Source organism: Pseudoalteromonas luteoviolacea (assembly GCF_001696455.1).
Taxonomy (GTDB): Bacteria; Pseudomonadota; Gammaproteobacteria; order Enterobacterales; family Alteromonadaceae; genus Pseudoalteromonas; species Pseudoalteromonas luteoviolacea_C.
Window position 1 is genome coordinate 418,432 of the sequence record NZ_MAUJ01000003.1, and the last position, 57,671, is coordinate 476,102.

Annotated in this window: 50 protein-coding genes (2 of these 50 only partly in view); 26 read left to right on the plus strand and 24 right to left on the minus strand. The window is 44.5% G+C overall.

The genetic code is table 11. The features are described from left to right. The 12 genes from A7985_RS12495 to A7985_RS12550 form a co-directional block, all read left to right on the plus strand. Positions 1-5,667, plus strand: partial view of a non-ribosomal peptide synthetase gene (locus A7985_RS12495; protein ID WP_065790791.1) — the 3' portion only. 4,092 nt of this gene lie to the left of the window's left edge; only the last 5,667 of its 9,759 coding nucleotides appear in the window; its start codon lies beyond the left edge, outside the window; the stop codon is at positions 5,665-5,667. Continuing rightward, positions 5,664-10,193, plus strand: coding sequence for a non-ribosomal peptide synthetase (locus tag A7985_RS12500; RefSeq protein ID WP_065790792.1), 4,530 nt, complete (start codon positions 5,664-5,666; stop codon positions 10,191-10,193). The genes A7985_RS12495 and A7985_RS12500 overlap by 4 nt, the downstream gene beginning before the upstream one ends. Beyond that, positions 10,186-10,968, plus strand: a complete 783-nt coding sequence (locus A7985_RS12505) for a thioesterase II family protein (protein WP_065790793.1) — start codon at positions 10,186-10,188, stop codon at positions 10,966-10,968. The genes A7985_RS12500 and A7985_RS12505 overlap by 8 nt, the downstream gene beginning before the upstream one ends. A 185-nt stretch (positions 10,969-11,153) precedes the next feature. Continuing rightward, on the plus strand, positions 11,154-12,110 hold the full coding sequence (locus tag A7985_RS12510) for an ABC transporter substrate-binding protein (protein WP_065790794.1): 957 nt from the start codon (positions 11,154-11,156) through the stop codon (positions 12,108-12,110). A gap of 21 nt (positions 12,111-12,131) precedes the next feature. After that, positions 12,132-13,142 (plus strand): FecCD family ABC transporter permease, encoded by a 1,011-nt coding sequence (locus A7985_RS12515; protein ID WP_081310548.1) that lies wholly within the window; start codon positions 12,132-12,134, stop codon positions 13,140-13,142. Then, positions 13,139-14,212, plus strand: coding sequence for a FecCD family ABC transporter permease (locus A7985_RS12520; RefSeq protein WP_211033808.1), 1,074 nt, complete (start codon positions 13,139-13,141; stop codon positions 14,210-14,212). Before A7985_RS12515 ends, A7985_RS12520 begins: the two co-directional genes overlap by 4 nt. Before the next feature lie 8 nt (positions 14,213-14,220). After that, positions 14,221-15,051, plus strand: coding sequence for an ABC transporter ATP-binding protein (locus A7985_RS12525; RefSeq protein ID WP_065790796.1), 831 nt, complete (start codon positions 14,221-14,223; stop codon positions 15,049-15,051). Between the two features lie 23 nt (positions 15,052-15,074). Then, a complete protein-coding gene (locus tag A7985_RS12530; protein WP_065790797.1) occupies positions 15,075-15,950 on the plus strand; it encodes an ABC transporter ATP-binding protein in 876 nt (291 codons plus the stop codon). Between the two features lie 9 nt (positions 15,951-15,959). Next, positions 15,960-19,574: a hypothetical protein gene (locus A7985_RS12535; protein ID WP_065790798.1), complete on the plus strand. Its 3,615-nt coding sequence runs from the start codon at positions 15,960-15,962 to the stop codon at positions 19,572-19,574. Positions 19,575-19,845: 271 nt separating this feature from the next. Continuing rightward, complete coding sequence (locus tag A7985_RS12540; protein ID WP_065790799.1) at positions 19,846-21,993, plus strand: TonB-dependent receptor; 2,148 nt, start codon at positions 19,846-19,848, stop codon at positions 21,991-21,993. 99 nt (positions 21,994-22,092) lie between these two features. Continuing rightward, positions 22,093-23,229 (plus strand): NAD(P)H-binding protein, encoded by a 1,137-nt coding sequence (locus tag A7985_RS12545; protein WP_065790800.1) that lies wholly within the window; start codon positions 22,093-22,095, stop codon positions 23,227-23,229. After that, positions 23,226-25,103, plus strand: coding sequence for a hypothetical protein (locus A7985_RS12550; RefSeq protein ID WP_065790801.1), 1,878 nt, complete (start codon positions 23,226-23,228; stop codon positions 25,101-25,103). Before A7985_RS12545 ends, A7985_RS12550 begins: the two co-directional genes overlap by 4 nt. Positions 25,104-25,220: 117 nt before the next feature. On the opposite strand, the gene A7985_RS12555 is transcribed toward A7985_RS12550, so the two are convergent. The 4 genes from A7985_RS12555 to A7985_RS12570 all read right to left on the minus strand — a co-directional run bounded on the left by A7985_RS12555 (position 25,221) and on the right by A7985_RS12570 (position 28,019). Further along, a complete protein-coding gene (locus A7985_RS12555; protein WP_065790802.1) occupies positions 25,221-26,132 on the minus strand; it encodes a helix-turn-helix transcriptional regulator in 912 nt (303 codons plus the stop codon). A 560-nt stretch (positions 26,133-26,692) separates the two neighbouring features. Beyond that, positions 26,693-27,133: a hypothetical protein gene (locus tag A7985_RS12560; RefSeq protein WP_065790803.1), complete on the minus strand. Its 441-nt coding sequence runs from the start codon at positions 27,131-27,133 to the stop codon at positions 26,693-26,695. Positions 27,134-27,178: 45 nt separating this feature from the next. Then, the gene (locus tag A7985_RS12565) at positions 27,179-27,421 is read right to left on the minus strand and encodes a hypothetical protein (protein ID WP_063378036.1); all 243 of its coding nucleotides are present in this window, start codon (positions 27,419-27,421) and stop codon (positions 27,179-27,181) included. A 100-nt stretch (positions 27,422-27,521) separates the two neighbouring features. Further along, on the minus strand, positions 27,522-28,019 hold the full coding sequence (locus A7985_RS12570) for a hypothetical protein (RefSeq protein WP_065790804.1): 498 nt from the start codon (positions 28,017-28,019) through the stop codon (positions 27,522-27,524). A gap of 110 nt (positions 28,020-28,129) precedes the next feature. Between A7985_RS12570 and A7985_RS12575 the strand changes: the two genes are divergently transcribed. From A7985_RS12575 to A7985_RS12590, 5 genes are all read left to right on the plus strand, one after another. Next, the gene (locus A7985_RS12575; protein ID WP_065790805.1) at positions 28,130-28,429 is read left to right on the plus strand and encodes a helix-turn-helix domain-containing protein; all 300 of its coding nucleotides are present in this window, start codon (positions 28,130-28,132) and stop codon (positions 28,427-28,429) included. A 71-nt stretch (positions 28,430-28,500) separates the two neighbouring features. Beyond that, the gene (locus tag A7985_RS26920; RefSeq protein ID WP_256096752.1) at positions 28,501-28,629 is read left to right on the plus strand and encodes a hypothetical protein; all 129 of its coding nucleotides are present in this window, start codon (positions 28,501-28,503) and stop codon (positions 28,627-28,629) included. An 89-nt stretch (positions 28,630-28,718) separates the two neighbouring features. Continuing rightward, a complete protein-coding gene (locus A7985_RS12580; protein WP_065790806.1) occupies positions 28,719-29,267 on the plus strand; it encodes a hypothetical protein in 549 nt (182 codons plus the stop codon). Between the two features lie 261 nt (positions 29,268-29,528). Further along, a complete protein-coding gene (locus A7985_RS12585) occupies positions 29,529-30,326 on the plus strand; it encodes a tetratricopeptide repeat protein (protein ID WP_065790807.1) in 798 nt (265 codons plus the stop codon). Between the two features lie 335 nt (positions 30,327-30,661). Continuing rightward, on the plus strand, positions 30,662-31,261 hold the full coding sequence (locus tag A7985_RS12590) for a DUF998 domain-containing protein (protein WP_065790808.1): 600 nt from the start codon (positions 30,662-30,664) through the stop codon (positions 31,259-31,261). A 46-nt stretch (positions 31,262-31,307) separates the two neighbouring features. On the opposite strand, the gene A7985_RS12595 is transcribed toward A7985_RS12590, so the two are convergent. The 12 genes from A7985_RS12595 to A7985_RS12645 all read right to left on the minus strand — a co-directional run bounded on the left by A7985_RS12595 (position 31,308) and on the right by A7985_RS12645 (position 41,766). Continuing rightward, a complete protein-coding gene (locus tag A7985_RS12595) occupies positions 31,308-31,811 on the minus strand; it encodes a pyridoxamine 5'-phosphate oxidase family protein (RefSeq protein ID WP_065790809.1) in 504 nt (167 codons plus the stop codon). An 81-nt stretch (positions 31,812-31,892) separates the two neighbouring features. Beyond that, complete coding sequence (locus A7985_RS12600; RefSeq protein WP_065790810.1) at positions 31,893-32,447, minus strand: GrpB family protein; 555 nt, start codon at positions 32,445-32,447, stop codon at positions 31,893-31,895. A gap of 68 nt (positions 32,448-32,515) precedes the next feature. Continuing rightward, entirely contained in the window at positions 32,516-33,487 is a 972-nt protein-coding gene (locus tag A7985_RS12605) for a tetratricopeptide repeat protein (RefSeq protein WP_065790906.1), read from the minus strand. 170 nt (positions 33,488-33,657) lie between these two features. Further along, positions 33,658-34,509 (minus strand): cupin domain-containing protein, encoded by an 852-nt coding sequence (locus tag A7985_RS12610; RefSeq protein WP_065790811.1) that lies wholly within the window; start codon positions 34,507-34,509, stop codon positions 33,658-33,660. A gap of 89 nt (positions 34,510-34,598) precedes the next feature. Further along, a complete protein-coding gene (locus A7985_RS26925; RefSeq protein ID WP_256096754.1) occupies positions 34,599-34,772 on the minus strand; it encodes a hypothetical protein in 174 nt (57 codons plus the stop codon). Then, positions 34,738-35,466 carry a GNAT family N-acetyltransferase gene (locus tag A7985_RS12615; RefSeq protein ID WP_256096755.1) on the minus strand — a complete coding sequence of 243 codons (729 nt, stop codon included), beginning with the start codon at positions 35,464-35,466 and terminating at the stop codon, positions 34,738-34,740. Before A7985_RS12615 ends, A7985_RS26925 begins: the two co-directional genes overlap by 35 nt. Positions 35,467-35,589: 123 nt before the next feature. Further along, positions 35,590-36,561 (minus strand): LNS2 domain-containing protein, encoded by a 972-nt coding sequence (locus A7985_RS12620; RefSeq protein ID WP_065790812.1) that lies wholly within the window; start codon positions 36,559-36,561, stop codon positions 35,590-35,592. Positions 36,562-36,787: 226 nt separating this feature from the next. Further along, on the minus strand, positions 36,788-37,390 hold the full coding sequence (locus tag A7985_RS12625; RefSeq protein ID WP_141685352.1) for a hypothetical protein: 603 nt from the start codon (positions 37,388-37,390) through the stop codon (positions 36,788-36,790). 197 nt (positions 37,391-37,587) lie between these two features. Continuing rightward, on the minus strand, positions 37,588-38,250 hold the full coding sequence (locus A7985_RS12630; RefSeq protein WP_081310552.1) for a M15 family metallopeptidase: 663 nt from the start codon (positions 38,248-38,250) through the stop codon (positions 37,588-37,590). Positions 38,251-38,545: 295 nt separating this feature from the next. Continuing rightward, the gene (locus A7985_RS12635; RefSeq protein ID WP_065790814.1) at positions 38,546-39,328 is read right to left on the minus strand and encodes an ABC transporter permease; all 783 of its coding nucleotides are present in this window, start codon (positions 39,326-39,328) and stop codon (positions 38,546-38,548) included. Further along, positions 39,328-40,212 (minus strand): ABC transporter ATP-binding protein, encoded by an 885-nt coding sequence (locus A7985_RS12640; protein WP_065790815.1) that lies wholly within the window; start codon positions 40,210-40,212, stop codon positions 39,328-39,330. The genes A7985_RS12635 and A7985_RS12640 overlap by 1 nt, the downstream gene beginning before the upstream one ends. Positions 40,213-40,443: 231 nt before the next feature. Then, positions 40,444-41,766: an ABC1 kinase family protein gene (locus A7985_RS12645; protein WP_065790816.1), complete on the minus strand. Its 1,323-nt coding sequence runs from the start codon at positions 41,764-41,766 to the stop codon at positions 40,444-40,446. Positions 41,767-42,007: 241 nt separating this feature from the next. Between A7985_RS12645 and A7985_RS12650 the strand changes: the two genes are divergently transcribed. The 3 genes from A7985_RS12650 to A7985_RS12660 all read left to right on the plus strand — a co-directional run bounded on the left by A7985_RS12650 (position 42,008) and on the right by A7985_RS12660 (position 44,603). Continuing rightward, entirely contained in the window at positions 42,008-42,727 is a 720-nt protein-coding gene (locus A7985_RS12650) for a substrate-binding periplasmic protein (protein WP_065790817.1), read from the plus strand. Between the two features lie 149 nt (positions 42,728-42,876). Next, on the plus strand, positions 42,877-43,713 hold the full coding sequence (locus A7985_RS12655; protein ID WP_065790818.1) for a pirin family protein: 837 nt from the start codon (positions 42,877-42,879) through the stop codon (positions 43,711-43,713). A gap of 125 nt (positions 43,714-43,838) precedes the next feature. After that, a complete protein-coding gene (locus A7985_RS12660; RefSeq protein ID WP_256096758.1) occupies positions 43,839-44,603 on the plus strand; it encodes an alpha/beta hydrolase in 765 nt (254 codons plus the stop codon). A 179-nt stretch (positions 44,604-44,782) separates the two neighbouring features. On the opposite strand, the gene A7985_RS12665 is transcribed toward A7985_RS12660, so the two are convergent. Continuing rightward, positions 44,783-45,256, minus strand: a complete 474-nt coding sequence (locus A7985_RS12665; protein ID WP_065790820.1) for a LabA-like NYN domain-containing protein — start codon at positions 45,254-45,256, stop codon at positions 44,783-44,785. 59 nt (positions 45,257-45,315) lie between these two features. After that, on the minus strand, positions 45,316-46,203 hold the full coding sequence (locus tag A7985_RS12670) for a LysR family transcriptional regulator (protein WP_065790821.1): 888 nt from the start codon (positions 46,201-46,203) through the stop codon (positions 45,316-45,318). 110 nt (positions 46,204-46,313) lie between these two features. Between A7985_RS12670 and A7985_RS12675 the strand changes: the two genes are divergently transcribed. Then, the gene (locus tag A7985_RS12675; protein WP_065790822.1) at positions 46,314-47,069 is read left to right on the plus strand and encodes an SDR family oxidoreductase; all 756 of its coding nucleotides are present in this window, start codon (positions 46,314-46,316) and stop codon (positions 47,067-47,069) included. A 58-nt stretch (positions 47,070-47,127) separates the two neighbouring features. Here A7985_RS12675 and A7985_RS26930 read toward each other — a convergent pair whose 3' ends face one another. Then, on the minus strand, positions 47,128-48,087 hold the full coding sequence (locus A7985_RS26930) for a bifunctional GrpB family protein/GNAT family N-acetyltransferase (RefSeq protein WP_256096759.1): 960 nt from the start codon (positions 48,085-48,087) through the stop codon (positions 47,128-47,130). A 190-nt stretch (positions 48,088-48,277) separates the two neighbouring features. Here A7985_RS26930 and A7985_RS12685 point away from each other — a divergent pair, with 190 nt between their 5' ends. Next, positions 48,278-48,712, plus strand: coding sequence for a GNAT family N-acetyltransferase (locus A7985_RS12685; RefSeq protein ID WP_065790823.1), 435 nt, complete (start codon positions 48,278-48,280; stop codon positions 48,710-48,712). Positions 48,713-48,755: 43 nt separating this feature from the next. Here A7985_RS12685 and A7985_RS12690 read toward each other — a convergent pair whose 3' ends face one another. Both A7985_RS12690 and A7985_RS12695 read right to left on the minus strand, forming a co-directional pair. Next, a complete protein-coding gene (locus A7985_RS12690; protein WP_065790824.1) occupies positions 48,756-49,292 on the minus strand; it encodes a dihydrofolate reductase family protein in 537 nt (178 codons plus the stop codon). 100 nt (positions 49,293-49,392) lie between these two features. Further along, positions 49,393-49,968 carry a DJ-1/PfpI family protein gene (locus A7985_RS12695; RefSeq protein WP_065790825.1) on the minus strand — a complete coding sequence of 192 codons (576 nt, stop codon included), beginning with the start codon at positions 49,966-49,968 and terminating at the stop codon, positions 49,393-49,395. 356 nt (positions 49,969-50,324) lie between these two features. On the opposite strand from A7985_RS12695, the gene A7985_RS12700 reads away from it, so the two are divergent. Then, positions 50,325-52,487, plus strand: a complete 2,163-nt coding sequence (locus A7985_RS12700) for a M3 family metallopeptidase (protein ID WP_065790909.1) — start codon at positions 50,325-50,327, stop codon at positions 52,485-52,487. A 54-nt stretch (positions 52,488-52,541) separates the two neighbouring features. Here the strand turns inward: A7985_RS12700 and A7985_RS12705 are convergent, their stop codons facing one another. After that, complete coding sequence (locus A7985_RS12705; RefSeq protein ID WP_370671166.1) at positions 52,542-52,898, minus strand: response regulator; 357 nt, start codon at positions 52,896-52,898, stop codon at positions 52,542-52,544. Positions 52,899-53,095: 197 nt separating this feature from the next. Between A7985_RS12705 and A7985_RS12710 the strand changes: the two genes are divergently transcribed. After that, complete coding sequence (locus tag A7985_RS12710) at positions 53,096-53,341, plus strand: Rho-binding antiterminator (protein ID WP_065790827.1); 246 nt, start codon at positions 53,096-53,098, stop codon at positions 53,339-53,341. A 1-nt stretch (position 53,342) separates the two neighbouring features. On the opposite strand, the gene A7985_RS12715 is transcribed toward A7985_RS12710, so the two are convergent. Next, the gene (locus A7985_RS12715; protein WP_065790828.1) at positions 53,343-53,807 is read right to left on the minus strand and encodes a GNAT family N-acetyltransferase; all 465 of its coding nucleotides are present in this window, start codon (positions 53,805-53,807) and stop codon (positions 53,343-53,345) included. A gap of 278 nt (positions 53,808-54,085) precedes the next feature. Further along, positions 54,086-54,883, minus strand: a complete 798-nt coding sequence (locus A7985_RS12720) for an MBL fold metallo-hydrolase (RefSeq protein ID WP_065790829.1) — start codon at positions 54,881-54,883, stop codon at positions 54,086-54,088. A 235-nt stretch (positions 54,884-55,118) separates the two neighbouring features. Here A7985_RS12720 and A7985_RS12725 point away from each other — a divergent pair, with 235 nt between their 5' ends. Continuing rightward, positions 55,119-56,096, plus strand: coding sequence for a DUF4097 family beta strand repeat-containing protein (locus A7985_RS12725; RefSeq protein ID WP_065790830.1), 978 nt, complete (start codon positions 55,119-55,121; stop codon positions 56,094-56,096). 274 nt (positions 56,097-56,370) lie between these two features. Beyond that, a protein-coding gene (locus A7985_RS12730) for an ATP-binding protein (protein ID WP_065790831.1) crosses the window boundary here: on the plus strand, positions 56,371-57,671 show its 5' portion. It continues 865 nt past the right edge of the window; only the first 1,301 of its 2,166 coding nucleotides appear in the window; it begins with the start codon at positions 56,371-56,373; its stop codon lies off the right edge, out of view.

Here is a 57,671-nt window from a genome sequence, read left to right on the forward strand (position 1 = left end):
ACCACGCCTGAATTTGTGCGCCGTGAAGCCCAACTCGATGCCGATACTTGGCAAGCTCTCAAGCATAAAGCACGCTCTTATGGCATTACGCCGTCAGTTTTATTATTAACGGCTTACAGCAATGTACTGAGACGTTGGAGCGAAGGCGACCACACGCTCAATTTAACCTTGTTCGATCGCCAAGACGTTCACAACGATATCCATAAAGTGTTTGGTGACTTCACCACATTGGCACCCATTGCATTTCGTGACAATGCGGGCAACTCGTTACTGGCACAAGCGCAAGAAGCCCAACTTCAAATCGCGCAGGCCATTGAGCACAAGGCGATTTCATCGATTTGGATCCAGCGTGAACAAGCTCGCCATGGCACCCTCACATCGGCGGCGCTACCCGTCGTATTTACCAGTACCTTAGGTCTTGGCGGTGGCTTGTTTGAAAACTCTACCGGCAATTTCCCTCAGATTGTACCCGGCGGTTTGTCACAAACACCGCAGGTTTGGTTAGATCACCAATTGTATGAATTTGACGGAGCACTGGTTTTATCTTGGGATGCAGTGGATGCGCTATTCCCTACAGGTATGATTGATGACATGTTCATCAGCTATGTGAGCGCACTCAAAGCGCTGTGCCACAACAGCTGGGAGCAAGCACTGCCATTACCGTTACCTAATGCACAAGCGCATACCCGCATAGCAGTAAATAACACCGAACGTCCACAAACACCGCGCACTTTGCATCATGCTATTTTTGCCCACGCTCAACAGCACCCTGACGATACTGCATTGATATTTGAAAACACGGCTGTCAATTATGCACAGTTATGTGAGCAGGCATTAAGCATTGCAGCCCTATTACAGCAACACCAGCTCAGGTTGGCTGAACCGGTTGCTGTTACTTTGCCACGCGGCATTAATCAAATTGCAGCCGTATTGGGCGTCATGGCTGCGGGTGGTTGTTATGTGCCAATCGGGATACATCAGCCAGCCAACCGTCAGGCAAAAATTCATCGTACAGCAGGGATTCGACTCGCTCTGACCAACTGCGAACACTTGGACGTTGAATCCATCGACTCGGTGACAAGACTGGATATTGCTTCAGCGCCTGCGCCGCTTTGCAAGCCTGTAGAGGTGTCTCCAGATCAACCTGCGTATATCATTTTTACTTCGGGTTCTACTGGTGAGCCGAAAGGCGTAGAAATGTGCCATCAAGCAACCGCAAACACCATAGATCAGCTCAATCAAGCCTATAACATCGACAATCACAGCTGCGTGTTAGCGGTGTCTGCATTGGATTTCGACTTGTCTGTTTACGACATTTTTGGCTTACTCGGAGCGGGTGGTCAGGTTGTATTGCTAAGCGATGAAAACCGCCGCGATGCCAGCACGTGGTTACAGCTCGTTCACCAGCATAATGTCAATGTCTGGAACTCTGTCCCTGTCCTGCTCGACATGTTGCTAGTTGTTGCAGAGCAAGATGACAGGCAGCTGCCTTTCAATCAAGTTATGCTGTCGGGTGATTGGATTGGCCTTGATATCCCGCCGCGTTTACAGGCCAAAAGCAAAGCTGGCATCCCCCTGATAGCCATGGGCGGCGCAACAGAAGCGGCCATTTGGTCCAATTTCTGTGAAGTACGAGGTGATATTCCTGCCCATTGGAACTCTATTCCCTACGGCAAACCACTGCCAAACCAAACTTACCGTGTGGCCGATGCACAAGGGCGCGATTGCCCAGACTGGGTTGCCGGTGAGCTATGGATAGGCGGCGTTGGTCTTGCCAGCGCTTATCGCGGCGATGACAAACTCACCGCTGAGCGTTTTGTCCATTATGAGAGCAAACGTTGGTATCGTACTGGCGACCGAGGTCGATACTGGCCAGATGGCAACCTCGAGTTTTTAGGGCGAATTGACCACCAAGTAAAGGTGCGCGGTCACCGTATTGAACTGGGAGAAATTGATACCGCTTTGGGCCGCATTGAGGGCATTGCTCGTGGTGTTGCCTTAACTCTCGGTGAGCCAAAAATGTTGGTGGCGGCCTTAGTCATGGACGAAAACACGGCGCTAGACACCGATGCGGTGCACAGCGAGCTTGCCCTTGCCTTACCGGATTATATGGTTCCGAGTCATTTACTGGCTGTGGATGTACTGCCACTGAGCGCCAATGGGAAGGTAGATAGAAAACAACTTGCCGCGCAGTTTGACGGTCAGCTTAGTGCCGTTGATGTGGCTATAACGCCACCGCAAACAGATAACGAAATGCAAGTCGCCCAGCTTTGGGCTGACTTACTGGGCGTGACGGAAGTGGGGCTAGAAAGCAGCTTTTTTGCGCTCGGTGGCGACTCTCTGCTTGCGACTCAATTTCTAACTCAGCTCGCCCAACAAGGGCTATCAACGAAGCAACCTTTGCGTACCTTGTTTGCCAACCCAACACTAAGCGCATTTGCAGCCACGCTAGAGACGCAGCAAGCAGCACACGGCCAGCAAATTGTGGCCGAACCTGAACAGCAGTTTGAACCATTCGCGCTCACTGAGGTACAAAGTGCGTATTGGTTAGGACAAACACCAGGCTTCCCGCTTAATTGTGGCACCCACTACTTGCTCGAACTCGATAGCTTAACGCTTGATATCGAGAAAATGATGAACGCGTGGCAAACATTATACGCACGTCACGACATGCTGCGCGCTCAAGTGAGCGACGATAATCAACAGGTTGTGTTGCAGCAAAGCCTAGTGCCAAAACTGGAAATCGACTCGTCGACTTACGCTAGTTTAGACCAAGCACGCGGGCAAATTAACGTTTGGTGGCAAGCCCAAAATAGCCAGCATGTACATGATGCAATAACCATTAAGGTTGCCCGTTATCAAGCCGAAGGCACTGAACGTACGCGCCTTGCGCTAATGTTTAACTACATGACTTTAGACGGCTATAGCATCATGTTGCTATTGCGCGAATTTGCGGCTTTATACCAAGCGCCAGATACTGAACTGACTCCACTGTCCATAACCTTTAGAGACTATGTCACCCAAGTGCAAAACAGCCCGCAAGCAATCGATGAGGCACAAGCATACTGGCAAGAGCGATTAGCGACACTGCCGGATGCTGCGGCGCTGCCATTGGCACAAGATCCTCTGCACATTGAACACAGTGAATTCTCCCGTCGCAGTGCTCGGTTACCAACAACCAAGTGGCAAGCCATTAAGCAAGCGGCCCGTTCGCATAACGTGACCCCGAGTATTTTAGTCCTGAGCGCCTATGCGGAAGTACTGAGTCAGTACAGTGGTGGCCATGCCCATACGTTGAACTTAACGCTATTTGATCGCCAAAATGTACACCCAGAAGTGGGCAGTATTGTGGGCGACTTTACCTCGCTAGCGCCACTGGCCTATTACCCTGATGAGCAAAATACCATTGCACATCATGCAAAGCAGCTGCAAAACCAACTTGCGGATGTGCTTGAGCATCGTGCGGTTTCATCAGTGTGGGTGCAAAGAGAGCGTAGCCGAACCATGGGACGCACCGCAGCCGCACTACCCATTGTCTTTACCAGTACTTTAGGGATGGCTGACGATTTACTGGCAGATTCATTCAATGAAGACTTGCCACAATTTACCGATGGCGGGTTGTCTGCAACGCCGCAGGTTTGGCTCGACCATCAAATGTATGAGTTCAGAGGCGAGTTAATATTGTCTTGGGATGCCGTAGACGCGCTATTCCCAGCTGACTTGCTAGACAATATGTTTGCTCGCTTTTTAACCCTACTTGACGAGCTAGCGGTATCAACGGACGCACCATTTAGTCATGCACTGCCAAAAGCCCAACAAGTGGTACGAGACCGTGTAAACAATACCGAAGTAAAACAAACGCCTCGCACACTACATCAGGCTATGTTTGACTATGCCTGTCAGCACCCAGACGCCGTAGCACTGATTACAGATACGCAAACAGTCACCTATGGCCAATTGGCAGACAAAGCACTGCGCATAGCTCACTTACTGACTCAACACGCATTATCGCTGGGAGAGCCAGTGGCCGTGAGCTTGCCAAGAGGAGTCGAACAGGTAGCTGCCGTATTTGGCATTATGGCTGCAGGGGGCTGCTATGTGCCAATTGGTGTACACCAACCCACCAGCCGCCAAGCGAAAATTCATCGCACCGCGGGAATTCGTTGGGTACTGACGGATGAGGCACACATCAACCAAGATGTTGAGCAGGGTGTAACTCGCCTCAATGTGGCAGATGCTTCGGACTTAGCGCCTCTGGCAACCCCCTTGACAGTTGCCACCGATGCACCTGCCTATGTGATCTTCACCTCTGGCTCAACCGGTGAGCCAAAAGGGGTAGAAATGTGTCATCAGGCGACAGCTAACACCATTGACCAGCTTAATCAGCACTACGCCATTGACAGCAGCAGCCGAGTACTCGCCGTGTCGGCACTCGACTTTGACTTGTCTGTTTACGATTTATTTGGCTTGCTTAGTGTCGGTGGCAGTGTGGTGTTGCTCAATGAGGAAAACCGCAGAGATGCGACCACTTGGCTCGAACTGGTACACCAGCATCGCGTCACAATCTGGAACTCAGTGCCAGTGTTGCTCGACATGTTATTGGTAGTCGCCGAAAACGATGCACGTTCGCTGCCATTTGAAAAAGTGATGTTATCGGGTGATTGGATTGGTCTAGATTTACCACCCAGATTACAGGCCAAAACGCACTCAGAGATCCCATTAATTGCCATGGGTGGCGCCACAGAAGCGGCAATTTGGTCAAACAGCTGTGAAGTCAAAGGTGATCTTCCTGCCCATTGGGCATCGATCCCTTATGGCAAGCCTCTGCCCAATCAAACATATCGCGTGGTAGACCCATTTGGCCGTGATTGCCCAGACTGGGTGGCGGGTGAACTCTGGATTGGCGGTGTTGGCCTTGCCAGTGCCTATCGAGGCGATGAAACGCTCACCGCGCAGCGATTTATCATGGCAAACGGCAAGCGCTGGTACCGCACAGGTGACCTTGGCCGCTACTGGCCGGATGGCAACCTCGAGTTTTTGGGTCGAATTGATCATCAAGTCAAGGTGCGCGGGCACCGAATTGAACTCGGTGAAATTGATGCGGCGATGGCTCAGGTTGAAGGCTTAAGCCGTGGTGTAGCCCTGACAATTGGCGAGCCGAAAAAGCTTGTTGCTGCCTTTGTTAAAGCACCCCATGCCACACTGGATGCACAGACGATTACCGCACAGCTTGAACAACAATTGCCTGAATACATGGTACCTAGCCATTTATTAGAACTCACGACATTGCCACTTAGCGCCAACGGTAAAATTGACCGCAAGCAATTGGCCAACGAATTTATTGAATTGGAGCTGGAGCAAGCCGAGTTTGAAGCCCCAGAAGGCGAACTTGAGCAGCAACTTGCCGAGATCTGGCAAACACTATTAAAACGCGCGCAGATCTCACGTCATGACGACTTTTTTGCCATTGGTGGTGACAGTTTAAGCGCAACACAGCTAATCCAAACACTGCAACAACAACACATTATTCCTACATCTTTGTCACTCACAACGCTATTTAGCGCCCCAAGCATTGCCAGCTTGGCCACCGCAATAACACACGCGTGGCGCGAGCTCGGCGGCACAACTTGTGACACGGATGAATTATTTGAAGAGGGTACAATATGACCATCGCCAGTATTATCGCTGATTTTGAAAGTCGCGGCGTTTACCTATGGGCCGATCAAGGTAACTTAAAATTTAAGGCCCCTGCTGGGGTCATGACGCCAGCACTTAAAACACAATTAAAAGACAACAAGGCGGCGCTTATCGACTATTTAAGCGACCCAGTTATGGCGGCCATCGAACCGAATCACGCCGATCGCCATCAGCCATTTCCGTTGACAGATTTACAGGTCGCTTACTTAGTTGGCCGCAATAATGCCGTCGAGTACGGTGGCGTTGGCTGTCACAGTTACATTGAATTGGACCTACCAAATATTGATGCAAAACGTCTGCAAACAGCATGGCACAAGTTGGTTGAACGCCACGATATGCTGCGCGCCATCATCAACCTTGATGGCACCCAGCAAATTGTCACACAGGTGACACCAAAGGCTATCCGTATCCATGAGTTTGCAGAGTGTGACCCACAGACTCGCCAAGATAAGCTCTTAGAGCTTCGCGAACAACTGGCGCACCGCCACTATCAACCAGATAAATGGCCACAGTATGACTTACACCTGAGCCAAACTGGTGAAGGGTCTATACTGCATTTTTCTATCGATTTGCTTATTGCAGATTTTGCCAGTATTCAAATTATGCTCGCTGAACTCGGCGAGTTATACAACCATCCAGAGCGCACACTTGCGCCTCTGGGTGTGTCTTACCGCGACATTGTGATTGCGCGCAAAGCCTTGTTAGAACACCCAAAAACAGCACAGCGTTATGAGCAGCACAAAGCCTATTGGTTAGAGCGTATTAAAACACTGCCTGCACCACCCGAGTTACCGCGCGCAAAGAACACGGGTAATGACGAAAACGTGTCATTTTCTCGCTTGCATTTTAATCTAGCGCCTGACCTATGGCAGCGCCTTAGTGAGCGCGCAAAAAGTCATAAATTAACGCCTTCTAGCCTTGTGCTGGCGGCATTTACAGAGGTGATTGGCCGCTGGTCACGTCGCCCAGATTTTTGTTTGAACCTCACCATGCTAAACCGCGCCAATGTGCACCCTGATGTGCGTGGTGTGGTCGGCGACTTTATTGCTGTTAATGTGTTGGGCGTGTCGCCTGATCCACAAGCAGGCTTTGCACAGCGCGCGAGCCAGCTGCAGCAGCAACTTTGGCGCGACTTAGAACACAGCGACTTTACAGGCGTTGAAGTACTGCGTGCGATGAACCAAAACCAGCAAAGCAACACCATAGTGCCGATTGTTTACACCAGTACCCTAGGTTTATCTGGTGATGAACTAGATAGCAACCAATTTATGCACGACGCACAGCTTCGCTACGGTATAACTCAAACACCTCAAGTGTGGTTAGACTGCCAAGCAACAGAGCGTGCTGGTGAACTGGTTGTGGACTGGGACATCCGCCAAGGCATTTTCCAAGATGGCGTTATAGAGCAAGCACATCAAGCATTTTGTGAGCTACTGCGTGCACTGGCGAATAACGATGCACTGTGGCAGTCCACTAGCCCAGTGAATTTGCCAGCGCAAACACAAGCACATATTGCAGCGCTAAACGATACCAAGACAGAGCAGGCTAAAGGGTATTTGCATTCTGGCTTTGCTCAGCATGCTCTGCAATCTCCAGACCAAGTCGCGGTAGTGGATCAAAATGGTGGCATGAGTTACCAACAACTTGCAGAATTAGCACTGCAGATCCGACACACCTTTGTCGACGCTGTTAAACCAGGCGACCATGTCGCCATCGTATCTGACAAAAGTACTCAGCAAATTGCAGCGGTGTTGGCTGTCTTGTTTGCCGATTGTGTATATGTGCCCATTGAAGCGCAGCACCCTCTGGCACGTCAGCAATCGATTATCGCTAACTCTGGTGCTAAAGTTGTGCTGACGGAATCAGTTTATTTAGGCCAAGACTTTGGCCCAGATGTTTCTGTTATCCCATTTGATCAGGTGCTGCCAACTATACCTGCTCACGACTGTAAACAGTTACTGGATGCATTTGGGCAGCGCAGACAGCAACAAACGTTTGTCGACGCACCAGCCTATGTGATTTATACCTCGGGGACGACAGGTCAGCCCAAAGGCGTGCAGCTGTCGCACGGTGCGGCATTGAATACCGTGCTAGAGGTTAACCGCTTGTACGATGTCAGTCCTCAAGACAAAACCTTAGGCTTGGTAAGCTACGGGTTTGACCTTTCAATTTGGGATATCTTCGGAACGCTCTCGGCGGGCGCAACACTGGTGTTACCAGATCAAGACTTACGAGGCGACCCAAACCATTGGCATCAAGTGATTGCCAAGCATAAAGTGAGTCTTTGGAACTCGGTCCCCGCACAAATGCACATGCTGATGACCAGCTTACCGTGGGCGGAAGATCAAAACCTCAGCACACTCAGGTTAGCCATGCTCTCTGGCGATTGGATCCCCGTCCAACTCGCACAACAAGTCGTCCAACAGCTGCCACACATTTGTTTAATCAGCCAAGGCGGCCCAACGGAAACCGCAATTTGGTGCGTACAACACACCGTAACAGAAGTTGCTTCTGATGCCGTCTCGGTGCCTTATGGCAAACCTTTAGCGAACCATCAGATCCACATTTTAAATGACCGTTTAGAGCCTTGCCCTACTTGGGTCACTGGTGAGATGTATATTGCCGGTGATGGCTTGGCAATAGGGTATTTAAACGATGCACAAAAGACAGCAGAGCTATTCATTACGCACCCACAGACAGGTGAAAGACTCTATCGCTCCGGCGATTTGGGCTGCATCATGGACGATGGCATTATTGCCATTCAAGGTCGCGAAGATGGTCAGATCAAAATAAATGGCCACCGCATAGAGCTCGGAGAGATTGAATCAACTATTGCAAGCCATCCAGCCGTTAAAAGTGTTGCTGTGGTCAATCTATCTCGCGATGGTAACTTGGCAGCGGCACTGGTGCTCGAAGACGCGGCTGACAATGAAATGGCGATCAGTGATTTAGGTAACTTACTCAGTGAAAAGCTGCCTAAATATATGCTGCCCGCGCATTACTTTGCTTTAGACACATTACCTCTGAGCCAAAACAGTAAGGTTGATAGAAAACAACTTAAGGTACAGCTCGCGCAATTACAGCAACAGCTGACTACCCAATTTGAAGCACCGCTCGACAATCATGTTGAGCAAACCGTTGCCCAAATCTGGTGTGATTTGCTCGGAGTGAGTGACGTATCTCGTCATGATGACTTTTTCCAGCTTGGCGGCACCAGTTTAAATGCCATCAACCTGTTGAGCGCATTTTTAGCGGCAGGCTTTGACGCGGATATTGACCTCATTTTTAACCATGCCGTATTCAGTGACATGTCCGATGCACTGGCCAAGGCAAACGAGGCAAAACAAGCGTGGCTAGATAGCATTGATTTAAATGATATGGCCACCAAGGCGTTAAGCGGCCTTGCAGACGCCCTACCGTACAATCCAAGCTCTGAACCAAAAACCGTACTTTTAACTGGCAGCACAGGTTATTTGGGCAGCTATGTGCTGCGCGAGATGTTAGATAAAAGTGATTATCACATCGTATGCTTGATGCGCTGCGATGACGTGCAACATGGCTTCTCGCGCTTAGCGCAGGCCGCAGCAGAAAAAGGCTTACCGACCGGTATTCCACAAGAACGAATTACGGTAGTAAGTGGCAGTATGTCCGACGTCAACTTTGGACTCAGTGACCGTGATTATCAAGCCCTCAGTGCACAGGTCGATGTGATAGTGCACAACGCGTCAATCATTAACTTGATGGACCCACTGTCAGCGCTATACCCGACTAACGTGGAGGGGGCGCGCGAAATCATCCGTTTGGCAAGTTCACACCAAGTGAAACCGGTGCATTATATTTCGACTATTGGTGTGCACCATGCGCTGCCTGCCGATGTACCACAACCTGTGGTTGAGCAAACCCAGGTCGTGCCATGGCGAGAAGTGGACTTGACTTACGAGCAGTCAAAAATCATGGCCGAGACGTTGTTCACAGAAGCCAGAAGACACGGCATACCAGTGAATATTTTGCGCCCGGGCACCATCACATGGGCAACCACAGAGGCCCCCTTTATTAACGACGATGCGTTCTTAAAGTTTTATCGTGCCTGTTTGAATATTCACGCCTACCCAGCCTCTGAATTAGCGGTCAATATTGTGCCTGTTGACTATGTGGCTACTTGTATTACGGCCATCTTAAAAGGGGCAACAGGACAAAATAGTAACTTCCACTTGGTGTCAGACCAAAGCACCGACGTTGCACAGATCTACAACTGGTTTAACGAGCTTGGCTGTGATATTCAACCCCTTGATTTTATAGACTGGAAAGACACGTTGAACGACAACTTTGTCCGCAGTTTTGTCGAGCTGTATTTCAAACAAGGCATGGACTCAGGAGGCCACCACCAATACGCCACAGACAATCTAAAAGCTATATTGGCCCAGTTCGACCTGCCTAACTTTGCAGTCGACCGCGATTACCTAAAACCGCTTACGGAGAAATATAACAATGCTTAATGCACAACAGACCCATCATGGCGCGTGTTACCGTATTTTCAAAGCGCGCCCAAATGCTTCTAAGCGTTTAATTATATTGCCTCATGCGGGCGGCTCTGCGAGCTACTTTCGCCAGTGGGCAAATATGGCCGACCCAGACTTAGAAATTGTGGTCGTGCAATACCCCGGTCGTGAAAACCGTATGGCAGAACCCTTAGTGTCAGACATGAATCGCTTGGTTAGCACTTTGGCTACTGGTTTAAAGCCATTGCTCAATAAACCCTATATTTTGTTTGGTCACAGCATGGGCGGTGGCATTGCGTACGAGCTGGCGATGCGTATTCAAGCCTACCGCTATCGGGCACCGACCCAACTGGTGGTTTCTGCCGTTGAAGGACCAAGTTGTCACCATGCAACTAACGTACATAAAGCCAGTGATGAAGTGATGCTGGACGAACTTAAGCGCCTCAATGGTACAGGCGTTGATCTCAATGCCTTTCCAGAGCTATTAGACATGATGCTGCCGCTGCTACGCAATGACTATAAGTTGATAGAAACCTATCAGCCAAACCTCAATGCACCCAAATTACAACACCCACTCACGGTGATGCTCGGTTCAACTGATACCGAGCTGACCTACGAAGAGGCCGAAGCTTGGCAGCAAGTTTGCACCCAACCTATCAGTATTGAAACTTACGAAGGTGGTCATTTCTACTTGGCCGACCATATTACGGCTATCCTCTCCCACTTAAACGCATTGTTCCCAGTACCAAAAGCTTGGGTATGTGCGCCATAAACGATTGACCTGTAAGGGGTGAAATTGTTCAAAAAAGGAGCTGTATTCGCAGCTCCTCAAACCCCACCTACTTTGCAAAAATTATCTCTTTTGGGGAGAAGAAACCCGATATGGGTAGTGTTTAATAAATAACCACTGCACAATAAGCCAGTTTACTTCCATAAATTTTTTGCAAGGAATCGCTAATGCGCCGCTTTATTTTGCTTTTCTGTGTATTTGTATCCGCATTATTATCTCACAGCGCTAACGCCCAGTTCCCAATAACCGTAAAAGATGATCGCAACAAACTGGTCACTATCAATTCAGCGCCAAATAAGGTTGCTGCGGTCTCTGTATTTGGTGCAGACTTGTTAAACGCGCTTGGCATGCAAGCCGCTGGGATTTCAACGCTCAACCACCAGCGCTCACCCTACCTTGGCGACCAAACACAGCATATGGTCGATCTTGGCGAAATTCACGAGACAAACTTAGAAGTATTAACCGCTTTAAAACCAGATCTCACCATTGGACTGCGCACTTATACCGAGCCCTTTGCCAGTAAGTTTGAGGAAATAGGCCCCTTTTTAGCCTACGATTTGGTCACCAAAGCTGACTCCGACCGTGCGATTCGATCTGCAACCAAAGCGCTAGGTAAACCAGCACAAGGGATAGAGCTTAACCAGTCATTTAATGCTCAGCTAAAACGTTACGCATCGGAGCCGCTCAAACCGCAGTCAGTGGTATTTTTATGGCATTGGTCGGATGTTCCCTACGCATTTTTTGACCACCACTTCACGGTACAAATGATGCACACCTTAAACGCTAAAAATGGTGTGGGTACTTCACCGCAGCCAAATTTAAAGAAGTTTGATTCAGCGCCCATTTCGATGGAGTCTTTGTTAAAGCTCAACCCTGATGTGATTATTTCTTTCAAAGGGGAACCGGGGCCATTCAAATCTCACCCCGTGTGGCAGCAACTAAAAGCCGTTAAAAATGGTCGCGCCTATCGAGTTGCAGATCATTACGTCATGCCCCATGGCCCTATTGCGAGAAGTTTAATATTGCAAGAGTTGGCGCACCTATTCCATCCGGATAAGTTTTCTGCGCCCACCACTTTGATAAAAGAAGCACGTGCCACAACAATGCAGTTTGGTGAGTTATAACGCTGATTTAGATTATCGATTATGAACGATGTTGTTTCTCGCACAGTGATATCGCCCACAGGGTTATGTATGGTGGGCCTAGGTATTTTACTGCTTAGCCTGCTTTTATCACTGTCTATTGGTGACTACCAACTCTCACTGCACGAGGTATGGTCGGTGCTTACTGCGCCTTCAGACTCTCTTGCCAGCTTCGTCGTTTGGGAGTTGAGAATGCCTCGATTAGTATTGGCAATCATTGCAGGCGCTACGCTGGGGACATCCGGTGCTATCATCCAAGCCGTGACCCAGAACGAACTCGCCTCCCCAAGCTTGGTAGGCGTCTCATCCGGTGCAGCATTAGCCATTGTCATGGTTATCGTCTTCACAGGCTTAACTGCCCATTATTACTTTCTTGCGGGTATCCTTGGTGGAGCAGTTGCCATGACGATTACATTGTGGCTATCTTGGAAGCAAAAATTGGAGCCGGTGAACCTTATTTTGTCGGGTCTGTGCATTTCTTTGTTTTGTGCAGCGGCAACAACTTTACTGTTAATTTCAGTGAGCACCGATACGCGAGGCCTGTTTTATTGGCTGCTGGGCAGTGTCGCCAATCGCACTTGGCAGCATGTCTCGTTACTGGCCCCCATCGCCCTAATTGGTTTCGTATTGTGTATATTTTTGGCACGGCCATTAACGGTGTTGCAGCTTGATACCGCAGTGATAAAAAGCATTGGTGGACACGTAAAACGTTGGCGTGTTCAAGCGCTGGCCGTTGCCGTCGTACTCACCTCAGCCACAGTTTCAGTGACAGGGCCTATCGCTTTTGTGGGGCTAGTTGCGCCGCATATTTGTCGCACTTTGTTGCCCAAACACTTAGCCTATGAGTATCGCTACGTATTATTTGGCAGCGCACTGAGTGGCGCTGTGCTTGTTAGCGCCTCCGATCTATTGGCCAACTATCAAGAGATCCCTGTGGGCATTTTATGTGTGCTGTTTGGCGGCCCAAGCCTCGTATGGTTGATCCGTTCCCGATACCAGAGGGCTTCATTGTGAACCAGACTATGACCTCTTATATGCCATACAGTACCAAAGTTTGGCCGTTTTACATGCTAGTGATGGCGCTCACAGTCATACTTTCAAGTCTCTTTATTGCTGCGTTGTGTATGGGCTCCGTTCCCCTCTCAATCAATGAAATCTGGCTAGCACTTAGCACATCAACATCGCACACGAGTGAGTCAGATATACTCTGGCAATTGCGTCTACCGCGCTCTGTGCTGGCAATGATTGTTGGTGTTCATTTTGCGCTGGCAGGGCTAATTTTACAGGCCGTCATACGCAACCCACTGGCAGATCCCAGCATATTGGGCGTCAACGGCGGCGCCAGCTTAGCCATTGTGTTGTGCTTACTGGCCGTTGACTATGTCCAGTTGCATATACTCAATTTGAGTGAACCTCGCTTTGACTTTGTATGGCTACCAACCGTCGCCCTACTCGGTGGGATTTTGGCAACCGGTTTAGTATTAAAACTTAGCTGGCAACAACAGCTTCAGCCCAACCAGCTTGCACTCAACGGCGTGGCCATAGGCGCTGTACTCAACGCGTTGGTAATGTGGGCAATTTTAGCTTGGGGTGGAAACCGCACAGAAACCAGTCTCATTTGGTTGGCTGGCAGTTTGTATGGCAGAGATTTTAGCCAACTGTATTTGCTTTTACCGTGGACATTTGTCGGCGTCATCGGCTGCTTTTTACTGCTCAGACAGCTTGCCATACTCCAATTAGACAGTGAAGCTGCGCACGCCTTGGGCCTCAATGTTAAACGCTGGCGATTAGTGAGTTTATTTGTCGCGGTCTCGCTGGCTGCCAGCGCGACCGCAGTTACTGGGCCGCTTGGATTTGTAGGCCTCATTGTGCCTCATTTTGCTAAGGTGTTACTCGCCCGCTTTGGCCTTGGAGCTAGCCTGCCGCACCTTATGGTGGTATGTATTTTATCCGGTGCAACGCTCACACTCGCAGCCGATATCGCCAGTCGCACACTTATCTCGCCTTTGGAGATCCCAACAGGCACACTCACCACCTTGATGGGCATTCCCATCTTGCTCCTGTTGATCCGCCGTCAAAGTTAGGATATGCCATGTTACAAGCAGATAAAGTCTCGTTAAGTTATCAACATAAGCCCATCCTACAAGATTTGTCGGTTTCTATTTCGCGTCATCAAATCACCGCGATTGTTGGCCCCAATGGCAGTGGCAAGTCAACGCTGCTGAAACTGCTCGGTGGCCTAGCCAAACCAAACGAAGGCGACGTATTGCTAAGCCAAAAGCCACTGCATAAATGGCGCCCTAAATCCCTAGCTAAAACGCTCGCTTTGCTTGGCCAGAACCCACAAGCCCCCGGAGGCATGTTAGTCAGGCAACTTGTCGGTCATGGCCGGTTTCCTTATCTAGGCTTATTCAACACCTTATCGCAACTTGACCAACGTGCGATTACGTGGGCACTGCGCAAAACGCAGCTTGAACATTTGCAGCATCAACCTTTGGAGCACCTCTCAGGAGGTGAACGACAGCGCGCTTGGCTTGCCATGGCATTGGCACAACAGTCTGAGATTTTGCTACTGGACGAACCCACCACCTACCTCGACTTGGGGCATCAGTTTCAACTGCTCGATCTCTTAAAACAATTACAAGTACATGAGCGAAAAACCATCGTGATGGTGCTGCATGATATTAATCAAGCCAGCCAGTTTAGTGATCGCATCATTGCTTTGAAAAATGGCCAAATTGTCGCCGATGGTACACCGCAACAAGTCGTCACTGAGCAAATCATCAAACAACTATTCAATATAGATGTCTCCGTAGTGCCGCAGCGTTATGGTAATGCGACCAAGCCACTGTGTTTACCCATAGACAGCCAAAATCAGTTAACCCCTAACTCAGCGGTGCCACTGCGCAGCGCAGCAATCTAAAATCAACAACAGAAGCTAGTGAGATGGAATTAGAAATTCGCGACGTATCAAAAACATATTCAAATGGTGTGCATGCACTGAAAACCGTCAATTTAACCATAGGTAAAGGCATGTTTGGCCTACTTGGTCCAAACGGTGCTGGTAAAAGTAGCATTATGCGCACCATTGCCACACTGCAAACGCCGGACCGTGGCGAAATACGCTTTGATGGACAAAACATCTTTGCAAACCCTACTGAGTTTCGTCGCCAATTGGGCTACTTGCCTCAAGACTTTGGCGTTTATGCCAATGCCTCTGCAACAGATATGTTGGACTACTTTGCCCGCTTAAAAGGCATAAAAAACACCAAGGAGCGCAAAAATAGAATTGACGAGCTGTTAGAGCTCGTCAACCTCACAGAGCATTGTCATAAAGCAGTCGATACCTACTCTGGCGGGATGCGCCAGCGCTTTGGTATTGCACAAGTCCTGCTCACCAATCCAAAAGTCATCATTGTTGACGAACCGACTGCGGGCCTGGACCCTGCCGAGCGCAATCGCTTTTACAGTATTTTGCATCAACTGACTGACAGCGCCATTGTGATCCTGTCAACGCATATTGTTGGCGATGTGACAAACCTCTGTAGCGATATGGGTATCCTCAACCGAGGCAGTATACTTGCGCGCGGCAAACCAGATGAACTCGTCGCATCCATTGAGCGACAAATTTGGCACAAGTCGGTATCTCGTGACGAATTGGCCCAACTTAGACTATCTCACAAGGTGATTTCAACGCGCATTGTTAAAGGTGACATCCAAGCCACGATTCAAAGTGAGGCCGCACCCGCAGCAAGCTTTACACAGAGTACTCCTGATCTTGAAGATTTTTACTTCAGTTACGTCCCAGAGCTTGCGGTTTAAGGAGCACGCATGTTTTCAACCAGCTTTTTGTTCGAACTTAAATATCGCTTGCGCTCTGTTGCCACTTGGGGTTGCTTAGTCGCGATGATCATCATGGGATACCGTGAGATGCTTGGCGGTGAATGGGACGCGCTGATGCAAAGCGGCCGAGTTGCCCGTAATTCACCATATGCTATTTACTATTTGTTTATGTATTACACGTTTTGGGCCGCAACGGTTGGCAGCGCCTTAGTGATCCCAACGCTACTGAGAGATCTCAACTCAAAGACTGCGGACTACCTGTATAGCTTTGATATCAAAAGCAAACATTACTTTATTGGCAAGTACTTGGCGTGCTTATGTATTGTATTTTTGGTGATGAGTTCAGTTGCCATTGCGATGGTGACGCTGCCCACCGTATCGAACCTCTTTGGGCTTTACCCTGCCAGCGATTTTATTGCCACTTCATGGCCACATATTATGCATGCGTTGCTGCTGTGGGTGCTCCCCTCATGTATTGTTTATACAGCCATTCCGTTTGCGCTCACCGCGCTGACTGGACGCGCCACACCAGCGTATGCCTCAATGATGATGGCCGTAGGCATGTTTGTCTTGATCACCGCCTTGTTCGGCGACGGCGCGCCACAGGCTCCTTGGCTACAAATTGTTGACCCTTTGGGTAAGGTCACCGTCGAAGGGCAGATATTCTACTGGACAGCAGAGCAAAGAGTGACGCAATTTTTGAGCTTAGACGGCGCGCTGCTTTATAATCGTCTGCTCTATTTGGCTTTGGCTATCTCCCTGTTGGCATTTGCATGGTGGCGATTTGATTTGGCTAAATTTAGGACAAGCAATAGCCAAAGTGCCGTAACCAAGCCAGTAGCAAATACAAAACAACACACGCACCGTTCAGGGAAGCTGAGCTTGACTCCGCTTACGCTCATTACCAGCGATGCTGTCGCCTATTGGATTAAGTTCAGCGCCCACGCAGGTTACTTGCAAGCGCGACAAATTATGACCAATAAAGCATTTTACTTTTCGATGCTGACCTTATCGCTGATGCTAATTATTGCGGGATTAAGCTACCGCTTACCGGGTATTGAAGGCAGTGCAGCAGTCCTGCCAAAAACGCACACGCTCCTTCCGGTGTTAATTTATCCAAGCTTGATCTTCACCATGTTGGCGGCCTCGTTCTTTGTCGTAGACCAATGTCACAAAGATCATCAGCTCAATACTGCTCAGCTCGTCGCAGTCTGCCCAGCCCCTGATTGGCAAGCGCCACTGAGTCATATCGTGTGTGCTGTAATAGTTGCATGCACACTGACGTTGGTTCCAGTTTCTGGTCTGTTGGGCTCACAATTGTTGCAAGGTTTTACCGACCCAGATTGGCAAAGTTTACTTCACTTGAGCGGGTTAGTGTTATTGCCGTTAATGCTGGCGTATGTGTTTATTGCCATCATCAGTTACGGGCTGGTTCAGTCAAAAATTGCCGCACAGGTTATCGCCGTTATGCTGTGTATTTCACCAGCTATTTTCAATGAAACTCACGCAATCGAAAACTTCATGTATTTATGGGCTTGGCCATCAATAGCACAATTGTCAGAGCTTGCTTCGACTGAGCAGTTTATCGTGAGAGATCTAAATATCATGGTCTATTGGCTCAGTTTTTACTGCGTCTTGTTAGTACTGATCAGTTGGTTGTGGCCTAGAGGTATGATCGCACCATTTATGGACAGAGTGAGGTCTCTACCGCAAAAGGTCGCGCCGCGCTCACTGTCTATTCTTGTACTGGCGAGTTTGGTGTTTACCTATCAGGCATATTCAGTTTATGACGAGATGATTGTAAATGGTCAATTTAAAACTAAAGCACAAGGGTATGCGCAACAAGCAGATTATGAAAATCGATACCGCCAATACGAGACACAGCCACAACCTAAAGTTCAGCATGCGGACATCACATTATCACTGGCCCCCAGTGCTCGTGCGCTGAATTACACTGCGCACTTAACACTCACGAATCCTCACCAGCTTGACATTGAACATTTATTTATTAATACCGAAGAATCCGTGTTTATTGAGAAAGTCACTGCAGATGGGCATGCTTTAACACCCACAGTTAACGACCCAACACATCAGGTCTCAATATGGCCACTTAATAAACCTCAACAGCCCAGTCAACAAAGTGCAGTTACACTCTCGGCATCAATGAAGTATCACGGCTATCAAAATGTTGCTACGCAATACCAAGGGAACATCACCAAGGATGCCAGTTACATCAACACTGAACTCTGGCCTGCGATTGGCTTTGAACGCGATAAAATAATCCAAGACAATGCACTGCGAGAGAAATACCAGCTGCCCACTTTGGCAGCGCGTTATTTCACTCAATCAAAGACGCCTGATGTTTATCAGAGCAATGATGCAGATCTGATGACTTATAAACTTTCAATCGAAGCGCCGATTGATCAAGTTGTGGTTGCGCCAGGAGAGCTGATTAATCATCAGGTAAGCCAATCACGCCACACTTATATTTACGAGATGGCTATAGCCAGCCACTGGAAACCAGCCATTGCCAGTGCGCAGTACCAAATGAAACGCGCTACATGGGTTAGTAAACACAACCAAAAAGAAGTCATTATCGAATTGTACTATGTTACTGCCAATCACGCGGTACTGGATGCAATGCTGCAAAGTGCTACGCATGCGTTAGAACAAGGTGAAGCTGTTTTTGGCACTTATCCTTACGACAGTTTAAAAATTGCAGCTGTGCCACAGGGTATGGGGGGGCAAACTGTCAGTGCAAACTTAATCCTAATCCCAGAGATGTCAGCATGGCAACACAACTATCAGCAACCTCCCGAGGTTGATTGGTTAGGGTACAACTTACACCATTTGGTCGCGCAAGTTTGGTGGCAAACTGTCGCCATCGCCAACACTGAAGGATACCCTTTACTATCACAGGGCGTTCCAACTTGGTTTGCTTTAACGAAAGCGAAGCTAAACAGTGAAGCAAAGCAACAACTACTCGCCATCATCACAGATGAGTATTTGCTTGAGCGTACCAAAGAATCAAGCATTGAGAAAAGCGCATTGACGTTAACTCAGCAGCCTTACGCCGCCAGCAAGTCTCAACTCGCGGTATACGCAGCATCTCAGCTCATCGGTGATACAAAGTTTCGTCAAGTGATAAAAGCAGTGCTGACCCACTATGAAGACCAACTTGGTCAACAATTTCTCTCTGCGCCGCTGTTTTTTAAGCAATTAATGCGCTCGGTGCAAAGTCCCAAGCACAAGACGCAACTTCAAGCTTTGTATCAGCAAGTGGTCCTTCACGACTTTACGGTTCGAAACGTTCAAGTTGAGCAGCTTGATGACAATTACTTCAGTTTAGTTGCAGAGCTCAAAGCGGTGAGGATCGAGCAAAGTGCAGATGGTGCATCTCGTGTGCCCTATTCTGGCGCAGCCACAATCAACTTGCATTTCGAGCCGAGTGATGAAGCCTCCCCCCATGTTCGCGAGGTGTATTTCAATAACGGCAAAGCCGAGTTGAGGATGTTTTTACCAAAGCTCCCAAATAAGCTGTTCATTAACGAAAATGGCGCGTTTGTCGATATCGCATACAGCGATAACGTACGACAACTGTAATCCCCCTTTACAAAATGGCTACTGGCAGATACGTTTATCGCAGTAGCCATTTCCTTACGACCAACTTCCCCTTAAAAAAACCCGCATAGAGGGGGTATTGACCCTTTTCGGGTAGTGACCAAATACCCTTACTCACACAATAACGGGCAATAAAAATAGGGCCCGCCATAAGGCTGCTGCATACACAGAAACCACAGTAATCAGTTTCTGATGCAGCAATACATAGCGCCCAACTACTCTACTACTCGTTGTTATTAGGAGCTCACTGAATATGTCTCGCTACAAGCTGACACCTGCTGCCAATTCTGGTCACTCGCTTTCCACACTCAGCCGTCACGTATCACGTGCATTGCTTGCACTTAGCTTAGGTGCCACGTCTTCCGTGTATGCTGATGAACAAGCTGCACAGATCGATTTAGAGCGCATTGAGGTCACCTCTGAAAAGCGCACAGCTAACATCATGGAGGTAGCCTCTAGCGTTACTGCTATTTTCGGTCAAGAGTTGGCGGATTCAGAAGTCTATTCGATTACGGAATTGGGCCATGAGATCCCGAGTTTACACGTATACAGTTGGGGCGGCAGAAGAGACAGTAACGTTTTTATTCGAGGCATTGGACCTGGACTATTTACCGAGCCAACCATCGGTTTCTACGTTGACGGTGTGAATTACAGTAGCAACAGCATTTTTGATTTAGACCTCGTAGACATCGAACGCGTTGAAGTCTTACGAGGCCCACAAGGTACACTTTATGGGGGAAATTCGCTTGCAGGTGTGATTAATATAATCACCAAACAACCTGATGAAGTACAAGAGTTCTCGGGCACGTTTTCGGGAGATAACTTAGGCTCCAAGCGAGTTCGATTAGGCGTCAATACGCCGCTTAATGACGAAAATCTGTTCCTTGGTGTGTCAGTATCCGCGCACAATGCAGATGGCCACATTGAGAATACATACCTCAACAAAGATTTTGGTGCTCGCGATGATATCAGTGCAAGAACGAAATTACGTTGGGTCGCAACGGATAACCTCGAAGCCAACTTCGTTGTCGATTATGAGCGTTTTCGCGGCGACTCATACGCGATGGGTCTTATTGAGAAAATCAAAGCAAACCCAGATCAAGTGGAGCACGACTTTGAAGGCGTCGATGACCGAGATGCGCTTGGCGCGTCAGTCACGCTTGATTACGCTGGCGAAAACATGGACTTTATCTCAATCACAAGCTGGCGTGATTGGGACAACTTCAACACTGCCGACCAAGATACGGGGCACAATGCTGGGTACCAGTTCCACAGTAACTCTACTGAAAAGTTTGATCAGCTCTCCCATGAAATGCGCTGGAGCTCAAAAAACACTGATGATTATCATTGGCTAGTAGGCGTATACGCGTATCAAGCTAATACCCACAATACAACCAGAAATGATTTAAATTTTGCCGCGATGTATCCAGGTAGTGGTCCTATGGTTGACCGCTCAATCACAGTTAAAGACGATCAAGCTTGGGCGGCATTCGGACAAGTTGATTATGCAATCACCGAAGACATCACTGTCATTGCAGGTCTGCGTTACCACAAAGAACAACGTGAAGCTGACATTAACATTAACTCTCAATCAACTGGGGTCACAGCTCAGTATGATGGCGAGAAAAAATTCAGTGAAGTACTGCCAAAGCTAGCGCTTTCATATCAAACAGGCAGCGATGACCTCATTTATGCCTCTTGGAGTAAAGGTTATCGAGCTGGCGGTTTTGACACCCTGTATCCAAACTTAAGTAAACCAAGCTTTGAGCCTGAATACAGTAATAACTATGAAATCGCCTATAAGGCGTTAGCACTGGATAACCAACTGAACTTCTCGGTCACGGCATTCTATATATCTTTAGACGATCAGCAAGTTCAGCAGATGTTAGAAAATACGACTGTGATCACCGACAATGCAGGTAAAAGCGCCAGTCGTGGTATCGAATTCGAATCTCGCTACCAACCTCACCCTGACTGGACCATTGGCTTCTCAAGTAGCTATGTAGATGCGACTTATAGTGAATACGAAAGTTTGAATTTCGCTACGGGCGTGGTGGAGGATTACGCTGATAATCGCCTGCCTAACACGCCAAAGCTCAGTGCAAACTTATCAATCAGCAATCGTACTGAGTTAAACAGCGACTACACCCTGTTCACGCAACTAGAAAACATTTACATGGGAGAGCATTACTTCGATGCGGGCAACCGAATGAAGCAATCGGCCTATCACCTACTGAACGCAAAAGTGGGCCTTGAGACCGACAATTGGTACGCGCACCTTTGGGTGAAAAATGCACTCGATGAATATTACTCAAAAGTTGAATTTAATTTTGGTTTTGGTGTGACTGCTGAAGCGGGTAACCCAAGAACCATCGGCCTCACAGTAGGCACTAATTTCTAAATCGATGAATCGTAATCGGTGGTGCAACTGTGTTGCGCCACTTTTTGCGTTACAAAAACACTATATCAATGCGTTGATACGCTTAATAAGGGAGTTACCATGCAATCTCAATCCGTGTTATTGCTCGGTGGTACTGGTCAAGTAGGCTTAAAAGCAGCAGAATACCTGCTCCAGCATACCGAAGCAACGCTCACATTCGCCTCGCGTAGAAAAGCCTCATTGCCCAGTGCAATTTTGCAATACCAAGACCGTATAAGCACAGTGCAATTAGACGCCCAAAATACCGACGATCTAAAAGCCCATTTAGCTGGCATCGATCTGGTCGTCGCGTGCGTCGGTCCATCAGGTATCATCGGTGACCAAATTGTTTTGGCGTGTAAAGCAGCCAATGTACCAATCATAGATGCAGGCGGCTACGACCCCGTTTATGAGTCGTTGCACGCCCATGAGAGACGCAAAACCAGCGAAGTGCCATTGATTATCAATGTCGGTTTACTGCCAGGTCTCTCTGGTGTATTCCCCGCCTATCTCATCCAACAAACCAGTGAGGGCAAGCCCATAAAGTCATTGGATGTGCAGTATGTTGGCCGCGATGCATGGAGTTACAACTCTGCATGGGACATTATTCATGGACTCGGCGACTTTGGTCACGAGCGTGGATTTTGTTATTTAGAAGATAACCAAATTAAATCAGAAAAGTTCTCCAAGGCAGGCACCAAAGCACACTTTCCTAAGCCCATAGGAACGGCGTCAACCATGCTTATCTATGCTGAGGAAATAGTTCAACTTGCAAATGAAAAAGGCATAAATACAGCGAAGGTGTATGGTGCAAACTTAGGCCCCCGCGCAATGTTTGTTTGCATGGTTGCCAAAATTTTTAAAATGTATAAAAACCCTAAAAGTATCGCTCGCGCCGCTCGCTGGTTGACAAAAGCTTCCGCCAAAGATATGCGAAAACTGGACCCTGTTTATGGTGTCGATGCGCAAATTGAATGCACTGACGGCAGCATACAACGCGGCCAAATTATTTTAGAAGACACCTACCAAGCCACTGGGTTCATCATTGGCATTACGGCCAAACAATTGCTAAACAAGCAGATCAACAAAGTTGGCCCCATGATGTTACATGAAGCCGTTGACCCAAGTGACTTTATCCGCGACTTAGAGCTAGCGGGTGTAGTCGCAGGTCTTTCTCTTACAAACGCTGAAATAACAGCGAATCCGGAGGCAGCATGAGTAAAGAAGTTATCGTTTTAGGCGGCACTGGAGAGTCCGGAAGACGGATCATTCAATTGCTCTCAACCCGTCACCCTGAGCTAAAGATTTGCTGCGGTGCAAGACGCGCGCCCAAAGCCGGTGTTTTGCCAACGCATATTGAACACGTGCCCTTTGACATCACCGACAAAGGCCACAGTGTAAAGACGCTCGCGCGGTTCGATTTAGCAGTCATTGCGCTCGGCCCGATGGACAAATTTGCAATGATCGCACACCAGCTGTGTTTAGAAGCCAACATTGATGCTATAGATATCAACGATAGTTTGCATGCCGCTGATCAAGTGTTTACTTTGCATAAACAGGCACAGTCCCAAAAACGGCTACTACTCACGGGTATGGGATTTTCACCGGGTATCTCAACTTTGTTACTGACAGAGCTTGCACATCAAAAAGCATCACCTCAAGGTCACTATCAGTGTCGACTGTACATGGGTGCAGCATATGGCGGAGGTGAAACAAGCCCACAAGCTATTTTAGCCAGTTTTACCAATCAACTTGCATGCTGGCGAGATGGCGCTCGCCAGCAAATTGATACACCTTGGCAAGACGACCAGCATCAATTTGATTTTCCAGCACTACAAAAACCAGTCGACCTTATTCCATTTGCCACGCCCGAAGTTGCGGGCCTTAGCAGTGAATACGTAGCTGAAGATTTAGATATTAAGCACCTCGATAGTCGCTATCATATCCAACATCTCACGCTTGGATTTGCTAAGTTTATGAGCAAGTATCGTCTTGGAGAGCGTAAGAATGAGTTTTTCTCCAATATGTTTTTTAACAATGGTCAAAAGCTTAAAACTAAAAAAGACTCAGATCCGGATACGTGCCTCTGGGTATACCCCGACAACGATCCACGTGCAGGGCTCATATTACATGGGGTCGTTTCTTCTTATGAGCTCACAGCGAAAATGGCGTGTGTGGCAGTAGAAAGCTGGTTGAATAATGTGTTTGCGGCAAATTACGGTGTAAAAGCAATCGAACATTTACCCTATGGTACACGCCAGATCATGCTTCAAACACTTGCGCAATACGGCGTAACTGCGAGATCTGCCGATGAGCAAAACATTCATCAAGCTGATCAGGAGTTTGGTTGGGTAGATAGTGTCTCTTCAGATCCCTCCAGCCTTAGAAACCTCGGGCTAAATTGGTATACCGTTACCAAACAACACCCCAAAATGGCGAAACGGCAGCAAGAGTATCTCTATAAATCTGAGATCTGGCATGCCCTTAAAGAGGCCACTAACACGTTTAGCTTTACAAAGTTTGTCATCTCTACGCTATTTGCGTGGAGCCGCGACGGCAAGCGTTTACAACATTGGCGAGACAAACATCAGGGCGAATATCACGACGTTTGGAAGTCCATAACCAAAGATATGAGTATGTTTACCTCTGGATACGGCAACGCGAGAACGCTCCTTGGTAAGGAAAAGGCCTACCAGCTATATCGCGCAATGTTTTTGGAAACGGGTAAAATGGAAATGCGCTGGTTGTGGCCTAACCCTGAGTCTTTCACTATCTTTGATGATAAAGAAGAGGCGATTTTGCAGTACTGGCTGACTTGGCTACGCAATTATGCAAAATTGGGGTTATTTACGCTCACGGAGTCACAAGAAGGCCCTCAGAAAGTCACGATTACAATTTCTGACTGCGCGTATGCTGCGATGTTTAAAGAGCTTGACTGCCCTGAGCTTGCCAATATGGTAAGAGAAATGGAACAAGAAGCACTCACCTTTTTGGCTAATCGGAGTAACTTAGATATCACTTTTAATATCAAAGAAGAAGGTGAAGCCGAAATTCTGTTGGTCAAGGCGAACAAGCTGCGAGCGGTTAGCTAACGAAAAAGCAAAGCACAAGTGAGAAAATGGCTCACTTGTGCTTACTAGTATACCGCTCGGTATTTTTCGGCTGGAGATGAATCTGGCAAAGCGTGTTGCCAATTTCAGATATAAATATCAATTTCCCACAATCGTGGGGGCCAAATTAAGTCGCGCTTCTTTGGGCAGAACACCAAATTGCTTTCTAAAAGCCACACTAAAGTGACTCACATTGCTGTAACCCAAAGAAATCGCTGTTTCAGTTACATTATTGTCTTTTAGCAAATTCATGGCTTTGTGCATTCTTTCCTCTTGGAAGCAACCATAAACGGTATTATTAAAAAGCGCCTTGAACCCTTTTTTGAGTTTACATTGGTTCAACCCGACAGCTTTTGCCACATCTGAAATTGTTGGCGGGCAGCTTAGATCGGACAATAAAAAATCTCGTGCAGCAATAAGCTGCTTTTTTTCTCGAAGCGGGAGTTGATTGCCAGTATCCACAGATTTTAGTGCGGTCAAATGCCAATACAAATAATCTAGGGTGGCCGAGTGAAGTAACAGTGGCTTAGTTTCTTGCTCTCTGATCAACTTTTGAATGCGGTTCGCACATGCACTGACTTTGCGGCTAGGACCGCTTTGCTTAACAAAAAAAGACATGCTTTTACCGATATCGATTCCACTGAGCTCTTCGCCAGCTAACTCAGTGAGCACCTCTGGTTTTATCATGATTTCAAGGTTACTAAAATCATTGCTGTGATAAGCACAGAAGTTTTCTCCACCAGAGAAACCAATATTGAAGTCGCCACAACCACATTGTAAAAGCTGGTTGCCTACCGTCGCTTCAAATTTTCCGGAGAGGACACTGTTTAAGTGAATATATTGATCGTCACCGGGAAATACATGTTTGGTATCTGCAGCCCCCATATCTTGTGCTGTTGACAAACTAACAGAAAGGCCAGGCATTAATTGTACAAAGTTATGGCCAACCGTGCTCTCATTTTGCTGTTGTTCACTTGCTATGTTTATTTCAATGTCACTGCAAAAAGTCATTTTAAAACCTTATCTATCCTTCGCCGTATCACCCTGACATATCTGTTCTAAACACCTTCGAAAATCAGTCAAAAACACCCTTTCGAAGATTATTTATATTACCCAGAACCACTACACGCGATACTATATCACAACACACATACCAATGATAATAATTTTCATTTACATTGGAGCGTACAATAATTGTTCATATTTATATCGCCCAAATATGCCACGATTGCTGAGTATTGGTAACAAGTTGCGCTCAAATTATTCATCACATCGCAACTTTAGAATCAACTAGTCATGCTTATCACTATAATTGATACAATATAACATCATATAAATTCAACTGCTTCAAGACGAATTTATATCTAAACAAGTTTAGTTGTGGAATAAATTAAAAAGCTGCCAAAAACGCAATTATGCAATCAGAAGAATGGCTTATATTATGAATTTTTTTATGGTGAGTTAAGAAAAGACTATTTTGGTCGTTTAAATTGAGAGGGTCATCTTTTATTCTGGCTATATGATAAAGCCAATCTAAATAACCCTCATGAATTGAGCCGCAGTCAACAGCCCTAACTGACGTTCCTACTGGTACCAAACACATAACCCAACAAGGCGGTTAAGGTTGGGAATAGCACGTTAAGTAAAATAAGCTGCAAAGTATCAAACCAAAATGCCCTAAACTCACTTCTTTGTTGCGCTAATTCAGTAAATAAACTCACTGTTTTATCGGCTTCATAGCCCCCGAGTTTGACTTCCTGCATGGACATGAAAAATTGATATTCGCCCCAAATGAAAATGCTCAAAATGACCAGCAAAAAGCCGATCAGTATGCAGATGATACCCCATGTCAAATTAACACCCGCTTTTTCTTTTCCGGTCAAAGGCTCTGATACAGGCGCAGCTTGAGGTGTGGAGTCTTGCGCTGAGGCTAAATCGATATCTTGCCAAGGCTCGCTTGTTGCGTTTTGCATTGATTCTGAAAGTGTGCTGTCCTGTGCACGCAATGACATGGTCTTATACTCTTTGTTCTTCTTAATTATTCTGAGAGATAGTTTTTAGATATTTGGCTTGGAAATATTATTAAGCTCCGGCATTACAAGTCTATGAATATCTTTGCCCTGCTTATTCGCCGACAAAATCGTTCTATCATGTACCACTTCATCCGATGCCCAATCTAGCAAAGTTAAGGCAACTTTCGTTAAGTCACTGGACTTTTTTAACCCCAGTCTACTTTGTAGTGCAGCTAAATAATCTGCATCAACCGAAAATCTTACCTCTGTTTTCTTTGCATCAGCCATAGTATCTCCAAAAAATATCCAAGTTTTATCCGATTGTAGTGGAGATTTTTAGGACGTGCAAATGAAAATACAGTCAGCCATAAGGTCAACCTTCGGTAAATTAGGCCATTCGGTCAAAATTCTGGGATTTTACTAGGGCTTTTATCGACGAATCGACACCACTGAGGGTATCAATTAGCTGATCCGCGACACCAAAATCCGACTGCACACGACTTTGAGCTTCGTATATATCGATGCCATACAGTAACTCACTCCAACTCATCAAGAACCCACTATTACATTTATTGCCTATGCCTTTTAGCGTAATACAAACCAAAACAACACCCTGCTCATGCACTTTGTTCATTGCCCAAGAGGACAGTGCTGGGTGTATTTGCTGTCGCAGTTCATTAAGCCTACGGATTTCATACTCGCCAATTTGTGCATAGATCACCCAAATTGGCGGTCTTTTGTTATATAAGGCCTGATATTTTACCACCGGATAGTTCACCGGCACCGACAGGGAAACTAAGTCAGACGTAACCTGATTTTGGATCCGTTGTTCGATATTTAACTTAAACTTAATTGTCAATTTAATATCATGTTCTATCCTTGTCATTTACTTCCACTCCTTATATAGTATTTACATACGTTAACATTTTTATAATAAATGCTTAAACATCAAAAAATCTTTAGATTAGTAAACATTTTGACTTTTAGGGAAAGACATTGAATAAAATTGTTAGGCAACATGATGAGCAAAGCTTAAGTGATTTGAAAGTGATGCGACTTGCTGCAAACAAGACTCAAAGGGAAATGGCAGAAGTGCTCGGTACGAGTGAGGCAACAATCATTAACTATGAGAATGGCGTAAGCGACATCAAGTACAAAGACTATTTAAAATGGTCTTTAGCTTGCCGCTTTGACCTCAGCGCTATTGAAGAGCAACTTAAAACTTTACGGACATTAGTCGTGGAAAACAACCTGCATCGTTATCGCAAAGTGAATAAGCTCAAACATCAAAAATAAGAAATATTTTACGACCTAAGCACTAACCAGCCCAAAAACTCAATAATCGTTGCATACAAAAGGGAGCAGTTATGAGTAGTTCATCAAAAATGACTAATTTACCTCCGAGTGTCTGCCGTCGAGTTGCTGCTGGGTATAAAACGAAAAGGCCAACTTCTAAACCGTCACAACCTCCAAAATCTGACAATCAGGCTAACTAAACCTAACAATTATGAGCATATTTGGTATCGTCAGTGTGATATGCCTGACACTTATACTCATCTTTGTATCCACTTATGACTGGATGTTGATGTCATTTGTCACAATGATCTCCTGTTGTGGAGTCTTGCTATACAGAAAAGATAACATCAACGCCGTTTCAATCACGATATTAATATTAGTGATGTCCATACTAGAGCTGGTTGCATTTAACTATGTGATACCACTCGAGTCAGACACACTGCCGATGATTTGGCTAGGCTCCATAGTCTATGGCACACAACTGATTCTTTTCGCGTTAACCTGTCTACTTATATTATTGCGCATTCGGTTGCTGCAAAAGCTTTTCCGCTGCGACAAGACCGTTGCTCCTACATATGCAGAGGGCCTAATAGCCCTATCGCTATTTTTATCCTGTATTTTAATGACGTTGATGTTTATTGAAAATATCATCAGAAATGCTGTCGATCTTGGCTTTCAAGGCACATTTTTTAGCGCATTGACGAAGCTCACCCTGATTTACGACAACTACGAAATTTTGGCGTTTTCCATTCGTGCTTCAATTTGTGCATTAATTGCTTCTATGTTGTTTGCAGTAGAAATCGATACGACAAAACTCAAAACATATAGGACCCGATAAGCCAATTTAGGTCATTATGGACTGCATACCTACCTACTTAAAAAAATAGTCGTCACTTTTAGCCCGAGTACCTACATCTTAAGTCCTTATCAAGTTCAATCCCGATTTTATGAATAATATCATTTTATTGATAAAGTACGTTTAATAGTGATAATTTTGGTGACAAGCAAGTTCGTATCTGAGAAAATCCGCAGCCTTTAAAACGCCGAATAGTCAGTATTCACTTTCAATAAGTAATACATAATTAGAACATCTTAAAAAATGCGTTACACCATCACTACACTATGCTTGCTGTTTTCAACTTATAATGTCGCCGCATTAGAGCCTCAAATAACCACAGGCTATCACGCTAAAAAACATAGTATTAACATAGGCGATATTTTTTCATTCCAAGAAAATGGGGCGTGGCAAGCGCTAAAAGTCCTCGATACGCATACAGATGAGTACAACTCTACCACTGTACATGTATTGATCTATAAACCGAGTACCACAAAGCCAACTCTCAAATCTTTGCGCAACCAACCGATACTATCGTATCACGCGCCTTTGTCTCATACGTTGTTTACCTCTGATTGGCAATTCGTGGGTCATGCTAGTCCTTTAAGCGCTGAGCTGAAACCATATATAAACTATTTGAAACACAACGATTTCAAAAAGTATGCAGCGGCCACAGATCAAAAAATAGACGACCTCATTTTTAGAGCAAATACGCAGTACACAAAAGGCTACGCACTTAGCCAAGCCGCTCAGTATGAACAAGCGATAGAGGCATACAAACAAGCGGTAAACATTTTTCCCTTATATTATGAAGCCATCGATAACATAGGCTTTGCTTACATGGATATGGGTGAATTTGAAAAAGCGATTGAGTATTTTGACCGCTCACTGGGTGTTTACCCTGAGGGAGCCACTGCGCTTTACTACAAGGGTATGAGCTATATCAACCTAGAAGATGCAGCCAACGCGATTGAGACCTTCAAGCAAGGCATAGAAGCTTTCCCAGAACGAAAGCAAGCTTTCGAAGAAATGTATAACTCATTGCGAGGATTAACACGCTAAACATAGAAGGGGGCAAACAAAATCCCGTTCCCGTAGCTAAACCAAGTTCAAAGATTAGACGATTTATTGTATGATATAGCCAATACCAAACCATATCAGAGTTTGGTTATTTAGAGAGAATTTAAAGGCTTATTATGCATATGCGATTTATACATTAGTACATTACATAATCTGCTTTTGGGTTTCCGCTAAGTTCGTGCCACAGGCCCTATTACATAGTTAGTTCATTGCAATCTAGTCCGCTAGTTCAGCACTGTTTGAGCATATTTCTTTAATCAATACGGTGCAAATTTGGCTGAATTGACTACGTGGTGTAATTACAAAGGAGCAGGGAATTGTTTGAAAACGTCGTCTTATTGAGTGGGTTGCTATCGGTTGTTTGGATAACAGTCGGTGTCATAGTAGCAGCAAAATTTTACCCTAATTACAATCACTACCAGCAATTTTGTAGTGAGCTAGGCGCAGCCGGAAGCCCTACCGAAAAACTATCTCCCTTAATTAATAACTACCCACTTGGCGTGTTATTTTGTCTATTTGGTTGGTCTATCACTCAACAGTTTGGCGACAGTATACTACTGTCTATTTCTGGCTGGTTAATCATTGTTCATGGTATCGGAACCTGGGTCGCAGGCTTTTTCCCAATGGATAAAGACCCATACACAAAATCCCCCAGCGTTCACTGCCAAATTCATTCATGGGCAGGGCTTATTATGTTGTTATCACTGCTAATAGCGCCATTATTAGTGACATTTAGTGATCTACCGGCCGAGTTTCGGGTATTCTCCCTCCTCTGCGCCATTGTTGCCTTTTATTTTTTAGTTAAAATGGCCCGAGCAGTGAAACAAAAACAAAATGTCGGCTTGTTCCAACGCCTATCTTACTGGGCCAAATTACTGTGGCTCGCCGGGCTATCATTATTACTTTGGAGTGCATAAATCACATCGATAAACAGGCACCACCACGCTCAGTGTATCGCCAAGATCACCCTCGTGTTGAATCTGTCAATGCTTGCGTCATACGCCCTGCACGGACAGGTTCAGCTCTATCAAAGTGTAACTCACGGATCATTTCCATATCTTGCCATAACAACTTATAGCCTTGCGTAAAACGCAACCTGCGAACACGCTTGTGCCATCGAGCTTTTTCAGTTTCTGTGGCTTTTCGCAGCACACCCGCTGTGCCATATAATCTAATGGCAGGATAAGTACAAAACCCACCTTTACAGAGTGACTTTATCCAGTACCATGGGCTTGAATTAACCGCCAATACACAAATACGCTCATGTTCTTTAATATTGCGCGGTAGCTGTTGAGTGAATTTTTCGAAATAGTACCCTTGGCCAGCCCCACATAGAATGAGTGACCCTATGGGCGTTAAATGAGGTTCTCCTTCGTCAGAGATGCTCGCTATTGAATAATGAAATGAAGAACGAAACGCTTGTTTAAATATTTGCTTAATTTGCGGCCAATCGGTTTCAATGTCCATTTTTGTTCCTAATTTTGAACGCGAGCTCTATTTTTGACGGATTCGACTGGCAGAGTCAAGCATGAATTTATTTATATATTACTAATTATCGCTTTTCTTTTTTAGTAAGTTTGCGGCATAAAACAGCGTATCCATGTAGGGGTCCTTGATTGCGTAATATGCTTCGATGTCATTTGCAAAGCGTTGTGCAAGCTCGTATTTAACCTTACCATATGCCTGCTTTATTTCTTCATTTTCACGCAGAAAATCACGAAATAGCAGCGGATATTGTTGATTTACTCGCCCTATTTCCCGAACATGTATGTGAGCCGCTCGACCTCCTTCGGCCTCTCTAAAATAAAGCTTCATTAGTTCACTATCACCCGCTTGATAACCCACTAAATTGTCTTGGTTTATTCCTTCTTTAAATACATAACCAGCCGCCACCATTAGCTCGATAATTTTAGGATCGTCAAGGGCCTTTACACTCACCTGAATATCAATAATATCCTTAGCAGCCAATTCGGGGACCGCTGTTGAGCCAATGTGATCTATCTGCACAGCCAAAGCGCCTAACAGCATACTTAACTTATCCTTGATTTCCTGAAACTCACGGGGCCAACAAGGCTGGTATTCTAATATTTCAATTTTTGACACAACTATCTCTCAATTCTCGCGCTGTTTAAAACTAAACTTTGACTTTCTCATCGTTCAGAACCAAGGATTTACTGCCAATTACATTGCGATACTTTGCGAAACCAGTCACTTTGAAAAGCTCTGGGCGCGTCTAGTTTGTGATTTTGAGGCTTAACACCCAATATCGGTGCTAAATGCTTATCTACAAGCTGTCGAACTTTGCTGCTTTCTAACTGTGCATACGCTGCCATAAGGTCTGCTTTTTGGCTCTTTGGTTGCTGCGTACCCTGTTTTACCTGATAAGCGGCATAAATCCAAGCCAGAAACGCCTTTTTGGATTGGTTTGGAAAAGCTTCGGTCAATGTCGCTACCGGACCATACAAGCGCTGAAAGTTAATCAGCTCTCCTTTGAGCACAAATACAAACAGTAAATTTATGCCTGCCGTGATATGCCCTGAACGCTTTGCAACATTTTGGTAGCCCTTTAGCGCTAACCTAAATTGCAATTCAGCAAGGTTATAGTCACCTAAATCCAGTGCGATAGCACCGAGGTTATTGTTGATAGTGGCAAGCGTTGATTGATCTTTCAGTGCAAGTGCGATTTCTTCGGCTTGTTTATAGAGCGCCGTGGCCTGTTTATGCTTACCCAAGTGGCGTGCCACCAGCGCACGACTGTTGGTCAGTAATAGACGCTGCCGCTCTCCTTGGGCATGTTTTAATGCGCATATAAGGCTAATATCCGCCTCTTTAAAATGGCCTTTTCGCCTCAGCCAAATACCAAGCGCACTTAATACCGTAGATAGCCTATCGTTAAAGTAAGCGTGGGAATCATAGTTAAACAACTGCTCTAGAGATTGTTCGACAAGGTCTAATTGATTTGTTGTGACCGCCGCACGCACTCGAATAATGTGCCAGCGGATCTTTAAGGCCGTCGGGAGTGACTCTCTTGACTCCATAGAATCGAGTATTTGCAAAGTATGTGATGGTTTTACAGACAAATAATCTCGTGCTTCTTTGAGCAAATCCATTTGCTGCTCAACAGACTTTGATGCCATTGTCATTGAAGAATATAACAGCAGAAATATGAGTGAGATGACAAATCTATGCAAAGCCAAGTGCTCGATAATTCATATATCATTTCACTATAGAGGGCATTACAAAAATAGCCAAAATAGGCACTGATATTTTTCTATATCAATGCCTTATACCCACCTAACATTTGCTTGCCTAATCAGCTAGCAAACCCCTCTGGCATCGCAGTATCGCCATCGTTAACAGCCAATCGTTCGATCACATCTGACATGCCGCTAAATTGCTCTTTAAGAAGGTCGTGATCAGCAGCTTCAAAACAATCCCCTGTAAACCCGGGGGCCATGGTACAACCGAATATTGCATACTCACTATTTTTCAAGACCTCTCCAGCTTGCCAAACCCCAGCAGGTATTCGATATTGCAAGTGCTGGCCTTTGGCAAAGTCGGTCCCCATGACAATAGATTCAACCTCACCATCCGGGAATAACAAGTACAAGTTAAATGCATCGCCAGCATAAAAATGCCATATTTCGTCATGACTCAGACGATGAAAACAGGAGACGCTTTTCAAAGTATGGCAGTACATACCTATCATGGCAGTCCCCACTGGTTTTTCGTTCGCTAATTCAGTTGTTGCACGCCATGTGCTCTTATATAACGTACCTTCAACTGGGAGCCTTGAAAATCGATAATGTGCAAGCACATCTAGCAAACGATCGCTTATATCCTGATGAGAAAAATGCTGGTACTCCAGAATATCCACAATGGCATTGGTGTTTAACTTTCCAAATATATGAGGAAATGGCTTATCATTGCCGATAGGCTCTGAAGGTGATTCATATTTTATTTCTGCACTGACCAATCTGGTATCTATCACAGCCACAAAGACTTGGCTTTGTAATGAGAAAAACTGCTGATATACCGCTTTCACTTGCTCTGCACAGCAAGCGTGAATAAAGCCATCACTTTGCAATGAACTCGGGCTGAAATAGGGTAAGTCGAGATCAATTTCATTCTCCGCACAAAGAATGAATATTGCGTTAGAGTGCATTCAAAAACTCCTTAAAGGTCATAAAAAGATACACACGGGTTCAATACAAGGTGATTAACGTTTATCGCTCACCACCTCAGTGCTTGCTCCTATCCAATCTCAAATGAAGCTACCCCAAATGTTCGTTCTAAAGGAAGCTTCGGCGCTTCTTTTGTGTACATTCTCGCCGTTTCAAACACAACAGACATCCCCAGTGACTCTGCCAATGCAACGGCTTGTGGGTTGCACTCAGGTACATCTAAGTAGACTTGCGACTTCATCATGGGTCGCCACTTTGGCAATCAGGGAAACGACCAATGATTTAGCATACTGCACAGTATCGGCGTACAACGGGCCAATTTTGTAACCACTTTTGCAGGCCCGAATGACCCCATACCCCTGTATTTTGTCTTCAGTACTTATCGCCAACGCATGTGCATTAGACTGCGTCCGCCACTGTTCATTAAAACGATTTCTTTGGGCTGGAAAAAACGGCTGCTCATAATCTTGGATTTGCTGTAAATTGAATGCTGCCGATACCAACGTGGAGGGCTGTGTGTCCTCCATCTCTAACGCTGAACTGAACGCCCCTTCATACCTCACATTTCTATAAGCTAATTCAAAACCCGATTTACGATAATTACTTTGTTGATCCACAACGCCATCTAAACCCACATTACAGCCATTGAGATAAGTCATAGCGGCTTGCCAAAGGGCAAAACCATACCCTTTACCTCTAAATTGCGGTTTAACAATATAAAAGCCAATAAAACCAAACTCTTTATTGTATTTAATGGCTGAAATGACAGCGACAGGCTCATCGTCAAGCAACCCGATTAAAAAGCCAGTGGGGTCTGCCAAGTAGTAGCTATGTGCGTCATTGATGCCCGGATTCCACCCTTCATCTGCAGCCCAGTTAACGGCAAGTTCCACTTCTTCCTTGTTCATCGGTCTGATTTGGTAGTTTTCCTTGCTCATAAGTCAAATTCCTAAGTTGTAATTAGTGACACTGTAACCGATCTGGCCAATTAGTTTAATCAAAACGAAGAAGTATGGACATGAAGATAAATTTCAGCAGCAAAGATATGCTGCTGATGGCAATCACGATTGACACGCAGCTGCAGGGAACGTATCTACCTGCGTCTCAATATGTTGGTAGTAATGGTTAAGGTTTATTGGCGTAGTGCCATAATGTCCGGCATCACTGCCTATCGTAAAGCTGTTTTGTGCACCTAACCCTGCTCGAATAAATGCCTCAGCGTCAGTTTTCGCGTTACCGTAGGCACGCACAATATCTAAGCCTTGAGCTTGCAAGTAGTTAATTTCACTTATTTTATACTCAGCTGTACGAAATAGGCTTGTTTCATTGCTCAAAGAGGTTCTCAAAAAACCCTGAGGCAGGCCCATCCAGTCTAACCATTCACGTGTGCCTTTTGCATACCAATATACTCTCGCGGTGAGATAGACTGGCTGATACCCTAAATCGAGGTAGCGACGCACCAGAGAGTACGCCCCCTCTTTTTGGTCAGCTCTATCTATTCCGGTATAGTCTCCAATTTGTTCAGCATCAGACTCAGTCAAAGTACCATCAATATCAAACAACACAGCTGGTGTATTAGGCTCAACAACGGTGACATATCCTTGAGCGCCCGTTCCATCAGCGGGCACGCCGGCATATATTCTATACTGCCCTGCATTTAAGCCTGGTAACGACAACGTAGCTTTACCATCACTATTTGTCACTGCATTAGTTAAAAACCGCCATCCGTCATCCTGTTGACCTCGAATGTAAAACTTCACAGTTTCATGTTCGAGATCTTTATGCGCCACAGCGCCATAATCAAATTTAGCCGTCACTTGGAACGATGCACCCTGCGCAACGATTTTGTCATGTACCATGTGAAACTCAGGTAACCAAGTAATTAGCTTGTTAAATCGATTGCGATAATCCATATGTGGCATTGTCGGTGCAGCCATCTTTGTTTCTAACCAAGCTAAGTCAGGGCAGGTAGGTAACGCACTGACTGTACTAGTAAAACCGGCTGCTAAAATCCCGTAACCAAGTAGTTTCATTCTTATCCCCTTATTAAAAATTTTCAGAGAGAGTAAATACACTAGATTACAAAATTATTAACAAATATTTATCTTTTACAAAATTTTTAAGAAATTTTTTTAAACCTTATGGCGGAGATTATGTGTATTTTGAAGGAAAATTGACTGATATAGTGCAGTTTGAAGTGGGTCAACACGCGATGCTTGGCCCGAAAAGTACAATACCCATTGCGCGCACAAAGTCTTGCTATTTGCGCGCAATAACCTCTAATTTTTTTTCATTTTCGGGGTATTTCAAGTAACGTCTATGGCCTTCGAATTCTGATGCTATCCAACCATATTGCGCATGAGAGCGAAATAAATACTCTCCGTTTAGCGATTTGAAACGCCCGGATACAGATAAACCTGACAATCTTAACTCTAAAGCCGTTCGCTGGCTCTTATCTTCATGTAAGTGCCCTAATACAACTAAGTTACCCAGTTTTTCTTTACGCACACCACTTACTGAAATAATGTAGCTGCGCTGAAGTTGAGGCACATAAAAAGCAACAATATCATGCTTTTTCAACTGTTTAATACGTCGAATATCAAACTCTACATAGGCCTGACTAATATATTGATGGTTTTTTATAAGGGCTTTTTTGGCATTCGAGGAGGCTTTGTTAATAACGAGATAGTTTTCCCGAGGTGTCTCAAGCAACGCATCTAGTTGTGACTGGGGCGACATAATGTCATGTCCAGCAGTACGCATAGCATAGTATTTCAATCCGTTGGCACATACATCACTAAAGGCTCCCCAAATGAGGCATCCTGTCAGCAATAATATTGCGCTGGCTATTCCCTTATACATATCACTATTTTAACAATTATCGATTATTTAGGTACAATAAATGGTGCGCTCAAGTTATTCAAGTTATTAGTGCCATTTTATAATCACAAAATATTCACATTGATAAGGTGACTTACGCTTGACTTATGCAACTCAATAACTTGAATAAGAATTTAAACTTTACTTTTGTTTACAAACAAAAAAATTCCACAGGGGAGTTACTGTACTGGATGAGAAAAGTACTGTGCTTTATGTGGTTCATTTGACAGTGTAAAGTGCCACCATTCTTCAGTGAGTCCCATAAACCCAGCACTGCCCATCACCTTCGCAAGCAACATACGATTGGCACGTTGATTTGCCGTTATCCCTTGATAACTGGGCCATGAAACGGGAGAGAAATAGTCCCATCCAGAGCCCATATCGAGCTCAGCTTTCGTTTTTAAGTCAATAATAGTGACGTCTAGGGTACTTCCTCGAGAATGGCCTGAGCGAGCGGCAATATAGCCTCGTTTAAACAGCTCACTTTTTGGCACCTCAGGATAAAATTTTGCTTTATGTTTGGTATCTTCCAATGCTTTTGCCCAGCGCACAAAGTGATCCACTGCGGGCTGTGGGCGGTAACAGTCAAAGACTTTTAAACCCAAACCGAACTCTCCCAAAGCATGCTGCGCTTTAGCAACTCCCATCGCGGCCTCTGAACTGAGTAAACACTTTGGTGCCAGATAGCCATCGATACGTTCGCCGACAAAATTGTCCGCTCCGAAGTATCTAATTTCGGTTTCAATGCTAGGCACTTTCGACTTGATATCAACAAACTCAAAAGTCGATGCTTGTGAAGCACATGCCCCTATCATAGCGATTAAACCCAGTACTTTCTTCATAATCACACCAACAGTCAAATAACACTAAGGGCCATAGTTTGAGGTTAAATTATGGAATAAGTATGGACAGTTTCAAGACATGCCCCACTCAAAAAGACAGTAATCACCGATGCTAATTACTGTCTCCTTAACGTTTTCAATACCGATTACAACTTATTCAAAACTTATTATAAGCAAGTACTCGCTTACACTTTTTAACTTGTTTTGTACACTCTTTGACAATATTTTTAGCTTCATGACCTAGACTGTGAAATAGACACCTTTGGGATGGAAACATGCTATATGCATACCTTATTCAAGGACGATGCCTTTTTCTGCGTGACATACCTTCACTCTTATATAAAACCACTGCGAGCATCATCAAAATAGTACTAATGACTGACAGGACAAAAAGGTGAAAGTAAGTGCTATGCCCTTGCCCTAACCCAACACTTGCTAGCCCAAGTTGAGATAAGTGGTAACTTGGTAATATCCAAGCAAATTGCTGCATAAATTCAGGCATTAAAAAAATAGGCACCCACAAACCTGACAACATAGCCATCGGTAAAAACACCAAATTCGTCATGGCAGATGCCCCTTTTGCACTAAATTTAAGCCCAATTACCAGGCCCAAAAAACAAAACGGAATGGTACCAACAACCCCTAAAGCAAATAGTTTAACCCACACTATCCAAGATAACTGGACATCACCGAACATCCAAGCTGTAGAAAAGAGCAGCACAGAAATAAGCAAGGTAAACGTTAAAGCACTCAAACATTTTGCAAACAGGTAATATGAAGCTGGTAGTGGTGATATCAATTTTAATTCTAACCAACCACTTTCTCTTTCTTGCGCAACATTGGCGCCAAAGTTGAACAAAGCCGGCGCCATTAAGCCAAACACCATATAGTTAATTAAGTTATAAGTACTTGCCTGAACACTGTCTTGAAGTTGTCCCTGTACCATAAAAACCCCAAAAAATAGATAGAGTAAAATAGGAAATATAACTGCAGGTACAACAAAACTGGGCGTTCTCAGGCCTGACAAGACTTCTAATCTTGCCTCTAGCAACAACGAACTTAAGAATTTTATTTTCATCACTCTCCTCCTCTCGTGATGTCCATAAAAGCTTGTGCTAAGGACAAAGGGGTTACGGATAAGTCATACATTGTCACTTTGTGCTGCCGCAACAGTGAAATCACGTCAGGTGCATCATCGGTTGCAATGTAAATTTTCTGGCCTTCTGTATGCACCGCATAATTGGGTAACAATGATTTGATAGTCGCTTCCGATGTATCACTTGCAAATCGCAGTTCACTGCGTTGCAAGTTAGATTTAAGTTGACTAGGCGTGCCCTGTGCAACAATCTCCCCCGCCCTCAACACTAAGACCTGATCCGTTACCGACTCTACCTCCTGCAAGTTATGCGTTGTTAATATCACAGTAGTCCCCTGCGCTTTAAGTTGTACAACTTTTTCCCAAATTCGTTGCCGCATATACACGTCCATTGCCAATGTCGGCTCATCCAAAACGACGAGCTTAGGTTGACCAATTAAGGCTAATGACAACAACAAACGCTGCTTTTCTCCTCCTGATAATTGACCAAAGAAAGTATTTTTTTGCGCTTCTAATTCAGCAAACTGTAAAGCCCCTTGCCAACACATTGGTGAGTCATAGTAGCTTTGAAATAATTGAATATATTCAACCACTCTAATATTGCTCGGTAATGTGCCGACTTGCAGCATCGCACCTATGCTGTTTTTTACAGCCTGTGAACCAGGCTGATGACCCAACACAGAAATTCGACCTGATAACGGTGCCAGCCTCCCTAAAAGCAACTTAATCAAGGTTGTTTTACCTGCACCATTTTCCCCTAATAGGCTGTACACCTTATTCGGTTTAAGCTGGCAAGTAAGGTCTTTAATCACCGTTTTGTCGAAATAGGAAAAATTGACTTGCTCGACATTGACTACCCAGTCCATAAAGCTTCCTTAGGCCATTGATACACGGCCACTCAATATGAAAGGCTTCAAGTATGGAGTGAAAAAAGTGTTTTAATGAGTGAGGAATGTCACAAGATGAACATGACTATTGTCAATACAGCCAGCCCCACAATATAAGTGTATTACAGGGCAGCATCTGCACTGCGACATAAACTGTTTCATGGGGGCTGGAGCAAACGCTTGATATTTATACGCTATTGGCAAACAGCTCTATTGTATTGACGGTTCTTCAAACCGAGCAAACAGGTCAGCCACGTTCACCTTCGCCCCAAGCCTTGCGGCAATTAAATACAATCCCGCCAGCTTGCGATGAATAAACAATGCATCAACTGGAGGGGTATGCCATTCGCCCTCTCTTGTGCTCAACGACATCCCCTTATCTCGGATCCGCACCGCAATATCACTTGTGCCAAAATCATAGGGTTGAGGAGCCCTTAATGGCTCTGTTGCCATAAAAAATAACTCGAGCACGACTTCTTGATATGCTTCATCAATCTCCTCACCAAAGTAACCAATTTGCTGCACAGCTTGCACCATTAACGCTCTATTGTTGTCTACCCCTGCTTTTAACAATTTCCAATATCCTGATGCCAAGGATTTTTGAATACTGCGAGAAGCACCAAAATCTAATAGCACTAATTGCTGCTGTTGCTCATCAAACAGGTAGTTAGCCAAGTTCGGATCGCTTTGAATCGCTTGTAATTCAAACATTTCAATGAAAAACAATAAAATTAAGTCGCTGGCAATGTTACACCGTAACTCAAAGTTGCTACCTGCAAAGTCATCTAGTGGCTGACCATTAACATATTCCATAGCGAGAATATTATCGGTCGAGTATTCAGGTAAGAACTGAGGTACTTTAAACTGTGGGTATTGGCTGAGCCCATCTGCAAACTCTATCAGCCTCTGTCCTTCTACTTGATAGTTCGTCTCCACTAATAGCTGCTTTTTAGCCTCATGCATAAGGGGTTCGAGCGCCACCTGTTTTGGCATTAAACCTGACAACTTGATTAACATGGCAACATTGTCCACATCACTATCAATGCTATTGGCAACCCCTGGGTACTGAATTTTTAATGCCAACTTTTTACCCGACTCAGTTGTCGCTTCATGTACCTGTCCAATTGAAGCCCGCGCAAAACTGCGCAGCTCAATGTGACTAAACTTATCTAGCCAGTTAGGCCCCCAATTATCCTCTAGTAACGCTATCAATTGTTTGTGCGGCATTGGCTGTGCGTCCGCGCGTAGTTTCTCTAACAAGCTCGAAAGCTCTGGAGGTAATAAGTCACCAGCATCCATGGAAAGTAACTGTCCAAGTTTCATCGCCGCGCCTCTCAAGTGCGCTAATTTATCTGCTACAGCATGAATATTCTTAGGTTGTAAAAGTAACCCCTTACGCGTCACAGGTTTTCCCGATAAAACCTGTTTCGCACCACCCAAAACAACATTTGACGCGACTTTCCCGGCTAAACCACCCAAATGTGCTAACCGAGATACTCGTGACGAGGGGACTTTTTTACTTTTTTCTGCCATATATTCCTCAAAACATGCTGATAAAGATAAGAATGGAATTGGTTAAAGGTACTTATTTCGTGCCACTAAGGATCATTCCAAAAGCGACCGCCATAGAACCACCATGCAAAAGCGCAACCCAGTATAACAAACTCTCTAATCACGTCTGCTTATATCAATGTAATTAAGCGTATAACTTTTCTTAGACTTTCAGTACGCTATACTCATACTGTTTAAATCACTAATGCCACTGTTGCCAAGAATGAAGTACCTGTTTATTGTCCTGCTATTCATATTCTCTAAACCTCTGTACGCTGAGACTTACCATTTTGCTTCAATTAACTACCTCATTGAGCAAGAAATTGGCCGTATCGTGCTACCAGAGATATACAAACGCTTAGACATTGATATCACAATCACACCACTGCCTGGTAAAAGAGCACAATTTGAAGCTAAAACAGGTCTGAAACATGGCGAAATCATGAGGATTTTTAGCTATGGTATCGAAACTCCCAGCACTGTGCGCGTACCTACTCCCTACTATTATTTAGAGACGATGGCGTTCATTCGCAAAGACAGTAAGATAAAAATCGAGTCTGCAGAGGATCTGAAAAATTACCATATTGTCAAAGTAAGAGGAGTTAAACATACAAATAACATAACCAAAGGTATGAAATTTGTCGAAGATATGGATACTACCAAGCAAATCCTGCGACTCGTCTCGGCAGGTTTGGCTGATGTTGCACTGACCAATCGCATTGATGGTCTAGTACACTTAGATGAACTTGGCATAACCAACGTAGTACCTATTAAGAAAAATTTAGCTGTGCTTGAGCTGTTTCATTATATTCACCATTCACAAAAGCACTTGGTCCCACTCGTTAATGAAAAGATTGTTGAAATGCAGCGCTCAGGTGAACTCGACAAACTTATTTCTCAAGCGGAACAGCAAATTATCAAAAATACGCAATATTTTCCTTAAATTACTGTCAGCTTAGCTTCCTTACTCGTCCTATCACAAGCCCTTTAATCATTCTTCTAAACAGAACAAACCCATCGCTTTTTATCAATTTTATCCTATAGAGAATAACGCTAAAGTAAGCTCATTAACAAATTGAACTTGAGGTAACTATGAGAGTATTAAACGTTACTAAAGCACAACCAACACAAGACGGTGCAGGTGTCAAAATACAACGTATTGCGGGTTTTGATGGCAAAAGTATTGACCCGTTTCTGATGATTGATGAATTAAAATCAGACGTTCAGGATGATTTCATCGCGGGGTTTCCCCCCCACCCTCATCGTGGCATTGAAACATTCACTTATATAATAAAGGGCGGGTTTGAGCATCAGGACCAAATGGGTAACAAAAAAGCCATCAGAGCAGGTCAGGTTCAATGGATGAGCACAGGTCGAGGTGTCATTCATTCCGAGATGCCACTTGCAGATACCAAACATGGTATGCATGGGTTTCAAATTTGGCTCAATATGCCCGCGAGAGACAAAATGAATGCGCCCAAATATCAAGACTCCAGTGAGCGAACACTTCCCAGCATCGTAAATCAGTCAGGTGCAAAGTTAACGGCCCTCGCTGGGAACTGGCAGTTGGAGAATCAACATATTTCCTCTGGGCTTAACGACTTAGCAGGTGATGGTGCAATATGCGATATAATAATACCAGCTGCTGGCTCGCTACGCCTTGATTTGTCCCATTTTGGTAAAGTAGTCGCTTACGTTCACACAGGCGAGCTCAAAGCCAAGTACTTTACAGCCGGATATATGGTAACGCTAGACCCACAGAGCCCCATTGAGCTGCATGGCAAAGAAGCCGAGTCAGGCCTGCTTATTCTTGCAGGTCAGCCAATCGAAGAAAAAATTGCCCATATGGGACCATTTGTTATGAATACGCAAGAGGAGTTGCATCAAGCTGTGCGAGATTATCATGCGGGCAAATTTGGTCGTATCTAACCAAATAAGCATACAACCTCTGTCCAATTTTGACTGTAAAGGCCATTTACAGTCAAAAAGTTATTATTTTTACTTATTAATCATAAACCTATATACTTCGTATAAAAATCATAAAAGGATCTTTAATGAAGCTTCCCCTCATTGCTTTACTTTTTAGTATGGCAGTATCGACCGATGCTGGTGCCACACAAATCGAGTCACTGTACGACCAACAGCGACAAAGAACGGTACCAGTTAGCTTAACACTGCCCCAAGAGCCCACCAGTTGTAGTCGCGAAAAACCGTGCCCAGTTGCATTTATTAGCGCAGGCTACGGAGTGCCACATCAAGAATACCAATTCATCAGTAGATTATTATCTTCACAAGGATACCTATCTGTCGCTATCAGACATGAGCTGAAATCAGATCCCCCCTTATCGGTATCTGGTAACCTATACCAAACTCGCCAAGAGAACTGGCAACGAGGTGCGGCTACACTTCAGTTTGTTAGAACGCAATTGGCGAAAACAATGATACATTACGATTTTGACCAAGTTCTACTCGTTGGCCATTCCAATGGTGGAGATCTATCTGCACTCCTTATTAACCAAGGTGCGGATTTTGTTACTGGGCTTATTACATTAGATCATAGAAGGGTGCCGCTTCCTCGTGATAGGTCGATTTCTGTATTTTCGATTCGCGCCAGTGACTTTCCAGCGGATCAAGGCGTGCTATATACAAACCAAGAACAAAACTTGTACAACCGCTGTGTAATTACAATACCGAACGCCAAGCACAATGATATGACGGATAACGGCCCCGAGTGGCTTAAAGGAACGATAGCAAAACTGTTAACTGGTTACTTGCAACAAAGCAGCTGTAAACAGCTCAGTTCTTTAGTAACGCCGTGAAATAACACCGGTTATATGCGACTTTGATATGTAACGCCATGGTGATTATTAGGGCACAACGGGCAACAAGGTAAAATGAGTCCCCCAGTATCCACACAGAAACAGTGCCACTTTTACACGCGGTGGCACACTTGGTGGCGCACGCAGTGGCGCAACCAGCCTCTCCCTTTAATAATCATTTATAGCAATAACTCCCCTTCAATGGGGTTGTAACGTGTCGCTGCGTTGATAAGGCTGTTCGCGGTCAATGCTTCAACACCAAATACTTCGACTTGGGTACCAAACTTCTCTCTAACCGTATTGACTAGAATATCAAAGTCTCCATCACCAGACACCAGAATAACGATATCGGAGTCTTTAGCGCACTCTAAAACGTCAATGGTAATACCTACGTCCCAATCACCTTTTGCGGTTCCATCGGAGCGCTGAATAAAGGGCTTTAATTTCACTTCAAAACCAATGGCTCTGAGAATATTTTGAAACTGGAGCTGTTTTTCATCCCCTCTATTTATCGCGTAAGCATAGGCATTTACCACCTGCCGATCTTTTGTCGCCAACGCCCAGAACCGATTGTAGTCAAAGTTCCTTTTAAAGGCGCTCCGAGTTGTATAGTAGACATTTTGAACATCGACAAAAATACTGACTTTTTCCATATGACCTCTTTGCTCACTCTAATTAATCTATAACGCCTCAATGGCCGCTTTTCCCGTATCTAGCCAAGGCCCTGCTGCTGGCATTGGGCATATAATGTATCAATAAAGACTCGTACCTTAGCAGGTACAAATGCTCGACAGGGATACAACGCATGTAATGGAAACCCCTTCAAAGGCTGGTCTTTAAATAACTGTACAACATCCCCACTAGCAAGCGCTTCATTGAATGCCCACTTAGGCCCTAAATGTATACCTTGTCCTTGTAGCACCAAATCTCTTAATGCACTGACACTATTCACAATAAAGCGGCCTTGTACTTTAACGGACTTTGCTCCTATTTCAATTGGCTTTTGCGCTTGAGCACCAGAATAAAAAATAAAATCATGTTCACTTAACATTGTAATATCCGTAGGTACCCCTTTTCGCATCAAGTAGGCACTTGAGGCAACCAACACACGACGAACTTCACCTAACTTTTTACTCCTTAAACTTGAGTCAGGTAACTCCCCTACCCTTATCGCTACATCTATTCCCTGTCCAATTAAATCTTCGTATTGACTCGACAATGTTAATTCTATGCTTAGGGATGCATACAGTTCGTTCATCTGGGTAAGTACAGGTAATACAAATTGTCTCGCGAAATCATGCGGTGCAGCGACTCTCAACTTGCCACTGGGTATTTCATTAGTTTGCGAGATCTGAGATTCCAACGCTTGTTGTTCATCTAATAATTTTCTCAAGCCTTGGTAATACTGCTCACCGGCTTCTGTGGGGTAAGAGCGTTTCGTGGAGCGTGTCATCAACTTTACATTTAGTCTCTGCTCCAGAGACACAATTCTCCTGCTGACCAACGAGGGATCAATACCAAGCTGCTCTGCTGCCGCTTTAAAACTACCAGCTTCTACGACATGCAAAAATAACTGTTCATTACTGAGTTCAATGGCCATCACACTTATTGCATTTTTTGCATTTAATAAATGAGAAATTACTGTATACCCAAACTATATGCAATAAGTATATAGTTATTGATGTTCAATGTATTACAAAGGAGAAATTCATGAATACACCTTTACTAGGCAAAGTAGCATTGGTAACCGGTGCGGCAAGAAATATGGGTCGAGCATTCGCATACAATCTGGCGGAGCAGGGCTGTGATGTTATTGTTCACTATCACAGCGAAGCATCTCTGAAAGATGCAGAAAAAACAGCTAAGTTGATCAACGATTTAGGAAGAAAGTCGTTAATTATTCAAGGAGACATTAGCCGCGCCTCTGTCGCTGAAAACCTGTTTACACAAGCTCTAGAAGCTTTCGGAAAGATTGATATCGTTGTGAATAATGCAGGGGCAGTATTAAAAAAATCGTTCATTGATTATACCGAGGAGGAGTTTGACTCATTATTTAACATAAACTGTAAAGGTGCATTTTTCATCATGCAAAATGCAGCTAAAAAGCTTGAGGACAATGGCAGGGTTATCAATATAGGCACTTCTTTGCTAGGTGCATTTACAGGGGGTTATGCATTGTACGCAGGTTCAAAAGCGCCGTTAGAACAATTCACTCGAGCACTTGCCAAAGAGGTTGGGGCAAGAGGGATCACGGTCAATACAATATGCCCAGGTCCTATCGACACTGCGTTTTTTCATGCTCAAGAAGATCCACAGTCTGTCGCGTACCTCAGTGCCGCAAGTGTCTCAAACAGGCTAGGTAAGGTAGAAGACATAGTTCCTATGGTGAGCTTTCTTGCATCGGACCAATCACAATGGACCACTGGACAAACGCTATTTGTTAATGGCGGATTTGTGGCAAGATAAACCTTTAAACCAGCATATGCCGATTGCTAGCTAATCGGCATGACTAAATTAATAAAAGCTACAAAGACAGATATAGTTTGAGTCTATCTTTATGTTGTATGCCTTGTTCATAGAGTGGCTCATTATAATGCTGTACAAAATAATCAACCTCGACACACTCTACCCGAAACCCCATACGCTGGTAATATGTCAGTTGATAGCCAAATGTCCCCGTCCCCAACTCCACTCTTTGATATTTTAGGGCACTTAACTGAGTCAAGACATAAGACAATAATTGCGTACCAACCCCTTTTTTCTGCTTAGAGGGCCTGACAGAAATATTACAAATCTCACATTTTTGACTGGAAAGGGGCTTTACAATACAAGCTGCAATAATTTCATTATTTTGTTTCGCTACAAAGTGATGAGAGCCACTGATATATGACGCAATTTCCGTTTCAGATGGATCTGCTTCCAGTAGAAGGTCAAGTGGCAAATCTGCTTGCGCCTGTGTATAAATGATATCCGACATGGTGGCTCCTTCAGGCTTTGCACATAATACTTGCCTGATAAAAGGCCACTTATTTTGTGTATAAGCCTCTCTATCATGCGCATTTTCATGAGCAAGCGCTTGCTTCAACTGGATATATTGCTTGGCAACTTCCGCGTCATGGCGCAAAACATCCCGAAATTTTAATCGTTCATGCCACAGCGCACTTTGGAAGGGCACTAAGTGAACATGGTGTGTTCTGAAATCAGGGGAGGGCGCACAAAGCCAGTGCATTACATGCTCTTTATATGGGTAATAACAGTAACCATTGGCGCTTAGTACCTCAATAGCAGGCTTCGAATGCGCTAGGCTTTTCACACCTACCATAATGTCGATGATAGGTTTTGCCCACATCCCTTTAACGGCCGTACTGCCCACGTGCTCAATGCCGCCTTCAACCCAAGGGGCCAAAAGACATTCGAGCTTTTGCTTTTCGAGCTCAAAGCTGTGTGGCCAGTTTGCATTATAAGGAGAGAGTTGGATTTTCAATTTAAGATTCCCAGAATAGTTATGCAACTACCAATCACAAGACCCAAAATACTGAGCCCACCAAAGCCTAATTAATAATAAGTAGTCTGAGCAAAACTATATTTGCATATAAGAAGGCGTTTTGTCATTTTTGTATTTTAGCTTAGAAAGACAAGCATTATTTAACCCTATGATAAAGGACAGGTTGAGTATGGAAATAACGCTAAGACCCGCAAAAGAAGAAGACAAACCATACCTATTGGCTCTTCGCAAGCAAACTATGACAGAGCACCTTGAACGCCAAGGCATCTTTTTAAGTAATGAAGCACACCTCAACCGTCTGGAAGACCATTATAAGTGTTCACATTTAATTATTGTAGATGGGTCTAAAGTAGGAACATTAAAATATCTGCTTACTCAGGAGTCACTCGAAATCATGCAATTGCAGATTATGCCTCAATGCCAAGGGCAGGGGATTGGCAGGGCAGTCATTCAATACATTGTCGCAGAATATTCACACCTTCCGACTTATCTTACCGTCTTGAAAGAAAACCCCGCACAGTATCTGTATCAGAGATTAGGTTTTGTAACGACTAGCGAAGACGAATATGAGTACCATATGGTGTTGCCTGCAACTACCGTATAGTAGCAAGCTAGGTGCGTTGTGCTGTCAATCCCCTTTACATTAATCACCGAAGCACTTTGTACTTAGATTGAACGAGCTGGTTGAGCAATACTTGGGAAGAAACTAATTCAAGTTTATGGGGGACTTTTGCATCAGGCAGCCAACTAATGCCACCACCCAATATCACTGGTACAGTGGTCACGATCAGTTCATCAATTAAACCGGCTCGAATGAAGTTTTTCACCAGTTTACCGCCATCGATATATAAACGACTATGTCCTAAACTGCTCAACTGATTTATTAACTCTCTCTCTCCAGCCCTTATTAGGTAGGCCTTCCCCTGAACTTGAGGGGGAAGTTTTGCCAAGCTATGACTGACAACATAAACAGGCTTATCATATGGCCATTGTCCAAAACTGATGACTTGTTCGAACGTGTTTCTACCCATCACCAGTGCATCTATTTCAGTCATAAATTCGGCGAATCCCAAATCACTATGCTGTGGGTTATCTATCGCAGATAGCCAATCAATCCCCCCCTGTTGATCTGCAATAAACCCATCAAGGCTTTGAGCTAGGTATACCGTGTTCTTTGTTATCATATTCCCTTTCACTTACTGAAACTCATACACTGCATATCGGCCGCAAGGTTGATTTGATTAGAAAAAAGTTCGAATAAATGCATTGCCATAAATTACGCGACTATATTTCGCTCCAGCGATAATCCATTTGATGTGCCGTTTTCTTCGCGACTTCGTAACCAAAACGTTTTTTAATCATGTCCAAACTCATATCAATCCCAGAGGCAACACCTGCCGAGCTCGTAAAGTTCTGGTCTGTCACAAAGCGTTTATCATTCACCACATTTAAATGTCGGTATAGCTCGCTTAACTCATCGATGCGTTGCCAATGCGTTGTGACCGTTTTACCCTCAATGAGCCCAGCTTTCGCAAATAAAAATACGCCGCTGCAGATCGACGCACAGTGGCGCGTATGCGTTGCGGTTTCGGCTAGCCAATCAAGTACAGCTTGATTATTAATGACACGATCGAGTTTGCCACCTGCAACAATCAATAAATCGAACCGAGGGTGACCGTGTATACAAAAGTGGGGGTTTATCGAAACATCACCACGTGTCCGAATAGGAGCCTGACTGGGTGCGATCAAACTAACATTAATCGGTCTGTTGGCGATACGCGAGGCGGTGGTAAAAACCTCAAGTGGACCACAAAAATCCAGAGCTTCTACACCATTGTATATAAAGATACCAATTTCCATGATTTCATCACGGGATCAGAGCATGTGTTAATTAAAGTGGCTCAATTTTGACCAACAATCAAGGGAAACTTTTGTTAAAAAAATCACGGGAAAAAAATCTCCCTTATAAAATTTAAAAGTTCACTAAATTTACGATGAACTATTCCCAAAAAGCGACCAACTGACAATTAAATAATCGAGTCACAATTTGCAATACTTTTCTCCTGTATCTGTTTGGCACTTGTGCCCGATTACAGTAGTATGTCCCCCAAATAGCAAGCCTGAATTACCATAAGTACGTGTTACAAGCACCATTTTTGGTCAACATTGCAATTCATTTACTCACAATTAAGAAATCAGAGCATACTGAGAATACTATGAAATTAAAGATGTCATTTTTAAGTGCGGCGGTCTGTTTAGCACTTGCAGGGTGCGGAGCAACACCAAGCTCACAAGAGTCAGCAGCGGTCGAAAAAGTTCAAAAACAATATACAAACCCACTTTTAAAAGAGTACACAGGTCCTTATCAAGGCGTGCCTCAATTCGGTGAGATGAAGTTAGAAGACCTAGTCCCTGCTGCAGAAGCAGCCTTAGCTGAGCACCTAAGCGAACTAGATGCCATAGTTAATACTCCAGAAGCACCGACGTTTGAAAATACCATTGTCGCGCTTGAGCGCTCTGGTAGTGCAACAGATAGACTATATGCATACTTTGTGACATACATCACAAACTTATCATCCGCGGAAGTACGTGAGAAACAAGCACAAGTAATGGCAAAGTTTTCTGAGTTTGATTCAAAGAGAAATCAAAACAAAGCATTGTTTAAGCGTGTTAAAACAGTATACGAAAGCGCAGAGTACAAAACACTGTCGCCAGAGCAGCAGCGTGTAACTTGGACACAGTACAACAGCTTTGCACGAAATGGTGCAACGCTCGAAGGCGAAGCTGCAGCACGTTACGCCGAAATTAACCTTGCACTGTCAGAGCTATACACTCAATTTGGTAATAATGTCCTTGCAGACGAAGAAGGTTATACAACTTTCTTAACAAAAGATCAGCTTTCAGGTTTGCCTCAGGCATTTATCGATTCAGCGGCAAGCGCGGCAGAGAAAAAAGGGCAGGCTGGAAAATACGCAATTACCAATACTCGCTCATCTATGGACCCGTTTTTAACATACTCAACAGAGCGAGAACTACGTAAGCAAGTTTGGCAAAACTACTATAGCCGCGGTAACAATGCGGGTGAGCATAATAACAAAGCCGTGATTTCAGAAATTTTAAAGCTGCGCCGTGAGCGCGTAGAATTGCTTGGCTATGAAGACTATGCACATTGGCGTCTTGAAGATCGTATGGCGAAAACGCCAGCCAATGCGATTGCTTTGATGGATAAAGTTTGGCCTGCTGCAATTGCTCGCGTGAAAGAAGAAGTTTCAGACATGCAAGCGATTGCCGACAAAGAAGGGGCGAACATTAAGATCGAACCATGGGACTACCGTTTCTATGCTGAAAAAGTGCGTAAAGCAAAATACGATCTTGATTCGAATGAAATCAAACAGTACCTGCAATTAGACAAGCTAACTGATGCCATGTTCTATGTCGCTGGTCGCCTGTTTAACTATGAATTCTCACCAATCACAGATGGCTCAGTGCCAGTTTATCAAGAAGATGTTAAAGTCTGGGAAGTCACGGACAAAACAACTGGCCAGCATATTGGGTTGTGGTACTTAGACCCGTTTGCGCGTAAAGGAAAGCGCTCTGGTGCTTGGGCTGTATCATTCCGTAGCCATACATCATTTGATGGTAAAACAAACGTATTGAGCACCAATAACTCAAACTTCGTGAAAGCGCCAGAAGGGCAAGCAACTTTGGTATCTTGGAGCGATGCAGAGACTTACTTCCATGAATTTGGTCACTCACTGCACGCGCTATCTTCAAATGTTAAATACCCAAGCTCTAACTCTGGGGTTCGTGACTACACTGAGTTTCAATCTCAGCTATTAGAGCGCTGGTTGTCAACGGATGAGGTCATTAACCGTTTCTTATTACACCATGAGACAGGCAAACCAATGCCTAAAGCGCTAGTTGAGAAAATCAAACAGTCGGCCACTTTTAACCAAGGTTTTGCGACTACGGAGTATCTCGCATCTGCAATCATGGATATGAAGTTCCACACAACAGATCCAGACAAAATTGGTGACCCTGTTGCGTTTGAAAAAGCACAACTAGAAGCCATTGGCATGCCTAGTGAAGTGGTTATGCGCCACAGAACAACCCAATTTGGGCACGTATTCTCAGGCGAAGGCTATGCGACCGCGTATTATGGCTATCTATGGGCTGAAGTACTCACATCAGATGCAGCAGAAGCTTTCGCAAATGCCCCTGGTGGATTCTATGACCAAGATGTGGCTAAACGCCTTGTGGACTACTTATTCTCAGTGAGAAATGCGATGGACCCAGCAGAAGCATATCGTAAGTTCCGTGGCCGTGACGCCGATGTCAGTGCGTTAATGCGTGACCGAGGTTTCCCAGAGACCATGTAATGTAAAGGCCCGTAAAGGCATGCCCTCTGGGCATGCCTTTAGATTAAATCGTGTTTAAGTACACAGTTGACCATTAGCATCTAAGATTTTAATTCGCTGTAACTGCTTCACCAAAGTGGCCATGTTAAAAGGCTTGATAACAAAACCATCCACCTTGTGCAATAAAATTTCTTGTACACGTTCTTTGGTGTTTTCACAGGTCACCATCAAAACCGGCGTCCGCGCAAGCTGCGGTGTAGAACGCATTTTATCCAATAATGTTAAGCCATCAACATAGGGCATATTTAAGTCTGATATAACCAAATCGTATTTACGTTTGCCAAGTAGTGTTAATGCTTGCTTACCATCAGTCGCTTCATCTATTTGACTAAACCCTAGATTACGCAACATGTTAATCATTACATGACGCATCGTTGTTATATCATCGACGACGAGTATTCGCATTGCCTGTCCTTAATCACTGCGTAATTTGAACTATTTCTTTCAAAGCTAGCCAAATATCGGTTTGTTGTCTATTCAAAAGCAAGGTACATTGGTTGCAATGAGTGTTGCTAGTTAAGCGTTGTGCTGTATTTTAAATGAGAGCATAAGAAAATAAGGGGAAAGCAATGCGCTGTGAACATACTGACTATCTTGAGCTTGCTTGCATCAAAGGGTTTGAACTGAACGTCACAACACTGGATGGCGAGTCTTTCACAGGTAAAGCAAAAGACATTGTATACAATGAGCAAAAATACCAATGCCTAATACTCGTTCACGACTCAGAATCAGTTGCTATACCGCTAGAGACAATTGCAAAGCTTCAATCTCTAACACCCAATAGCTTCTTTTCAACTTTAAACCTAACGGATTGAACTAGTTTGTCTGCAAAGACAGAGACATAAAAACACTCAAAGGGTTGTCTCGGTATAGACCAAATCGCTCACAGCGATCAAATCCTAAGGATTCATACAATTTAATGGACTCTTCCTGCTTTACACCCGTCTCAAGACGAATTAAAGGGATCTGTGCATCACCAGCATAGTGAAGTAATATCTGCATAATTCGCTTAGATAGCCCTTTACCTCGGTAATTAGGTTTTACATACAAGCGTTTTATCTCGCCGTAAAGCGTCTTGTCGAACTGTTTCACGATGGCACCGCAAGCAACAATTTCTTCTTCATTCATCAGTCCAACAGCACGTACATTTGGTTGGTTCAACTCTTCGAGTGCCAAAGACTGGTCACTTGCGATGGGGTAAAGCGTGTTCATTAAGCGATCGATTTCAGAAAACAAATCCACCACATTAGGATCATCAGGCTTTAACTCGACTAGCTGCATAGGGTCCCTTTTACATTGTTATTTTGAGAGTCAAGATGACACAGTACTGCCACTTTAGACATTGGTTTGGCATGCATTTGCATTGCGTTAGACCAATAACGGACAGTTAGGTTCAAGCACACAAGCACCAAAAGTGCTTGTAAAAAGAGTCAGGTCATCTGAATTGAGGCAAGTATAACGGAAAATATTTAAAATGTTATAAAAATGCGATTTCTTGCAGCTAATGGGTACAAAAACACCCAAAAGTCTATTTATTATTCATACTTAACCCGCTGACATCAGCGCATACGCTCCCCCAATGGCATCATACTGAATGGTGTAACAAACTTTAATCCTGCGCGCTTAAACGCACTTTGCTCTTCTTTACAATGATAATGATATACCCAAACTTTTTCTAAGATACAGCTAGGGTATTCACGCACTAAATCATCGATACCACTATGACTAGGGTTACCTTTCACACTACAATCATGAAATATGGTTTCAGCACCAGTTACCATATGTGTCAGTAATTCAGGGATAGGACGCGTGTCACCACTGTAGAAAACCACACCGGGAAGATGCAATGCATAGGCAGAGTTTGGGGCATGGTGACGTACTGGGTAGGTCCATAATTTAACACCTTGGTGCCAAAAAGACTCTGACACAGGGTGCAATATAAATGTATTCCAAATATCTGCTTTGCCTTCTGACAACTGGGTATATCTCAGCATGGCACATAACTGCTGCACTAATAGAACCGGTACATATAACCGGACTTGGCTGCCTGATAGCGCAGCTTTGAAAAATAACTGCTCTAGGCCACCAACATGATCATAGTGCAAGTGCGTGATGAAAACATGGCTGGGAAGTTGGTTAGAAAAAGTACGTTTATACTTGCTTACGGTGTCATGACCACAATCAATCAACAGCCATGGTTCGTCATTTTTGCAAAGCACACAAGCTGAATTTCCGAGACTTTCTGAGCTGGCATCCCCAACGCCTAAAAAGAGCGCTGATGTGGGCACCATCGGGGGTTGATATTTGCTTTCCCAACACTCACCTTTAGATTGAGGTAGCGCAACATCAGTCAACATGTGGATGACTCCAACGAATATTCACATCTCAACGTAGCCTGATGAGTTGACAATGACATGACACATTTTGACTATTTTGTTTGCAGAATTCTAATATTTTGGCGAATCACGCCAACTCAACGCACTCAACAAAAAATAAAAGGATTAAATATCAGACACTTAAAAGTTTATAGATTTGGCATCTCAATTGCTGACTGTAAATAAAATTTCAAATAACTAAAGAGAAAAAATCACCATGTTGAAATCCTTGTCTCCCGTATTATGTACGTTGTTACTGAGCGGTTGTATTGTTCATGTAGAGTCAAACGCACACGAGTCACATAAAGAGCTTACTCGCTCATTGACGCTACCTTCGCAGCATCTAACCCAGTTGAACATTGATAATAGTGCAGGCGATATCGTGATTTCTGGCGCCTCAAATATCAATGAAATTGAAGTTACCGCTAATATTATTACTTTTGAAAACCGAAGCTATACATTTACGTTAGAGCGCTCAGGAACGCAAGCAAACCTTGTCGCTAAGCATGACCCGCACGTTGGTATACTTTGGTACACCAATAAAAGCCCACGAATCGATATTGATGTGAGAGTACCTAGTCAGTTTTTAGTTAATGTAGAAGACGGCTCAGGGGCGCTGACCATCACCGATGTAAAAGGGGTGACGATCGACGATGGTTCCGGTCATATCACGCTTAATGATATAAACGGTGCGACTGAAATCACCGACGACTCTGGTAGCATTACCATAGATGGAATAGAAGGTCATTTGCGCATTGACGACAACTCCGGTGATATCGATATTAGTGCGGTGACAGGGAATATTGACATTGAAGATGGCTCTGGCGATATCAATATAACCAAAGGCGACAAAGTCACAATAGAAGATGATTCGGGTGACATTGTGATAAAACAAGTCACAGGGGCCGTTGATTTAAAAGATGGCTCAGGCGGGATTGAAATAGACGGCGCACTTGCACTCAAGGTACGAGATGACTCGGGAGATATTGAAGTAAAAAACATTCGTAATGATGTCTCGATTGACGATGGCTCTGGCAATATCTGGTTAAACCAAATTCAGGGAAGCGCACAAATTGAAGATCAATCTGGAGATATCAATGTCAGTAACACCCAACAACTAGAAATTAAGAGTGATAGCTCTGGTGAAGTACATATTTCCAATGTGGGGACTGTCAAAAACGTGAATTTGAATTAGTAAGCGCGTTTAAAAAGCCAATTCAGTGCCATCTGAAGTACTTTTTCAGTGGCACACGCTCTTTATCACACACTGTATAGAAAATGGAAAAATAGAATGATAAATTCTTATGTAATGAATAATACATAATAACTAGATACTAGCACTTATAATTTAAGTGTATTAGTGCTGAAAAAAATGCATATTAAGTCCTTGCCGTTAATAATATTTACCGATATCACCTCCTGCGCAGTTACCATAGTATTGGCATACTATACAAAACAATGGAATTGACGTGTTCAAACGACTACTCGCCGCGAGTATATTAACAATAATAACCACTGGCGCATCTGTGGCCGCATCGGACACGTTTAAACAATATAAAACGCTATCTGAAGCTCAGGGAAGGAAAGACAGAGTTGCATTACTCAAAACCGCATCAGAGCTTTTGCAAAGTAACACACTTAGCCCAGAGCAAAGAACGTATGTGTTACATCGAAGTGCATTACATCTCGTCAGAGAAAATCAATTTGAACACGCACAACAACGCCTAGCCCAGCTTGAATTACACTTAAAAGACTTTCCAGATGTTAATCTACAAGGCAAATATCACTGGGTCTCTGGTGATTTAGCTTTGTTACTAGGCAATAACCAATCGGCAGAATTTCATTTCAGCGAAGCTGTGGCACTGTTTAAGCAAACAAACGACATGCGAATGTTAAGCCATGCTCACCGTCTATTGGCCAATGTACTCTCTGAAAAGGGGGATTATTTTCAAGCCGTGTCACATGTATTTCAAGCAAAAGACACCGCCTTGAAAACAGAAAATGTACAGTTGTTCTATGCAGCTTTGAGTACCGAAGCTCGCATTTACCGTGATTTTAAGCAGTTCGACAAAGCACTAGATGTACTCAATCAAAAACTGCAATTTCAAGAACAGCAACCTAAGGTCAACCTAGCGCATTTGTCCTCGACTTATTTCAGCTTGGCCGACATATACCAAAGCCTGTCTGATCATGATGCTGCTTTAAGTGCACTGCAAAAGTCTTACGAGTTAGACACCCAGCTAAACGACAAAAACTATATGGGTGTCTCACAGTTACACATCGCTCAGCAATATTTGCAGTTGAGTAATATATCCGCAGCAACCGAAGCGGTGGACAGAGCACTCGCTTTGTTCAAAGAAGTCAATAATCGCCACAATATAGGACAAGCAGAGGCAACACAGGGTCAAATTAAGTTAGCAAGTAATCAGTTCGAAGAGGCTGTAGAATTACTGCAAACTGCTTTAGAGAAAATCAATACATCGAATAACCCCCAACTCTATAGCCGCTATCAATCACTTTTAGGACAGGCTTTATCACATATTAGGCCACACGCAGCAATTAACCTGCTTAAGCCTTTACTTGAATCAGCGGATGAACAATTTCGCATTCGCATTTTGAGAAGCTTGTCTCGTGCGTACAAACAGTTGGGTGAATTGGAATTGGCCCTCAGTTATCAAGAGCAAGCTTTTAACTACAAAGAACAACTGACTGAAAAAGACATAACAACACGATTAGAGGCCAAAAAGCTTAATAGCGAACTTGGCTTAAA

Coding starts and splice junctions, on each gene's coding strand:
- A7985_RS12570 (WP_065790804.1), bottom strand. CDS start 28,019: ATGACAAGGATAGAACATGATATTAAATTGACAATTAAGTTTAAGTTA.
- A7985_RS12665 (WP_065790820.1), bottom strand. CDS start 45,256: ATGGAAAAAGTCAGTATTTTTGTCGATGTTCAAAATGTCTACTATACA.
- A7985_RS12660 (WP_256096758.1), top strand. CDS start 43,839: ATGAAGCTTCCCCTCATTGCTTTACTTTTTAGTATGGCAGTATCGACC.
- A7985_RS12645 (WP_065790816.1), bottom strand. CDS start 41,766: ATGGCAGAAAAAAGTAAAAAAGTCCCCTCGTCACGAGTATCTCGGTTA.
- A7985_RS12560 (WP_065790803.1), bottom strand. CDS start 27,133: ATGTCATTGCGTGCACAGGACAGCACACTTTCAGAATCAATGCAAAAC.
- A7985_RS26925 (WP_256096754.1), bottom strand. CDS start 34,772: ATGATGAAGTCGCAAGTCTACTTAGATGTACCTGAGTGCAACCCACAA.
- A7985_RS12505 (WP_065790793.1), top strand. CDS start 10,186: ATGCTTAATGCACAACAGACCCATCATGGCGCGTGTTACCGTATTTTC.
- A7985_RS12695 (WP_065790825.1), bottom strand. CDS start 49,968: ATGGAAATTGGTATCTTTATATACAATGGTGTAGAAGCTCTGGATTTT.
- A7985_RS12615 (WP_256096755.1), bottom strand. CDS start 35,466: ATGAGCAAGGAAAACTACCAAATCAGACCGATGAACAAGGAAGAAGTG.
- A7985_RS12525 (WP_065790796.1), top strand. CDS start 14,221: ATGTTACAAGCAGATAAAGTCTCGTTAAGTTATCAACATAAGCCCATC.
- A7985_RS12650 (WP_065790817.1), top strand. CDS start 42,008: ATGAAGTACCTGTTTATTGTCCTGCTATTCATATTCTCTAAACCTCTG.
- A7985_RS12540 (WP_065790799.1), top strand. CDS start 19,846: ATGTCTCGCTACAAGCTGACACCTGCTGCCAATTCTGGTCACTCGCTT.
- A7985_RS12515 (WP_081310548.1), top strand. CDS start 12,132: ATGAACGATGTTGTTTCTCGCACAGTGATATCGCCCACAGGGTTATGT.
- A7985_RS12675 (WP_065790822.1), top strand. CDS start 46,314: ATGAATACACCTTTACTAGGCAAAGTAGCATTGGTAACCGGTGCGGCA.
- A7985_RS12635 (WP_065790814.1), bottom strand. CDS start 39,328: ATGAAAATAAAATTCTTAAGTTCGTTGTTGCTAGAGGCAAGATTAGAA.
- A7985_RS12580 (WP_065790806.1), top strand. CDS start 28,719: ATGTCATTTGTCACAATGATCTCCTGTTGTGGAGTCTTGCTATACAGA.
- A7985_RS12655 (WP_065790818.1), top strand. CDS start 42,877: ATGAGAGTATTAAACGTTACTAAAGCACAACCAACACAAGACGGTGCA.
- A7985_RS12530 (WP_065790797.1), top strand. CDS start 15,075: ATGGAATTAGAAATTCGCGACGTATCAAAAACATATTCAAATGGTGTG.
- A7985_RS12670 (WP_065790821.1), bottom strand. CDS start 46,203: ATGGCCATTGAACTCAGTAATGAACAGTTATTTTTGCATGTCGTAGAA.
- A7985_RS12585 (WP_065790807.1), top strand. CDS start 29,529: ATGCGTTACACCATCACTACACTATGCTTGCTGTTTTCAACTTATAAT.
- A7985_RS12725 (WP_065790830.1), top strand. CDS start 55,119: ATGTTGAAATCCTTGTCTCCCGTATTATGTACGTTGTTACTGAGCGGT.
- A7985_RS12685 (WP_065790823.1), top strand. CDS start 48,278: ATGGAAATAACGCTAAGACCCGCAAAAGAAGAAGACAAACCATACCTA.
- A7985_RS12715 (WP_065790828.1), bottom strand. CDS start 53,807: ATGCAGCTAGTCGAGTTAAAGCCTGATGATCCTAATGTGGTGGATTTG.
- A7985_RS12595 (WP_065790809.1), bottom strand. CDS start 31,811: ATGGACATTGAAACCGATTGGCCGCAAATTAAGCAAATATTTAAACAA.
- A7985_RS12535 (WP_065790798.1), top strand. CDS start 15,960: ATGTTTTCAACCAGCTTTTTGTTCGAACTTAAATATCGCTTGCGCTCT.
- A7985_RS12605 (WP_065790906.1), bottom strand. CDS start 33,487: ATGACAATGGCATCAAAGTCTGTTGAGCAGCAAATGGATTTGCTCAAA.
- A7985_RS12720 (WP_065790829.1), bottom strand. CDS start 54,883: ATGTTGACTGATGTTGCGCTACCTCAATCTAAAGGTGAGTGTTGGGAA.
- A7985_RS12510 (WP_065790794.1), top strand. CDS start 11,154: ATGCGCCGCTTTATTTTGCTTTTCTGTGTATTTGTATCCGCATTATTA.
- A7985_RS12565 (WP_063378036.1), bottom strand. CDS start 27,421: ATGGCTGATGCAAAGAAAACAGAGGTAAGATTTTCGGTTGATGCAGAT.
- A7985_RS12555 (WP_065790802.1), bottom strand. CDS start 26,132: ATGACTTTTTGCAGTGACATTGAAATAAACATAGCAAGTGAACAACAG.
- A7985_RS12500 (WP_065790792.1), top strand. CDS start 5,664: ATGACCATCGCCAGTATTATCGCTGATTTTGAAAGTCGCGGCGTTTAC.
- A7985_RS12630 (WP_081310552.1), bottom strand. CDS start 38,250: ATGAAGAAAGTACTGGGTTTAATCGCTATGATAGGGGCATGTGCTTCA.
- A7985_RS12640 (WP_065790815.1), bottom strand. CDS start 40,212: ATGGACTGGGTAGTCAATGTCGAGCAAGTCAATTTTTCCTATTTCGAC.
- A7985_RS12710 (WP_065790827.1), top strand. CDS start 53,096: ATGCGCTGTGAACATACTGACTATCTTGAGCTTGCTTGCATCAAAGGG.
- A7985_RS12700 (WP_065790909.1), top strand. CDS start 50,325: ATGAAATTAAAGATGTCATTTTTAAGTGCGGCGGTCTGTTTAGCACTT.
- A7985_RS12550 (WP_065790801.1), top strand. CDS start 23,226: ATGAGTAAAGAAGTTATCGTTTTAGGCGGCACTGGAGAGTCCGGAAGA.
- A7985_RS12620 (WP_065790812.1), bottom strand. CDS start 36,561: ATGAAACTACTTGGTTACGGGATTTTAGCAGCCGGTTTTACTAGTACA.
- A7985_RS12545 (WP_065790800.1), top strand. CDS start 22,093: ATGCAATCTCAATCCGTGTTATTGCTCGGTGGTACTGGTCAAGTAGGC.
- A7985_RS26920 (WP_256096752.1), top strand. CDS start 28,501: ATGAGTAGTTCATCAAAAATGACTAATTTACCTCCGAGTGTCTGCCGT.
- A7985_RS12705 (WP_370671166.1), bottom strand. CDS start 52,898: ATGCGTCATGTAATGATTAACATGTTGCGTAATCTAGGGTTTAGTCAA.
- A7985_RS12610 (WP_065790811.1), bottom strand. CDS start 34,509: ATGCACTCTAACGCAATATTCATTCTTTGTGCGGAGAATGAAATTGAT.
- A7985_RS12625 (WP_141685352.1), bottom strand. CDS start 37,390: ATGTATAAGGGAATAGCCAGCGCAATATTATTGCTGACAGGATGCCTC.
- A7985_RS12690 (WP_065790824.1), bottom strand. CDS start 49,292: ATGATAACAAAGAACACGGTATACCTAGCTCAAAGCCTTGATGGGTTT.